This window comes from Candidatus Margulisiibacteriota bacterium (assembly GCA_041661965.1).
GTDB lineage: Bacteria > Margulisbacteria > WOR-1 > O2-12-FULL-45-9 > XYB2-FULL-48-7 > XYB2-FULL-45-9.
This window is the reverse complement of the sequence record JBAZTH010000001.1, coordinates 57,672-115,342: the sequence shown is the minus strand read 5'-3', so window position 1 is coordinate 115,342 and position 57,671 is coordinate 57,672. Positions and strand designations below refer to the sequence as shown.

At 53.5% G+C, this 57,671-nt stretch carries 37 protein-coding genes (2 of these 37 cut by a window edge); 18 read left to right on the top strand and 19 right to left on the bottom strand.

What is annotated here, in order from left to right; translation table 11 throughout:
* The 5 genes from plsY to WC772_00325 all read right to left on the bottom strand — a co-directional run.
* Positions 1–517, bottom strand: partial view of a glycerol-3-phosphate 1-O-acyltransferase PlsY gene (gene plsY, locus WC772_00345; protein ID MFA6169208.1) — the 5' portion only. It extends 101 nt beyond the left edge of the window; 517 of the gene's 618 nt are visible here — the first part of the coding sequence; it begins with the start codon at positions 515–517; its stop codon lies beyond the left edge, outside the window.
* Positions 518–524: 7 nt separating this feature from the next.
* Positions 525–1,769, bottom strand: coding sequence for an aspartate kinase (locus WC772_00340; protein MFA6169207.1), 1,245 nt, complete (start codon positions 1,767–1,769; stop codon positions 525–527).
* A gap of 10 nt (positions 1,770–1,779) precedes the next feature.
* On the bottom strand, positions 1,780–2,784 hold the full coding sequence (locus tag WC772_00335; GenBank protein MFA6169206.1) for an ROK family protein: 1,005 nt from the start codon (positions 2,782–2,784) through the stop codon (positions 1,780–1,782).
* The gene (locus tag WC772_00330; protein MFA6169205.1) at positions 2,781–4,895 is read right to left on the bottom strand and encodes a 4-alpha-glucanotransferase; all 2,115 of its coding nucleotides are present in this window, start codon (positions 4,893–4,895) and stop codon (positions 2,781–2,783) included. The genes WC772_00335 and WC772_00330 overlap by 4 nt, the downstream gene beginning before the upstream one ends.
* A gap of 100 nt (positions 4,896–4,995) precedes the next feature.
* A complete protein-coding gene (locus tag WC772_00325; protein ID MFA6169204.1) occupies positions 4,996–5,694 on the bottom strand; it encodes a pseudouridine synthase in 699 nt (232 codons plus the stop codon).
* A 134-nt stretch (positions 5,695–5,828) separates the two neighbouring features.
* Between WC772_00325 and pgsA the strand changes: the two genes are divergently transcribed.
* The 5 genes from pgsA (at position 5,829) to WC772_00300 (ending at position 10,416) form a co-directional block, all read left to right on the top strand.
* Positions 5,829–6,362: a CDP-diacylglycerol--glycerol-3-phosphate 3-phosphatidyltransferase gene (pgsA, locus tag WC772_00320; protein MFA6169203.1), complete on the top strand. Its 534-nt coding sequence runs from the start codon at positions 5,829–5,831 to the stop codon at positions 6,360–6,362.
* On the top strand, positions 6,326–6,889 hold the full coding sequence (locus WC772_00315) for a CinA family protein (GenBank protein ID MFA6169202.1): 564 nt from the start codon (positions 6,326–6,328) through the stop codon (positions 6,887–6,889). Before pgsA ends, WC772_00315 begins: the two co-directional genes overlap by 37 nt.
* A gap of 105 nt (positions 6,890–6,994) precedes the next feature.
* On the top strand, positions 6,995–8,041 hold the full coding sequence (gene recA, locus WC772_00310) for a recombinase RecA (protein MFA6169201.1): 1,047 nt from the start codon (positions 6,995–6,997) through the stop codon (positions 8,039–8,041).
* 22 nt (positions 8,042–8,063) lie between these two features.
* A complete protein-coding gene (rny, locus tag WC772_00305; protein ID MFA6169200.1) occupies positions 8,064–9,611 on the top strand; it encodes a ribonuclease Y in 1,548 nt (515 codons plus the stop codon).
* Complete coding sequence (locus WC772_00300; protein MFA6169199.1) at positions 9,598–10,416, top strand: TIGR00282 family metallophosphoesterase; 819 nt, start codon at positions 9,598–9,600, stop codon at positions 10,414–10,416. The genes rny and WC772_00300 overlap by 14 nt, the downstream gene beginning before the upstream one ends.
* On the opposite strand, the gene WC772_00295 is transcribed toward WC772_00300, so the two are convergent.
* On the bottom strand, positions 10,413–13,079 hold the full coding sequence (locus tag WC772_00295) for a valine--tRNA ligase (protein MFA6169198.1): 2,667 nt from the start codon (positions 13,077–13,079) through the stop codon (positions 10,413–10,415). The two genes, WC772_00300 and WC772_00295, sit on opposite strands and share 4 nt — an antisense overlap.
* Before the next feature lie 116 nt (positions 13,080–13,195).
* Between WC772_00295 and WC772_00290 the strand changes: the two genes are divergently transcribed.
* Both WC772_00290 and WC772_00285 read left to right on the top strand, forming a co-directional pair.
* Entirely contained in the window at positions 13,196–13,648 is a 453-nt protein-coding gene (locus tag WC772_00290; protein MFA6169197.1) for a hypothetical protein, read from the top strand.
* Between the two features lie 4 nt (positions 13,649–13,652).
* Positions 13,653–15,698: a hypothetical protein gene (locus WC772_00285; GenBank protein MFA6169196.1), complete on the top strand. Its 2,046-nt coding sequence runs from the start codon at positions 13,653–13,655 to the stop codon at positions 15,696–15,698.
* Between the two features lie 17 nt (positions 15,699–15,715).
* Here the strand turns inward: WC772_00285 and ftcD are convergent, their stop codons facing one another.
* From ftcD to mazG, 3 genes are read right to left on the bottom strand one after another with little or no spacing between them, the layout of a single operon-like run.
* Positions 15,716–16,594, bottom strand: coding sequence for a glutamate formimidoyltransferase (ftcD, locus tag WC772_00280; protein ID MFA6169195.1), 879 nt, complete (start codon positions 16,592–16,594; stop codon positions 15,716–15,718).
* Complete coding sequence (gene ftsH / locus WC772_00275) at positions 16,587–18,380, bottom strand: ATP-dependent zinc metalloprotease FtsH (GenBank protein ID MFA6169194.1); 1,794 nt, start codon at positions 18,378–18,380, stop codon at positions 16,587–16,589. The genes ftcD and ftsH overlap by 8 nt, the downstream gene beginning before the upstream one ends.
* Positions 18,381–18,426: 46 nt before the next feature.
* Complete coding sequence (gene mazG / locus WC772_00270) at positions 18,427–19,209, bottom strand: nucleoside triphosphate pyrophosphohydrolase (GenBank protein ID MFA6169193.1); 783 nt, start codon at positions 19,207–19,209, stop codon at positions 18,427–18,429.
* A 94-nt stretch (positions 19,210–19,303) separates the two neighbouring features.
* On the opposite strand from mazG, the gene WC772_00265 reads away from it, so the two are divergent.
* Genes WC772_00265 through WC772_00255 form a run of 3 tightly spaced genes read left to right on the top strand, consistent with a single transcriptional unit; the run spans position 19,304 to position 20,297 of the window.
* A complete protein-coding gene (locus tag WC772_00265) occupies positions 19,304–19,582 on the top strand; it encodes a hypothetical protein (GenBank protein MFA6169192.1) in 279 nt (92 codons plus the stop codon).
* Positions 19,582–19,974 carry a hypothetical protein gene (locus WC772_00260; GenBank protein ID MFA6169191.1) on the top strand — a complete coding sequence of 131 codons (393 nt, stop codon included), beginning with the start codon at positions 19,582–19,584 and terminating at the stop codon, positions 19,972–19,974. The genes WC772_00265 and WC772_00260 overlap by 1 nt, the downstream gene beginning before the upstream one ends.
* Positions 19,974–20,297 (top strand): hypothetical protein, encoded by a 324-nt coding sequence (locus tag WC772_00255; protein MFA6169190.1) that lies wholly within the window; start codon positions 19,974–19,976, stop codon positions 20,295–20,297. Before WC772_00260 ends, WC772_00255 begins: the two co-directional genes overlap by 1 nt.
* On the opposite strand, the gene mfd is transcribed toward WC772_00255, so the two are convergent.
* The 9 genes from mfd to WC772_00210 form a co-directional block, all read right to left on the bottom strand.
* Positions 20,281–23,268, bottom strand: coding sequence for a transcription-repair coupling factor (gene mfd / locus WC772_00250; GenBank protein ID MFA6169189.1), 2,988 nt, complete (start codon positions 23,266–23,268; stop codon positions 20,281–20,283). The genes WC772_00255 and mfd overlap by 17 nt on opposite strands.
* Before the next feature lie 18 nt (positions 23,269–23,286).
* Entirely contained in the window at positions 23,287–23,844 is a 558-nt protein-coding gene (gene pth, locus WC772_00245) for an aminoacyl-tRNA hydrolase (protein MFA6169188.1), read from the bottom strand.
* A gap of 2 nt (positions 23,845–23,846) precedes the next feature.
* The gene (locus WC772_00240) at positions 23,847–24,692 is read right to left on the bottom strand and encodes a hypothetical protein (GenBank protein MFA6169187.1); all 846 of its coding nucleotides are present in this window, start codon (positions 24,690–24,692) and stop codon (positions 23,847–23,849) included.
* Between the two features lie 3 nt (positions 24,693–24,695).
* Positions 24,696–25,421, bottom strand: coding sequence for a hypothetical protein (locus tag WC772_00235; GenBank protein MFA6169186.1), 726 nt, complete (start codon positions 25,419–25,421; stop codon positions 24,696–24,698).
* A 17-nt stretch (positions 25,422–25,438) separates the two neighbouring features.
* Positions 25,439–27,109: a sugar-binding protein gene (locus tag WC772_00230; protein MFA6169185.1), complete on the bottom strand. Its 1,671-nt coding sequence runs from the start codon at positions 27,107–27,109 to the stop codon at positions 25,439–25,441.
* 15 nt (positions 27,110–27,124) lie between these two features.
* The gene (locus WC772_00225; protein MFA6169184.1) at positions 27,125–27,994 is read right to left on the bottom strand and encodes a carbohydrate ABC transporter permease; all 870 of its coding nucleotides are present in this window, start codon (positions 27,992–27,994) and stop codon (positions 27,125–27,127) included.
* A complete protein-coding gene (locus WC772_00220; GenBank protein MFA6169183.1) occupies positions 27,994–28,941 on the bottom strand; it encodes a sugar ABC transporter permease in 948 nt (315 codons plus the stop codon). Before WC772_00220 ends, WC772_00225 begins: the two co-directional genes overlap by 1 nt.
* A 103-nt stretch (positions 28,942–29,044) precedes the next feature.
* Positions 29,045–30,007, bottom strand: coding sequence for a glycosyl hydrolase (locus WC772_00215; protein MFA6169182.1), 963 nt, complete (start codon positions 30,005–30,007; stop codon positions 29,045–29,047).
* On the bottom strand, positions 29,991–30,398 hold the full coding sequence (locus WC772_00210; GenBank protein ID MFA6169181.1) for a hypothetical protein: 408 nt from the start codon (positions 30,396–30,398) through the stop codon (positions 29,991–29,993). Before WC772_00210 ends, WC772_00215 begins: the two co-directional genes overlap by 17 nt.
* A gap of 88 nt (positions 30,399–30,486) precedes the next feature.
* Between WC772_00210 and WC772_00205 the strand changes: the two genes are divergently transcribed.
* Genes WC772_00205 through WC772_00195 form a run of 3 tightly spaced genes read left to right on the top strand, consistent with a single transcriptional unit; the run spans position 30,487 to position 34,765 of the window.
* Complete coding sequence (locus tag WC772_00205; protein MFA6169180.1) at positions 30,487–32,664, top strand: glycogen/starch synthase; 2,178 nt, start codon at positions 30,487–30,489, stop codon at positions 32,662–32,664.
* Positions 32,661–33,950 carry a radical SAM protein gene (locus WC772_00200; GenBank protein MFA6169179.1) on the top strand — a complete coding sequence of 430 codons (1,290 nt, stop codon included), beginning with the start codon at positions 32,661–32,663 and terminating at the stop codon, positions 33,948–33,950. The genes WC772_00205 and WC772_00200 overlap by 4 nt, the downstream gene beginning before the upstream one ends.
* Positions 33,950–34,765 (top strand): glycosyltransferase, encoded by an 816-nt coding sequence (locus tag WC772_00195; protein ID MFA6169178.1) that lies wholly within the window; start codon positions 33,950–33,952, stop codon positions 34,763–34,765. Before WC772_00200 ends, WC772_00195 begins: the two co-directional genes overlap by 1 nt.
* Here the strand turns inward: WC772_00195 and WC772_00190 are convergent.
* Positions 34,760–36,067 carry a hypothetical protein gene (locus WC772_00190; GenBank protein ID MFA6169177.1) on the bottom strand — a complete coding sequence of 436 codons (1,308 nt, stop codon included), beginning with the start codon at positions 36,065–36,067 and terminating at the stop codon, positions 34,760–34,762. The two genes, WC772_00195 and WC772_00190, sit on opposite strands and share 6 nt — an antisense overlap.
* Before the next feature lie 148 nt (positions 36,068–36,215).
* Between WC772_00190 and WC772_00185 the strand changes: the two genes are divergently transcribed.
* The 5 genes from WC772_00185 to WC772_00165 form a co-directional block, all read left to right on the top strand.
* Positions 36,216–42,650, top strand: a complete 6,435-nt coding sequence (locus tag WC772_00185; protein MFA6169176.1) for a hypothetical protein — start codon at positions 36,216–36,218, stop codon at positions 42,648–42,650.
* A complete protein-coding gene (locus WC772_00180) occupies positions 42,647–44,716 on the top strand; it encodes a tetratricopeptide repeat protein (GenBank protein ID MFA6169175.1) in 2,070 nt (689 codons plus the stop codon). Before WC772_00185 ends, WC772_00180 begins: the two co-directional genes overlap by 4 nt.
* The gene (locus WC772_00175) at positions 44,703–48,938 is read left to right on the top strand and encodes a glycosyl hydrolase family 8 (protein MFA6169174.1); all 4,236 of its coding nucleotides are present in this window, start codon (positions 44,703–44,705) and stop codon (positions 48,936–48,938) included. The genes WC772_00180 and WC772_00175 overlap by 14 nt, the downstream gene beginning before the upstream one ends.
* A gap of 57 nt (positions 48,939–48,995) precedes the next feature.
* Positions 48,996–54,560, top strand: coding sequence for a glycosyl hydrolase family 8 (locus WC772_00170; GenBank protein MFA6169173.1), 5,565 nt, complete (start codon positions 48,996–48,998; stop codon positions 54,558–54,560).
* A gap of 69 nt (positions 54,561–54,629) precedes the next feature.
* Positions 54,630–57,671, top strand: partial view of a PKD domain-containing protein gene (locus tag WC772_00165; protein MFA6169172.1) — the 5' portion only. It continues 174 nt past the right edge of the window; the window shows 3,042 of its 3,216 coding nt (coding positions 1–3,042); its start codon is at positions 54,630–54,632; its stop codon lies off the right edge, out of view.

The window sequence follows — 57,671 nt, the reverse complement described above, 5'->3', positions numbered from 1 at the left end:
CCGCGCCAAACCCGAAAACAATGTATTCCCAGCTCCAGGAGCCGAACCACATAATGAGGGGCAACAGGCAAAGGATCAAAACGGTTGCCGGAATAAAATAACGGACGACCAGAAAACTGAACAGCCAGAAACAAAAGATCACCAGAGCAAAGAAGGGATCGAGCGCCAGCAGGATCCCGCCGGTCGTCGCCACCCCTTTCCCTCCCTCAAACTTTAAGAAAACGGAAAAATCATGTCCGGCAATCGCCGCTAACCCGGCCAGCGCGATCCCCCAATCCGGCAAACCGAGATAGCGGGCCAGAGCAATCGCCAGGTAACCTTTGGCAATATCGCCAAGTAAGGCAAAGATCGCGGGGAGCGGACCGGCCACCACCAAAACATTGGTCGCTCCGACATTGCCGGAACCTTCTTTGCGGACGTCTTTCCCATTAATCTTATGAGGAAAAAAATGACTGAAAGGAAGGCTTCCCAATAAATAGGCGAACCCGACATAAAATAACGTCAAAATAGCTGTCATGATCTGATTAGGAAACTTTTTCCAAACCGAAGGCCTTATGCAGGATCTGGACCGCTTTCTTCCCCTGTTCCGCCTTAATAATACAGGAGATCTTGATCTCCGAAGTGCTAATCATTTGAATATTGATCGAATTTTCAGCCAAAGCGCTGAACATCTTCGAGGCGGTCCCCGGCTGACTGACCATTCCCACCCCGACCAGAGAAACTTTGCAGACGTCGGAATCAGACACGACCCCTTCGGCATTCAGTTCTTTGGCAACCCGCTCCGCGACTTCAACCCCTTTTTTCAAATCGGTCTTTTCGACGGTAAAAGCCATGTCGGCGCTGGTCCCCTGCGAATTGATCGACTGGACGATCATGTCGACGTTGACTTTTTCCTTGGCCAAGGCCCCAAAAAGTTTAGCGGCAATCCCCGGCTTGTCCGGCATTTTGAGGATCCCAATCTTGGCGACATTTTCGTCAAGGGCTATCCCCCTGACCGCTTCTGTTTTTTCCATTTTTCCTACCTCCTTGGCAATCCGAACCGGCGACATGATATAGGTCCCCTCATCGTCCTTTAAGCTGGACCGGAGATGAATGACCATGTCGTAGATGCTGGCACACTCGACGGAACGAGGGTGCAGGACCTGCGCCCCCAGGCTGGCCAATTCCAGCATCTCTTCATAAGAAATATATTTAATTTTCCGGGCCTCTTTGACGATCCGCGGATCGGTCGTGTAGACCCCGTCGACGTCGGTGTAGATATCGCAGACATCGGCTTTAAGAGCGGCGGCAATGGCAACGGCGGAAGTATCCGAACCCCCGCGCCCGATGGTGATAATGTCTCCCTTGCTGTCAATCCCCTGAAAACCGGTAATGACGACAACTTTTCCGGCTTTTAATTCGTCTTTCAGCCGGTCGAGATGGATCTCTTTGATGCGGGCTTTTTTGTAAATATCTTCGGTCACAACTCCCGCCTGGCCGCCGGTCAGGGAGATCGCCGGACAATCCATCGCCTGGAGCGCCATCGCCAGAAGCGAGGCCGAAACCTGTTCGCCGGTCGAAACCAGCATATCGTATTCGCGGGGATCGGGGTTATCGGTAACTTGGTTCATCAGGTCGATAAGTTCGTCGGTGGTCTCCCCCATCGCCGAGACAACGACCACGACATCGTGGCCGGCGACTTTCGCCTTTTTAACGCGGCGCGCGACGTTTTTGATCTTGTCGGGCGTGCCGACAGAGGTGCCGCCGTACTTGTGGACAATAATCCCCATGATTCAAGAATTATAGCACGGGATCATAAAGCGCGAAATCCATTGCCGCCTGAATACGGTCGGCTTCCCGTTCCGCCAAAACAGCCGCCCCCAACAGGCCGGCCTTGCCGTCCAATTTCGTTAAAAACACTTTCGAGGCCAGATCGTTTTGTTGCGGCCAGGAAACCACCCCCGGCGTACGCAGCATTGTTTTTAAAGTTTTCAGCAACGGTTGGCCGATCTGCGCCACTCCCCCGCCCAGAACGTGGCGGCCGTTTAAGGTCAAAGCGTGACCGGTCGAGATGTTCATCGCCAGGTAGGCCATCGCTTCGTGGACCACCCTGACCGCGATCTCGTCCTTTGAGAGAAAAGCGGCGCCAACTTCTTCTCCGGTCAGTTTGCGACCTGATAATTCAAAATACTGTTTTGCCATGGCGGTCCCGCTGACATACGCCTCAACACAACCGCTGGCGCCGCAACCGCATTCTCTGGCCGACAAATCGAGGATCGGATTAACAACCTTGAAATGGCCGCCTTCAGCCGCTGTCGGGAAAATTTCTCTTTCGCCGTCAACTATCGCAAACCCATACCCAGTTCCAATCCCGTGCCAGATAACAACCTCTTCCGTCCGGCCGCTCCCAAACATCGCTTCGCCCATCACGGCGGAACGAGCATCATTAAAACCAAAGATTTTCATCCCGGTAGCCTGCGACAGCGCTTGAATAAACCCATTAAAACCAAATTTTAAATTCGGCGGAGACAACAACGGCTCCCCACTGGCCCCATCTATCGGGCAAGGGAATCCAATTCCGCCGATTACAATGTCATGGACATCTAATCGCGATATTTCCAAAGCGGATCTTTTAGCCAACGCCTTGGAACTGGAAAATTCCGCCATCGGCACGTTGACCGATTCTTCAACCCGGCCTTGTTTCACTACGGCCAAACGTAAATTTGTTCCCCCGATATCACCGGCCAGGATCCGGCGCGCCGGTCTAGCAGAATAATTTCTCACTCTTTCACTAGCTATTGTCATACTAATTCCTCCTTAAAAACTACAAAATGATGTCGATTGCTCCCTGGCCGATCGGGAGTTTCGGCCTGTAGGCCAACATGCAAACCATTGTTCAATAACTCCTGTCCGGTTTTTTTGTATCCCTTCCCGGAAACAAGATCATAGAAAACATAGTTTGAGCCGGAGTCGAAACCCAGATCGGCAACATTGAAACGGGCCCAGGCCTTTTCATCAGACCCGGTTGTGCCGGTGTAAGTCACGGCAATTTCCATTAGCGGCCGTTGACTTTCGGTCGGCTGCCAGACCGTCCATTTGCCGGCGGCAGCCCGGTAAGCAACTGCTTCGGCCACGACGTCCTTGACCTGGGCCTGGAACAAATCGTCAGGGTAAGACAAAATGCCAACCGACCCAAAAGGTCGGAAATCCGTCCCGGTCGATTCCCGAATATTTACCAGATCGAGCCCCTCGATCACCGGCAGACGCTGTTCCCAATTTCCCATTGGGTTACCGATCTCGCCGGATGTTCCCGGTTGGATATTGGTGTATTGCCATCGGCCAGCATTTAAATGATCAGGGCTCAAGGTGTACAAAGAGGCTAGCGGCATAACAACCGTCTCGGCCCCAGAGCCAGCAATGATCCGCCGGTGAACCTCCATCATGAATTTAGTTGTTAATTCGGAAACACTTAGCGGTTTAGTCAAACCCGGCGCCAAGATCCCGAACCGATTTAAAAATTTGCCGGCCCGTTGGCCGTCGATCCAGCCGTAGTTATGATCGCCCGCCTGGGCGGTCAGTAAGCCGGTCAAAGCCGGCATGTCGTGAGTCAGGCTCAAGCGATCGTTCGGCCCGTAAGCGGCCAGCGGCACGTCTTCCCAGGGCAAAGACCTCATCAGGGTAATATCCCTGCCGCGCGCAACAGCGGCTTGGATCGCCTCTTCCGCCGCAACCCGGCGATGAAAATCGCCGACGGTCTCGGCCGTGAACTTCATGTCGGGGACTTTTTCCAACAAAGCGAATAATACTTTTTGGGCAAAGGCTTTCCGCTCCGCCTCTTCTGTCTCCGGTTTAAAGACCCAGCGTCCGCCCTCCTCCGCTATTTTCGCGTCGCGGGGATCGGCGGCATTCAAGACCCGGTACTGACCTTGCGCCAACAACTGCGGATCGTAAACCGGAAAAGTCGTGTAGCCGCCCAGAAAACCGCAGGCGTGATCGATACCGATCCGATTGATCCCCAGTTCGTTGAGATTTTGAAAACTTTTGACCTTAAATTCCAGCAGGGCGTCATTGTCTTTTTCGGCCAGGAAGCCCCAAAGCTGGATCGGGTAGCCGTTTTCCGGTTCCGGGAAACAGCCGATCTGGCGGGCAAAGTCGAACATGTCCGGCATCAGGAATCCTTCCGCGCTTTCGCGGGAGGTCCCGACCCCGACCAGGACTTCGATCTCTTCGATCCCCTTGGTCCGGGCATAGTCGAGCCCTTCACGGACCTGGCGATAAGTTTCCATCTGAACGTATTTGTGATAATTGATCCGGTCTTTGTTCACTCCCATAAATTCTTGGGCCTTCGAGCTGGACAGGTCGGCATAGGCACGATCCCATTGCTCCATCGGCAGGTGGCCGAACCGTTCTTTTAACCCTTTAAAATAAGCGTATTTATCCAGCCACCAGGAGTGTTCCTCACAGAAAAAGTTAAATTGCCTGGTCCGTTGCGAGTGATTTGACAGCGAGAACCGCTCAAAAGCTTTTTCCAAAACGGCGGGATATTCGACTTCGACCAACCCTAAATTGGTCGTTGATCCCTGGGTAACTCTATTGGCGCGGGCCAAAGTGTCGGCCACGCTTTTTCTTAAGGCCAACAGCTCTTTAACTTCGGGGATTTCCGACAGATCAAGTAAACGATGGCTCAACGCGTTCATGCTGGTCCGGCTGAAGAGGCTGGCAATATCCACCGCCACCTCATGGATCGGCTGTAAACAAACATGCTTGATCCCAGCGGCCGCAAGTTGATCGACCGTCGCTTTGAAAGTCGTCATGTTACCGGCGCCAAGGTCTTGAACTTTGCTCGATCTCAACTGGGCAATGGAAAACGTGGGCATAAAGTGCTTTTCCCGGACCGGAGATATGTAATTAACCATTAAAATTCCCTTTCTTATTTGTTGCTAACAATCATTTAGTTATCAGTAGCAAATTGGGATAATTTCAATGGATTTCGAGGCTGGAATAATAATAGAAACCTTAAGCGCGTAGAGCGGAAATCTCGGCTGGGGTTAAGTAGCGCCATTCACCCGGCTGTAACGGTCCCAGGGTCAAGGTCCCCATCCGGACCCGGCGTAAGGAGAGAACTTCGTTCCCCAGAGCTTCAATCATTTTTCTGATCTGGCGATTCCGCCCTTCCTTGAGGATCATTTTAAGCCGCCGGTTATCCTTGGCCAGGACCTTGGCCGGCAGGGTTTTCTTCCCTTCAAGCATAATCCCCTGTTTGAGCGCTTCAACCTCTGAAGGGAAAAGTGGCTTAGCCACTACAACCTCGTACTCTTTTTCATGCTCGTAGCGGGGATGGGTCAGTTTCAGGGCAACTTGCCCATCATTGGTAATCAAGAGTAACCCTTCAGAATCCCGATCCAACCGCCCAACGGGGAACAACCGGCCTTTTACCCCTTTTAACAAGTCCAAAACAGTCGTCATTTCATCTGGAGCGCAGGTCGAAACAACTCCCTGGGGTTTATTCATTAATATGTATATTTTCTTGCTATTACTTGATATTATTGAGTCGTCGACTGTCACTTTATCCAGCTCCGGATTGATCTTGACCCCCTGCTGGTCAATGGTCTGGCCATTGACCTTTACCCGACCGGCTTTGATCAGTTCCTCGGCTTTTCGCCGGGAGGCACAGCCGCTATCGGCCAGGAATTTATGCAATCTTATCGGTTCCATATTCCCCATTGTAGCACGATTTTCTTCCGCAGCTAAAATGCCCACATATTTAGGCTTGTCACTCTTTCCTTACTATGTTAAAATTCTAATGAGTTCGGAAAAGGAAAAAAAGGTTAATCTGGATATGATATCCGGTGTTTTCATTGAAAAAATATATCGATTCATTCAATCAAATATCATTAGCCAATAGAATTACGTTATTGAGGTTAGCCTTGGTTCCGGTCTGCGTGATCTTCCTGCTGGTCGGCATGTACGGCCTGGCAGCCGTCACCTTCCTTTTCCTCTCTTTTTCCGACGCGCTCGACGGTTACATCGCCCGGAAATATTACCAGGTCTCGGAAATCGGTAAATTGCTCGATCCCTTAGCGGATAAGATCCTTGTTATCTCCGTACTGATAGCGCTTACTGGTCTAGGGAATACTAATCCTGTTCCGGTCATTCTGATTTGCGCGAGAGAGTTCATCGTTGCCAGCGTGCGCGGGCAAAAGATCTTTGCCGCCAGCCCGGTCGCGAAATGGAAGACCGCCGTCCAGATCCTGGCGGTTTTTATGATCATGCTGAACCTCCCGCTTGCCGGATTAGTTCTTTGGCTGGCCGTAGCGTTGTCGCTCGTCTCCGGAGGAGCCTACCTATGGCAGAGCGAACTAATCAAGCAGCTGAAAAGCTAAACTTCTTCAGCCAAGTCTTGTCGGCCCTCGGCAAGAACACCGATCATCAGGTCGCGGAACTGTTGCACCAACAGCGCCTGACGGTTTCGGTTGCCGAGTCGTTGACCGGCGGGCTAATCTCCAGCCGCCTGACCAGTCTCGCCGGTAGTTCCGACTTCTTCATCGGCGGCATCGTCTGCTATTCACCACGGATCAAAGTCACCCAGGTCGGGATTTCTCCCGCTCTAATCAGCCAGCATGGCGTCGTTAGCCGCGAAGTCGCCGTCGCGCTAGCTGAAGAGATCAGGAAAAGGTTCAAAACTGACGTCGGCTTAGGCATTACCGGAGTCGCCGGACCGGCCCCGATCCCGCCGGCCCCGGTCGGCCAGCTCTTTATCGCCGTGGCCAGCAAGAACGGGACCGATTGGAAAGAGCTCAATCTTGACGGTAAACGTGAGGAGATCAGAAATAAAGCGGCGGAAGCGGCCCTGGGGCTGCTCTGGCTGCATTTAGGCGGGGAAACAAAGGCGCTCGACCGAAGCGCTTAAATATTCGGTCCGTCGGCTTCAATTAGTAAAAGAAAACCGCGTGGCTCGTTGGGCGGGAGCCAGGTCCGCCCATGTTCCAAAAGTTCGTTAAGGAGGTCAATTATTATGGTCAGCGAAAAAATTGAAAAAAGCGCGGACAAGAGCGCTGAAAAGGCTGAAAAAGCCAGTGAACGTTCCAAGGCCCTGGGGATCGCCATTGCCCAGATCGAAAAGAACTACGGCAAAGGTTCGATCATGAAATTGGGAGAAGCATCCAAGTTGAACGTCGAGGTCATTCCGACCGGCGCCCTGTCGGTCGACGTGGCGCTCGGGGTCGGCGGCTTCCCGCGCGGCCGGATCATCGAGATCTACGGTCCGGAAGGCGGCGGTAAGACCACTGTTTCCCTGCACGCCATTGCCGAGGCGCAGCGCCGGGGAGGGGTCGCCGCCTTTATTGACGCCGAGCACTCCATGGACCCGGCCTACGCCAAAAAACTGGGGGTCAACATCGACAACCTGCTGATCTCCCAACCGGATTACGGCGAACAGGCCTTGGAGATTGCCGAGACCCTGATCCGCTCCGGGGCGATCGACATTATCGTTGTCGACTCGGTCGCGGCCCTGGTCCCGAAGGCTGAAGTTGAAGGGGAAATGGGGGACGCGGTCATGGGGTTACAGGCCAGATTGATGTCCCAAGCCCTGCGCAAACTGACGTCGGTCATCAGCAAGTCGAAGACGGTGATGATCTTCATCAATCAGCTGCGCGAAAAGATCGGGGTCATGTTCGGCAATCCGGAGACCACGCCGGGGGGCCGGGCGCTCAAGTTCTACTCCTCGGTCCGGTTGGATGTTCGGGCGGCCGAAAAGCTCAAGGACGGGGATAAGATCATCGGCACCCGGGTCAAGGTTAAGGTCGTCAAGAACAAGGTCGCGCCCCCTTTCCGCGAAGCCAGTTTCCTGCTGATCCATGGTGAAGGCTTGCTCCGGGAAGCCGACATTCTTGATCAGGCGGTCAACCTGAATATAGTGGAAAAGAGCGGTTCCTGGTTCTCTTACGGCGGGGAGAAGATCGGCCAAGGTTTTGACGGAGCGGTCAAGTTCCTAAAGGAAAACGGCAAGATCTCAACTAAGATCGAGGCGGAAATTCGCAAGTCGCTGGCCCATAAAGAGTAATTTTCTAGAGGGGGGTTTTATCATGTCGGTATATTCATTGTTTTACGTGGTGATCGTCGCGGTGGTCGTGTTCGGCCTGGCGATCGCCTATCTGCTGATCAAACGGCAGATGGCTGATCAGAAGATCCGGATCGCCGAGGAATCGGCCAAACGGGTGACCGAGGACGCAAAGAAAGAAGCGGAACGGATCCGTAAGGAATCGATCCTCGAAGCCAAGGACGAAGCGATCAAGCAGCGGGCGGAGCTCGAAAAGGAAGCCAAGGAAAGAAAGGCCGAACTAACTTCGCTGGAACGCCGCCTGCAGTCGCGCGAAGACCATTTGGAGAACAAAGAAAAGAACCTGGATACGAAGGAGAAACAGATCAAAAAGATCGAGGAAGACCTGGTCGCGCTGAAAGAGACCCTGGCCAGCGCCAAAGAACAGCTGATCGTCCAACTCGAGAAGATCTCGACTCTTTCCAAAGAAGAGGCCAAGCAGGAACTGCTCCAAAAGCTCGACCGGGAGCTGGAAGTCGATGCCGCCAAACGGATCAGGGCGAACGAGGAAGAGATCAGAAAAGAATCTGACCGCCGCGCCCGCGAGATCCTGGCGACCGCCATCCAGCGCTGCGCCGTCGACCACGTCGTGGAGACCACGACCTCGATGGTCGAGTTGCCGAGCGACGACATGAAAGGCCGGATCATCGGCCGCGAAGGCCGCAACATCAGGGCGTTTGAGACCAAGACCGGGGTCGACCTGATCGTCGACGACACGCCGGAAGCGGTCATTCTCTCCAGCTTTGATCCCCTGCGCCGCGAAACGGCCCGTCTGACCCTGCAGAAACTGATCGCGGACGGCCGGATCCATCCGGCCCGGGTCGAAGAGATGTACGAGAAGTCGAAGACCGAGCTCAAGAACGCGATGTGGGAACACGGTGAACGCGCGACCATGGAAACCGGCGTGCATGGCCTCCCCCCGGTCATCATCCAGCTTCTGGGTCGCCTCCATTACCGGACCTCTTACGGCCAGAACGTCCTCCAACACTCGGTCGAAATGTCCCACCTGGCCGGCATGTTGGCAGCTGAATTAGGCGCCAACGTCGCACTGGCCAAGCGGGCCGCCCTCCTTCACGATATCGGCAAGGCGATCGACCAGGAAGTTGAAGGGACCCACGTTCGGCTCGGCGTCACCTTCGCCCAGAAAGCGGGCGAAACGCCGGAAGTCCTGCACGCCATCGAAGCCCACCACAACGACGTTGAGCCGCGGACCATTGAAGCGGTCATCGTTCAGGTCTGCGACGCCATCAGCAGCGCGCGGCCGGGCGCTCGGCGCGATACGCTGGAAGCTTACGTCAAACGGCTGGAGAAGCTAGAAAACGTCGCCAACTCCTTTGAAGGAGTGGAAAAGACCTTCGCCATCTCGGCCGGACGCGAAGTCAGAGTGATCGTCAATCCGGAACGGATCAACGACGACCTGGCGACCAAGCTGGCCCACGACATCGCCAAGAAGATCGAAGCGGAACTGGAATACCCGGGCGAAATTAAAGTTACGGTTGTCCGGGAAATTCGAGCGTCGGATGTCGCCAGATAAGCTCAATCTGTTATTTATCGGGGATATAGTAGGCGCCTTTGGGCGAGTGGTCGCCAAGCGCCTGCTCCCTGATCTCAAGAAAGAATTCGCCATCGACATAACCATTGCCAACGGCGAAAATTGCGCCCACGGCTTCAGCATCACCGAAAAGATCTATTATGACCTGCTCGCCGCCGGGGTCGACGCTTTTACCATGGGGAACCATGTCTGGGAGAAAAAAGAGGTTGCCCAAAAGATCGAACTCTTCGAGAAAATGGCCCGCCCGGCCAACTACCCCCCCGGCACTCCCGGTAAAGATCATTTGATCATCGACGTTAAAGGAGTGAAGCTCGGTCTGCTCAATTTGAACGGCCGGGTCTTTATGCAATGCATGGATTGTCCCTTCCAGGCGGCCGACCGGGTCCTGCCTAAACTAAAAGAACAAACCAACCTGGTCCTGGTCGACTTCCACGCCGAAGCCTCTTCGGAAAAATACGCCATGGGTTATTACCTGGACGGTAAAGTTTCGGCAATGGTCGGCACCCACACTCACGTTCAGACCGCGGATGAGCGGATCTTGCCAGGTGGGACCGGTTTTATTTCCGACATCGGGATGACCGGGCCGATCGATTCGATCATTGGAATGAAGAAAGAACAAGTCATGCGCCGGCTGATCCGGCAAATGCCGGAGCGGTTGGAGCCGGCGTCCGAAGGTCCGGGATTATTTAACGGGGTTGTCATAACTCTGGATGTGAAAACCGGCAAAGCCCTGGAAATTCAGAGGATCAGGCGGAACACCGAACCCTTAAAAGTCGAGGAAAACTAACCGAGGTCTTTGATCTGTTCGAGGATGTTCTTCTTTTTTTCCGCCAGCTCTACTAGCTTATTTTTCTGGGCTTCCACCGCGGTCTTCGGCGCCTTAGCGGTAAATTTCTCGTCGGCCAGCAGTTTGCCGATCCGCTCCTGTTCTTGCCCTAATCGCTCCGATTCTTTGTTCAACTTCTCGATCTCTTTAGCCAGGTCGATCACGCCCGCTAATAAAACGTAGCCCTGCGTTTCTCCAGCCGAGAAGAGGGCCGCCTGTTTCGGCTTTTCCGTCTGTTCGCTGACTGTGATCTTCGAGACTTTGGTTAACGCCTTGATAAAACTCTCGCCCTGTTGCAAAGCAGTCTTTTCTTCAGCCTTTGAAACGACCAGCAAGAGCTCCACATCTTTTGTCTGGACCCCTTTTTCCGCTTTGATGTTCCGGATACCGTTGATCAGCGCTTTGATGTAAGCCATGGCCGCATCGGCCGATGGGTCGATAAGTTTCGGCTCCTGCTCGGGCCAGGCCTGCAGCATGATGGTTCCCGGCTGTTTGTTGCTTTTCTCGATCAGCTTTTGCCAGAGCTCTTCCGTAATGAATGGCATAACGGGATGGAGCAGCCGCAGAGTTCCTTCCAAAACATAAGCCAGCACCTTAAGCGCCTTTTCTTTCCTCGCCGGCTCCTTGGAATAGAGGTCGGCCTTGGAGATCTCAACGTACCAGTCGCAGAACTCGCCCCAGATAAAATCGTAAAGCAGCTTGGCCGCTTCGCCAAACTCAAAGGAATCAATGGCCGTCGAAACCTTCTCGATCGTCGAATTGTAACGGGAAATAATCCAGCGGTCCGCCAGTTCAAGTGCGCCGGTCTCCCCCTTGATAAGGGGGAGATGTCCCGAAGGGACAGAGGGGGTATTCATCAAGACGAATCGGCTGACATTCCAGATCTTATTGGCAAAATTACGGGCTTCAGTAATCTTATCTTCCGACAGTTTGACGTCTTGTCCCTGCCCCGCGATCAGCGCGATAAAGGTAAAGCGGAGCGCGTCGGCCCCCGCCTTATCGATCACTTCGAGCGGGTCGATCACGTTCCCCCACGACTTGCTCATCTTTTTGCCATGGACATCCTTGACCAGCGCGTTGAAATAGACGGTCCGGAACGGCACGTCTTTCATGAAATGCAGGCCGGCCATAAGCATCCTGGCAACCCAGAAAAAGATAATGTCGTAGCTCGTCACCAGCACATCGGTCGGATAGAAAGTCTTTAGGTCGGCTGTCTCATCCGGCCAGCCCAGCACGGAGAACGGCCAGAGGGCCGAAGAAAACCAGGTATCAAAGACATCCGGGTCCTGTTTCCACCCTTCCCCTTTGGGCGGCTCTTCGCCGACGTAGATCTCTTCGCCTTTATACCAGGCGGGAACCTGGTGCCCCCACCACAACTGGCGGGAAATACACCAATCGCGCGGATTGGTCATCCATTGCATATAAAGCTTTTCCCAGCGCTCGGGTAAAAATTTGGTCCGGCCCTCTTCGACCGCGGCATTGGCCTTTTCCGCCAGCGGTTTAACCTTTACGAACCACTGGTCGGAAAGGTACGGCTCAACCACCGTGTTACAGCGATAACAATGACCAACCGAATTCTCATACTCTTCAACCTTGACCAGCAGATCCTGCTCGGTCAGCAGCTCAATGATCTTTTCCCGGGCTTTGAACCGGTCTAGCCCCTCAAGGGCAGCCAGCTTCTTCTTCTCTTCAGGACTGAATTCGTTAAGGGTAATCTTAGCGTCCTGCGTCAGGAGGTTAATGAAGGGTAAATTATGCCGCATTCCCATGTCATAATCGTTAGGATCATGCGCCGGCGTAACTTTAACGGCCCCGGTCCCAAAAGTCGCGTCAACGTAATCATCTTTAATGATCGGGATATGGCGGCCGACCAACGGCAAGACGATCGTTTTCCCCCACATGTGCTTGTAGCGGTCGTCCTTCGGGCTGACGGCGACCGCGGTATCCCCCAGCATCGTCTCCGGCCGGGTCGTGGCGACTATAATGTAGCCTTTGCCGTCAGATAATGGATACTTGATATGCCAAAGATGGCCTTTGGTCGTTTCGTACTGGACCTCGATATCGGAGATTGCCGTACCGCATCTCGGACACCAGTTAATAATACGTTTTCCCCGGTAGATTAGCCCTTCGTTATAAAGCTGGACAAAATGACGTTTGACGGCTTTCGATAGCCCTTCATCCATTGTAAACCGTTCGCGAGACCAATCGCAGGAAGCGCCTAAACGGCGCAGCTGACGGGTGATCCGGCCACCATACTCCTTCTTCCATTCCCAAACCCGTTCCACGAATTTTTCTCGCCCCAGATCGTCCTTGGTCTTCCCTTCTTTTTTCAGTTCGCGTTCGACCACATTTTGCGTGGCGATCCCGGCATGATCGGTCCCCGGCACCCACAAAGCCTGATAACCCTGCATCCTCTTATAGCGGATCAGCAGATCTTGGATAGAATTATTGAGGGCGTGCCCCATATGAAGCGAGCCGGTAACATTCGGCGGCGGAATAACGATGGAAAAGGGAGGCTTAGGAGCCTTGGGATCTGGCTTGAAGAAGCCGCTCTCTTCCCAATAGGTGTACCATTTTTGTTCGACTTCGGCTGGATTATAAACTTTAGCTAATTCTTCACTCATTGTTTCTCCTCGATTACCGTCTAATTATAGCAAAGTTTGGGCTATTCGGGAACAATCCCTGAAATTCTCGCTGTATTACGATGATAACTTTGTAGCTCAACAGAAAGGATTTAAACATGATCAAGATCGGCAATTCAACTGTTTCGGGAGTGACGAGGCAACTCTACCAATTAATTAGACCAAACGTCTCGAAACTATTACAGCATACGCAAATAGGAAATGTTTCGGCCAGAGAATTGCTCCATTTAGTCGTCTTCCTAGGCAATAAGCCGGCCGCCTTTAGTTTCGAGGTTAAGCGCACAATTAAATATGAGATCTTGACCCAGATCGCCGAGGAATATGACGATGAAAGACAGGCCATCGCCCAACACGGGCTTCGGCAATTGAACGAACAAATGCCCTGGAATTCTTTATCTGAACAGCGGCTCGATCACTCTTTCGATGCTCTTTCCCCGCTCCCGCCACCGCCAACCCCGGGAGTGGAAAGAGTTAAGGCCTCGACCGAAGAAATTCCACCTTCACATCATTACTCGCTCTTTCCTCCTTCGGTAAAAAAACCTAAAGGATAATGAGATGACTAAAATTACCGGCCTCCGCCCGCAAGTTGGTTCCATAAAGGAAAGATATTATCGGGTCAGCGCACCTAATATCAAGTCGCTGTGCGATAAAGCCATTACCGGGAAAATCGAACAGGGTGACTTGAACCATTTAGTTGTCTATTTAGAAACAAAACCCAAGGCTTTCAGTTTTTCGGAATCCGGTAATATCGCCCAATTCATTTTCTTGCCGGTTATGGAGGATGTCCACCCTGAAGGAATGAAAGAAACTGCTCGATTCGGCCTTGAGCTTTTGGCGGCAGAAGGGAGACCGGGACATTGGACGGCCAAAGAAATTATCGAAAAACTAGATAAAGCCGAACCAACCAAACCAGCGCCAGGACCAATAGCGCCTCCACCAATGGTCACGCCACGCCCGTTGGCCGCTAAACCGGCTCCCGTACCATCCCCTTTGCCAGTTCGGCCGGTTGCTCCTCCTCTGCCGAAGCCGGTTCAAGTAGCTCCAGCAAGGGAAGTCCCTCTACCAACCAAGCCTGTAACCCCAGCAGTTGCGCCCGCAACCATAAGAGAACCGCTAAAACCTGAACGGGCTAGTGACAACTCTAGTCATCAAGCTGCTATGCAACAAGCCGATGAATTAATTGCAAGTATACTTGATCCCCATAAAGAAGATGAATTTTTCCCTCACTTGAGACCGGTTGCTCCTCCGCTGCCAAAGCCGGTTCAAGTAGTTCCAGCAAGGGAAGTTCCTCCGCCAACCAAACCGGTTACGCCTCCTCCGCTGTCAAACCCAGCGTCAATGGCTCCAGTTCGAGTCGTGCCACAACAAATCGAACCAGCAAAAGGGTCGGCAGCTTCAACAAATTATCGAATCCTGCGAGAGTTGTTATTAGCAATTCAGGGAAGACCGCAGGATTCATCCTTACAGTCAGACCTAGAATTTCTGAGGGCGTGCGCGTCTGCGGGATCGACCCTCATTGCAATGATTCATAAGGAAAGTGAAAAAGGACGTATTCTTTCCAGTGAGCTTTTAGACGCTTACGAGCGGGTGTTTACCGTGGACCAGGGGTTGAACACCTCGCATCGGAAATTGTTGGCGCCTCTGTTGCGGGAGGTTGCCTCGGTCGAACCGTTTGAGCCGCCGCTAGGGGAAAAGATTGCCGATCTGGGAGCGGATGTTATCGTCACGACCTCCGAAGAAATCATTCCCGCACCCGGACGTTTTGTTAAAAGTGAATGGCACGTTATCAAGGTCCAGAAGCCAGGGTTTAAGAGCATAGGAAGAGGCGAAGTTTTGCGTCGCCCAGAAGTAGTAAGTGGCCGCCGAAGTTCAAGTGGATCAGCCACTCCGCCAACTAATCCTGTAATCTCCATTAAAATTGGAGGTGAAACACTGTTTTTCTCTGAAGTTACTTATTATGCCGGTCATGGTGGATCTAAAAAGATAAAGACAGGGATTCTGGCAGAGGACTGCGTCTTATTAAATCTTCGCAAAGGGATGGAAGTTGAATTTGACCAACTAGGTTTATTTTCTGCTGAGCTTTCCCGCCCCGCACGATTCGGGACAATTGACCTTCCCGCCGGCACTCGCGTCGCCATCTTTACCGATGGGAAACTTTATCAGGCGACGCTCAAACAGCCTCAAATATTTTACGGCATTGAATATCCAGCCGAGACGCCGATCTGGTTTGATCATGACCAACAATACGCGAGAGCGATTCGGATCGTTGAAAAAGATGGGAAAACGATCGGCAGAGAACATTTTAGCGAATCTATGGCTATCCATTTTCTCGCTTCCGGCAAGATCGAAATGGTACATTATCATGGTAGCCAGTATGAATTTGAACCGCTCCCAGTCGCGGTCAATATTTGGGGGAGAACTTTTGAACTTAGAAATGCCTATGTTTATTTTAACGAGGCCAGGGAAAAAGAATCTATAGAACTGATAGAAGGCCAGAAACTATTTGGCTGCTCATTGCCCGCCCGAACAATAATTATCAAAGAAAAAACCGGTCAAATCATCGCCCAATTACCTGATGGCACTCAAAGGATTCTAACCTAAGGCTTTTAGGCGAAAGATTAGAGCCGATTGTCCAGGATCAACTTTTCATCAAACCTAGCCAAGCGGAGATAATCCTTCATCCCCTCGAAACAAGCGGAAGCCGGGATCAGCCCGACCAGCTCCGAACCTTCGATCTCGACTTCATATTCTTTCGCCCATTTATTGATCTCGTCAAAGAGCTTTTTGAGCGAGGTTTTTTGATGATCGACAATATTGACCGAGACCTGGGTTAAGCCGCGGCTCGCTAACTCTAAACCAAGCGCTCGAACGCCCGGCAAGCCGCCGTTTTTCTCCCGAATGTTCTTGGCGATCGATTGAGCCAGGTCGAGTTCCCGGGTTTTTAAGTTAACGTTAAAAGCGATCAGAAACTCCCGCGCGCCAACCGCTACCGCGCCGGCGCTTGTGTGCAAACCAGTCCCAACATCAGGTCGGCGTTGGGGAGTATTTATCTCTTGTTGAAGAGCTCGAAAGCCCCCTTTGCGGACCATCGGCAGATCGCGACGTTCTAAAACCTGTGCCGCTTCCCCGTAGAAATAAACGGGAAGCTTCAATTTTTCCCAAAGTTCGTTCCCCAATTCTCTGGCCAGAGCAGCCGTTTCCGCCATTGAGCAGTCGCGCAGCGGAATAAAGGGGATAACATCAACCACGCCGATAAAGGGATGGACCCCGGCATGGTCACTGATATCGAGCAACTGCATCGCCCGCTCGGTCAGCTCAAAAGCGGCTTGTTTAATCGCTTGCGGCTCCCCCCACATGGTGACAACGGAGCGATTGTGATCGGGGTCGGAGTGGAGATCTCTAACTTTGGCTGACCTAATCGCGGAAACTATTTCGTCAACCAAGTCCGGGTCACTACCGGCGGAAAAATTGGGGACACATTCGATAAGCTTAGTCACCCTGCAGCCCTTTGAGCGCCTCCTCCAATGGAGTGCTCTCCAGGGTCTCGTTCACGATCAGGAGTTTGGCGATCTCTTCGACTTTGGTCCGGTTCTTGGTCAGCAGTTTTTTCGCCCGGTCGTGGCATTCGGCCACGATCTGTTCGATCTCGTGGTCGATGGCGTCGGCGGTCTGCTCGGAATAATCCCTCGTTTCGTTAAGGTCGCGGCCAAGAAAGACCTGGCGGTCCTTGTGGCCAAAGGTCCGGGGACCTAGCTTGCTCATGCCGAATTCAGTCACCATCCGTTTAGCGAGTTCGGTGGAGCGTTCCAGGTCGTTGTGGGCGCCGGAGCTCGCTTCGTTAAAGATCAGCTCTTCGGCAACCCGGCCACCAAGCAGAACGGTGATCTCATCCACCGCCTGGGAACGGGTCACCAGGTATTTGTCTTCGAGCGGGAGTTGAAGAGTATAGCCAAGGGCCATTCCGCGGGGGAGAATTGAGATCTTATGGACCTTATCGGCGTTCTTTAAGACCTGGGAAAGAACGGCGTGTCCCACTTCGTGGTAGGCGACCCGTGATTTTTCATCGTCATTAATAACTTTGCTCTTCTTTTCCGGCCCGGCAATTACCCGGTCGACCGCTTCTTCAACTTCCTCCATCCCGACCTCTTTCTTCTCGGTCCGGGCGGCCAGGATCGCCGCTTCGTTCAGGACATTTTCCAGGTCGGCGCCGGTAAAGCCGGGGGTCCGCCTGGCGACAACCGATAATTCCACATCTTTAGCCAACGGTTTCCCTTTGGCGTGGATTTTCATGATCGCTTCGCGCCCCTTCAGGTCTGGTTTGTCGAGGACAACCCGGCGGTCAAAACGCCCCGGGCGCAACAAAGCGGGATCAAGGATATCCGGCCGGTTAGTCGCGGCAATCACGATCGTGTTGGCCTTGGGATCAAAGCCGTCCATCTCGACCAGAAGCTGGTTCAAGGTCTGTTCCCGTTCATCATGGCCACCGCCAAGGCCGGCCCCGCGATGGCGCCCAACCGCGTCAATTTCATCCATAAAAATGATCGAGGGGGTCTGCTTCTTGGCCTGTTCAAAGACCGAACGGACCCGCGAGGCGCCGACACCAACGAACATCTCCACAAAATCGGAACCGGAGATCGAAAAGAAGGGAACCCCGGCTTCTCCGGCAATGGCTCTGGCTAAAAGGGTCTTACCGGTCCCAGGAGGGCCCATTAAGAGCAATCCTTTGGGTATCTTGGCGCCTAATGCCTGATATTTGGCGGGATTCTTGAGAAAATCAACGATTTCCTTGAGCTCTTCTTTGGCTTCGTCCACCCCAGCAACATCAGCAAAGGTCACGGTAACCTTACCGGTCTGCTGTTTAACATTAGCTCGGCCAAAAGACATCGCCTGACTGTTGGCCCCCTGCGCCTGGCGCATCATCAGCCACCAGAGGAAGAAGAAGAAAATTATCGGGAATAAAAGCTGGATGATCAGATTCATGACCCAGCTTGATTCAACCGGCGATTCAACTTTGATCGAAACCCCCTTATCCCGAAGCATCGGGACCAGATTGGGGTAATTAAGGGCGTGGGTGCGGAATTTGGATTTGTCTTTTAGTTCACCGGTGATCACGTCGCCGGAAACCACGACCCGGCTGATCTTCCCCTGGTCGGCATTATCCAGAAAAGTCGAAAAAGGGAGCTCCGCGACCTTGGTCTCCGGGGTAAAGAGAGGAGCAATAATCGCCGCCCCGATCAAAAAAACCAGCAAATAGGTCAGTATGACCCGCCAATTAGCTTTCATATAAAACAATTATACCACAATTTTTTCCCGGTAGGCTAAGGGTTTGCTAAGAGTTTTCCGTCGCCTTCACCTTTTTCCAGAGGGTCTCCATTTCCGGCAGAGTCAGCCGGCGGGCGGTCAGATCGTTTTCAATTGCCCCAAAACGGCGGATAAACTTTTTGTTCGCCAGCTGAAGGGCGTCTTCCGGATCGATCTCCAGCTTGCGAGCAACGTTGACGACGGAAAAAAGAAGGTCGCCGATCTCTTCCTGGAGCTTTTTCTTTTCTTTCCCCTTTTTCCCCAACAACTCCGCGATCTCCGCTCTTTCTTCGTCTACCTTCTCCCAGGCGCCGGCCACATCGTCCCAGTCAAAGCCGACCCGCGCCGCTTTCTTCTGCACCTTATCCGCCCTGGAGAGTGCCGGTAGCGATTTCGGAATACTAGCCATCATCCTTTTCCGTGTCCCGTCTCCCGTATCTCTTTCTTCTTTCTTAATCTTCTCCCATCTCTGCCAGACCTCTGCCTTATTCTTCGCCTTCGCCTTCCCAAAGACATGGGGGTGGCGGCGGACCATCTTGTCGGAGATCGTTTTAATGACTTTGTTAATATCGAATTTCTTGTCTTGTTTGGCAAAAACCGCCAACATCACGATATGGAGGAGCATGTCCCCCAGCTCTTCGGAAAGATGGTCAAAGTCCTCCTCGTTGATCGCCTCTAAAACTTCATAAAGCTCTTCGACCAGGTACGGTTTCAGGCTCTCAAAGGTCTGTTCCCTATCCCAAGGGCATTTTCGCCGCAGGAGGGTCACGATTTTCACGAATTCTTCAAAGTAAGCCCCTGTTTTACCCATATATATCATTATACACCCTCCACATAATAGAGAAACCATGCAAGTTTTTACCCCTCAACAACGATAAATAAGTGAACGGACAAGCGAACAAACTATGACAAATAACGGACAAGAAGAGAAAAAAAGCGGCCCGAACCTCCAGACTTTGGGCCTGAAATCGTCGATGGAAGTCATCGACATTTTGGGTCTCCTCCGGATCGACGGCGAACCGGTCATTAAAAACGACCAGTCACTCCTCGACCCGAAGGATAAGGCCCGGGCGGTCATCGAATATTTCGTCGACAAACACAACCTGAAACCGGGCGAATTGCCCTATGTGGCGGCGGCGATCAAATCAGAACTTAAGAGCGGCCGTCTGGCGTGGAGAAAATAATGACACCAATCACCCCAACTAGAATAGGCTCAGTTGAACAGGCCCCCAGACAATCTGGCGGGACCCCGCTTATTAACCTGACTTCAACTGAACTTAATCGGCTGGTTTATGACGTCCGTAGCCGATTAAATCAAGCCCAGAATGGTTTCTCGACCCGGCCGGCTCCAACCGGAGAAACAGCAACCGTCTCAACTACCCAACCAACCATCACTAAAACACCAATCAATCTGCAGCCGGAGATCCCGACTGAAACCTACCGTCCGGCGGTCGCTCTGGCCCCTGGCGCCAATATGTTGGAAGTAATTTTTGCCCTGGGAAATGGCCAGCTCAAGACCCTGGCCGCGCAAGTCAACCGGGAACAAGCCGCCCTAAACAATGGAGGAAAAGCCTAATGCCTGAAGAAAAAAGCGCCTTAGAGCAATTGGAAGTCGCCCTAAAAGAGCTTTGGAAAAGAAGCGGGCAGGCTTCGGTCATCGCCGCCAAGCACACTGAATTCGTGATCGAACCGAAGATCTTCATGGGCGATAAACTTAACCCGGAGATCCTGAAAATGCTCGCCCTGAATTACCTATCGCAAACTTCGCACCAGGATTCCGGGATCGGCAATATTGAGGTCACCCCGGAGAAACTAACGATAAAAAGCCCGAAAGGGAAACCGCTGGTCATCATCAACGATCAACGGGTGGTCAACCAGTACATTAATTCCCGGCTGTAAGACATTTTTCTGCCAGCGCGATCACTTCGCCTCCGGCCTTAAACAGCTTAGCCTTGCCAGACAACCACTCCACCCTGATCAATTTACCGGTCTCTTTAACGCTGACTACGCCGCTATTTAACGCCTTAACCTTGAGCCTAACCAAGCGTAAAAGGGTCTGGAGAGGCCCTGGAAGCGGCCCAAAACGGTCTTTAAACTCCACTTTGATCTCTTCTATCCCCTCGAGAGTAGTCACCATGTTCAGCCGCCGATAAAGAGCGATCCGCTGGCGGTCGTCGGTCACGTATTCCGGCGGAATTGAAGCCTCAACTTTCAGGTCGATCTCGACTTCGCGCGGCGCGATCACTTTTTCTCCCTTGGCTTCCCGGACCGCCTCTTCCAGCAACTCGCAATAGAGGTCAAACCCGACCTCATAAATGTGGCCCGATTGTTCCGCCCCAAGCAGGTTCCCAGAGCCCCGGATCTCCAGGTCGCGCATCGCTAACTTGTAGCCGGAGCCAAGAGCGGTAAATTCCTGGATCGCTTTGAGCCTCTCTAACGCTAATTCAGAGAGGGTCCGCTCCGGATGGTACATCAGATAAGCGTAAGCCCTGACCGGCGAGCGGCCGACCCGCCCCCTGATCTGGTAAAGCTGGGAAAGACCAAACCGGTCGGCGTTATCGATCAGGATCGTGTTCACGTTAGTGATGTCGAGCCCCGATTCAATGATCGAGGTACAGACCAGCACGTCATATTGCCGCTCCATAAAATCTTTCATCGTCTTTTCGAGCTTCTTTTCGTCCATCTGGCCATGGCCAACCGTCACCCGCGCCGAGGGGACCAGCTTCTTGATCCTGGCCGCCAATCCCATTATTTTATCGACGGTATTGTGGACCAGGTAGACCTGACCGCCCCGGTCGATCTCCCTGATGATCGCCTCCCGGACGACTTTTTCTGCGAACGGCAGGATGTAGGTCCTGATCGGCGAACGGTCGACCGGCGGAGTCGAGATCAAACTGATCTCCCGCAAGCCGGCCAGGGAAAAATAAAGGGTGCGGGGGATCGGCGTAGCCGAAAGGGTTAGGACGTCGACTGTCTTTTTCAGCTGTTTCAGCTTTTCCTTATGAGCGACGCCGAAACGCTGTTCTTCGTCGACGATCAAAAGCCCCAGGTCTTTAAACTTCAGGTCTTTGGAGAGAAGCCGGTGAGTCCCGATCAGGATATCGACCCCCCCTTCCCCAACTGTTTTAACAATCGCCTTCTGTTCGGCCGGCGAGCGGAAACGGGAAAGCATTTCGATCACAAAAGGAAGGTTCTTGAACCGCTCTTTGAAATTATTAAAGTGCTGTTCGACCAGGATGGTGGTCGGCGCCAGGATCGCCACCTGTTTGCCGGCGCTGGCCGCTTTGGCCGCCGCCCGGATCGCCACTTCGGTCTTGCCGTAGCCGACATCACCGCAAACCAACCGGTCCATCGGCCGGTGGGCTTCCATATCTTTTTTGACCGCGGCGATCGCTTTGAGCTGGTCAGGCGTCTCTTCATAAGGGAAGGTCGCTTCCAGCTCTTTCTGCCAGACGTCATCGGGCGGAAAAGCGATCCCCGGAAACTTCTCCCGGGCGGCATAAAGCTGGGTCAATTCCTGGGTCATGTCGCGAAGCGCCTTCTTCACCCGGCCGCGGGTCTTGAGCCACTCCTTGCTCCCCAGGCGGGAGAGCCGGGGCTTGGCGTCGCCCCCGCCGGAATATTTCTCGACCAAGCCGATCATCGGCGGCGGGACGTAAAGCAAGTCGTCGCCATGGAATTCGAGCAAGAGGTACTCTTGGGAAACCCCGTCGATCTCCAGCTCCTTCATTCCCCGGTAAACGCCGATCCCGTAATTCTCGTGGACCACGAAGTCCCCGACTTTCAGGTCGGATAAAAGCTCATCGGCGACCCCTTCTTTGGCCGGCCGGGATTTTTTCCTGGCCGCCTGGGCCTCGCCGAACAGCTCTTTATCGGAAAGGACGGTCAAGCCATTGAAAGCAAACCCGCCGCTTAATTTCCCCTCAATAACCCGCAAGCCAGGCTCTTCGCGCAGGCGGTGCGGGTGGCGGCTGACAACCAGCGCCCCTTTCGGCACCGCCGTTAAATCATCGATATAACTTTTGACCGGCTGGAAAAGCGGCGCTTCTCCCGGCTCGGTAAAACTGGAAAGTTCGACCTGGACCAGCGCCTCCAGCTCCTTAAGAGCGGCCCCCTGCCCGTCAATTTCGCCAGCCGACCGGAGGACTTCCAGCCGCTCGACCAGAACAACCAAAGTCCCTTTGGGAAGCGCGTTATAAAAAGGAGTGGAGGGGTTTTCTTTGGCCGGCAGGAGGCTGACTGCGGTAACTTTCTCGGTCGAACGCTGGGAGTAAGGATCAAAGCGGCGGATCGATTCGACCGTGTCACCGCTAAATTCAAGCCGGAGGGCGCTTGGCTGGTTGACCGGGAAAATATCAACGATCCCGCCCCGGACGCTAAACTCCCCCTTCTCGCCAACGATATCAAAACGGCGGTAGCCGAGCTCGACCAGCCGTTTCAGGAATCCTTCTCTTTCCAGTTCCTCGCCAACGCCGATCTCTATGGACCTAAGGCTGGCCGGCGGCTGACAATTGGCCAGCGCGGCGCGCAGCGGAGCGACGACGATCGTTTGGCGACGCATCGCCCACTCATTGAGGATCGCCAAACGTTCCCCGGCGGTCTCCGAAAAATTATCGGCGGTCATCAGTTCCGGGGGAGGAAAGAGAAGAGTGCCTCGGCCGGTAAAAAGGTCGATCTCCTGGCGGAGGCTCTCCGCTTTTTCCAGCGAACCGGTCACCGCCAGCAGATTGGGATATGTTCGGGCTAAAACAGCCAAAAGAGCGGCAAAGGCCCCGCCACTTAAGCCGGAAAAGTTCAATCGCTTGTTCTTAGAAATTTGACGCCGGAGAAGATCGCTTTCAGCGATCGCCTTAACTAAGTCGTCCAACATAAGTGGATTGTAGCATAACTAGCGGTTGAATTTGTTCATCGCGGCGGCAGTGCCGTGGAGGATCGCCTCTAAAGCGGCATCGGCGGCGGTCTGGATAGCAAGCGCGAGCGCTTCCTGCTGGTCGGCCGCGATCCGGCCCAAAACATAGTTAGCGACATCGCCGCCGGCGCTCGGCCGGCCGATCCCGATCCGAATTCGGACAAAAGCCCCCGAATTAAGGTGGCTCATGATCGATTCGATCCCATGGTGCCCGCCGGCGGACCCGCTCTCCCTGACCCGGACCTGGCCGACCTCGAGATCGACATCGTCGTAAATAACGATCAGCTTTTCATTCGGCAACTTATGCCAAGAAACGATCTCTTTGACCGATTGGCCGGAATTGTTCATGTAGGTTTGGGGTTGCGCGAGGCTCGTTTTGTGGTCGCCAACCTGGCCTTCAGCGATCAAAGCCTGATGCTTGGCCCTGAAGGAGAGCTTCAGTCGTCCGGCCAGCTCATCAACGACCCTAAAGCCGAGGTTGTGACGGGTCTTGGCGTATTCGGCTCCGGGGTTCCCTAAGCCAACGACTAAAAACATCGCTATCTCCCGATCGAGAGGTCAATCCCGAAGCGAATATCGGTTGAAACGGTCTGCTGAGCGGTGGGCGGCTTATCCTTGAGATAAGAAACAGTCAAAACTTCCGCGAAAATCTTGAGCTTTTTCAGGATCGAATCATCGCTGGCAGTGTTCCGCCACGGCTCGAACCTGATCCCGATCCCGTAATCGGCAACGTTTTGCCAATAATAGTTTTTATTGGAATAGGTCACGTCAGCTTTAATATAAGGCTCGATCCCCCGCCCCAGGTGCCGGCCAAGCTTGGGCTGAAAGTAGAAGAGCCAGTCGTTAAAATCGGTCGCGGTAAAACTGGTGGTCCGGAAAGAAAGATTTGTCCAAAGCTCTCCCCAATAATCGTTCGGGTTCGGTTTATCAAGGTTCCAAACATGCCAAAGCTCGAAGCCGTAGCGGGTATCATTTTTCGGCAAGCCGGCCGCTTCCGCCGCGCCGGCGTTCTTTTGATAAGAAGCGGAAAGCGATTCCGCGAAGATTTTCACGTCAGGCAGCCACTCGTTCGTCCAGTCTCCCGGCTTGTAATTGTAGAACGGCCGGAACCTGAAGCCCAAACCGGCAAAAAGCGAATTGTCCCAATAATCGCTGGTTTGGGAGGCGGTGCCGTAATAGACGGCGTAAAGGTCGAACGGGGAGTCGTCCAGATTAAAGCCGACTTTCCCTTCATAGCGAAGCAAGAGCGAAGAGAAATCCTGTTGTTCTATGTTGGTCGAGTAATAAGCCAGGTTGTTCCACAGCTCGGCAAAAGGCTGGATGGCGGCCGCGGCCGAGCTTACAAAGATAAGCCCGGCCGCGATCGAGACCAAGAATCTTTTCATTATCTATTCGGTCAGCAACGCGAGATTGTCCAGATCGAAGGCGACTTTTCCCTTCGACTTGGTCGCGATGCAAATCAACTGCAGCTGCAGCATGCCGCCCGAGTTGTTGTTCTGCTGGGGATTCCAGATATCATCGCCGACGGCCGGGTTTTCATCGACAAAATCGGCCATCGGGATCGCTACCCTCTTCCAGCCGTTCCAGTCGATCTTGACCTCGTAGCCCCACTTATCATCATAGAGCGAAGCAAAGTTCCGGGTCTTATCCTGTTCGATTTGCCAGTTGCCGTTATCATCATCATAGAGCTCGATCTTCAACGAACCGGAATCGGCGCCGGCGCCGTAAATATCGACCTGGATGGCATTATATTTGGAGAGGTCCTGCCCTTCTTTGGCCAGATATGTCCCCATTCCACCGACGTAGAAGCTGGTCGCGGGACCGGAAAGGAAAAGAGATTTGAGGCCGACATCCAGGCTTTCTCCGGCCTTTAAGAGGTCCGTCGAGACGATCTCCGCCTTAACGTCAAAGACCCACCAATCGCGGGGAGCTTTCAGGCTGCCGGACTCGAAATTATCGATTGGGAAAACTTTTTCGGCCATGGCGGTCGGCTTAGCGGTTTGTTCAGTTTTTGTTTCACCGGTCTTTTTTTCCGGCGACGGACCGCCCATCGCCAAAGCACCGCAAAATAGGAAAAGCGATAACAAACTAACGGTTATTAACGAACGCTTCATGTAAAAAAACCTCCTAGTTATTTAAATTCCAGGATCCCCCAAACACCGGGGTCCCTATAAAAATAGAAATCTCCATTCCAGATCAATTGTTTTTCGCGCTGGCCGCTCGCGTCGGCGTCATCCAGAGCGATATCAAAATCAATTTTTCGCCCAACCGCCGGCTTGAATCCGTTGGGGAAAAAGTCTAACGGCACTTTCGCCTCTAGGGCGTATCCATTTAATTTAGCGGCTTTTTTAACGGAAATTTCACCTCCTCGCGGACTTCTGTTTCTTTGCCAGTTCCAGATCTGCGGCTTGGTCGTTTTTCCGTCTCCGGTACCGAAGCCGAATTGATAATCACCTTTGCCGAAAGAGTGCCTCTTGGGCTCGGCCGAATCAAGGCCCAGGACCATTTCGATCGCGTCCCCGTTCCAAACTTCCTGATTGATCCGCCTGTTCATCAGGGGGTTCTTGTCAGCCACTTCCGCCGCCAGGTAAAGATATTGATCGTCCCACATTAAATAGATCGTACCGGAGAGGTCTTGCGGTCCGCCCCAATCCAGCCCTTCCTTAAAGAAGGCGGCGTCCTTCATGACGATCGGATAAGTTTTATCCCATTCGCTCAAGTCGCCGTCAATAACCAGCGCGCATTTCGTTTTAGGCGCGAAAGCGAGCCGGCGTTCGATCTTCCCGGGAGAAATGGTCAGCGCGGCCAGCGCGGCGCCGGAAGAAGAGAAAAGCGGGCTCTTCATGGTCTCTTTGTAAGCGGCCAGCGCCCTGGCGCTGGAATTGATCCGCCAATCGGTCTCCTTTTTTACGTCGAACCAAACAATCGCGTTGATGTCGCGCATGCTGGTCGCCAAATATTTAGGGATCTCCTTGATCCAGGCCGCCTTGTCCCCCCCCTGCTCGGCGCTGCCGAATTCCGCGACCATGATCGGCTTGTTCGGCCAGAGCATCCGGCTTTTCCGGGCTTGTTCACGAAAGAGATATTTGAAGACCTGCCATTCGCTCCAACTCTGGGTCGTCCCCCAGTTATATCCGTCGATCCCGATCCAGTCAACGTAGCTGTCGCCGGGATAAGCTTTTTCCCAGTCGTTCCATTGTTCGTCGGGATAAGAATAGTTCATGAAGCACCAGACAAATTTAGCGTTGGAAGCTTTTTCCTTTTTGAAAATATCGACGATGTGGCGATAGGCTTTAATATAGGTCTCCGGATTTTTGTCGTTATTGATGGTCCCCCAGGGGTAGCCGTCAATATTGTATTCGTGGGCGACCCGGAGCAGGATCGGCTTGCCGTATTCTTTGGCCCCTTTAGCCCAACCACGGATATATTCGTCCCATTTGCCGTCGATAATATCATTAAGGGTGACTTTCGCGTGATCGCCCCAGTACCATGGTTCCCAGACAATGTGGGGGGTGGCGCCGTATTCGGCGACCTTCAGACAATCTTCTTTCGGGAAAGCTTGCTCCCAGTCCTGATACCACATGATCATGGCCGGTTTTTTTCCGACCTGCTGTTCGTACTGTTTGATGTAATTCATGTTGCGGGGGGCCCCTTCGCGGAAAACGCCGGTGAAAACCGTTTGCTTTTCCACGGCACAGGCGGCATCTTTAGGCGTGGCGGCAAAACCGGAGGATACAGAAGCCAGGCCGAGACCGGCCAAAATTATGCTTCCAGCGATTACGGAATGTTTAAATTTTCTCATTGTCTTCCTCCCTCTTTAGCCTTTAACGGCCCCGGCGGTCAAGCCGGCGACGATATATTTTTGCAGTAAAAAGAACAAAACGACGACCGGCAGGGTGGCAACGGTCGCCGCCGCCATCATCAGGTCAAATCGGTTCTGATAATTACCGACGAACAAGCGGATCCCGACTGGGATGGTCATGGTATCGGCGTTGGTCAGGACCCAGGCAAACATCAGCTCGTCCCAGGCGGTCAGAAAAATATAAATGCCGGTGGCGATGATCCCGGGAATTGCCAGCGGCAAAGCAATGTACCAAAAAACCTGAACGGCCGAACAACCGTCGATCTTGGCCGATTCTTCCAGTTCTTTAGGAATGGAAGCAAAAAAACCTCTTAAGATCCAGATCGAAAAGGGGGTAAAAAAAGCGGAGTAGATCAAAATCAACCCCCAATAAGTCCCTTTCACCGGGATCCCGCTCATCACCGTGATCTTAACAAACATTATATATAAAGGGATAAGGTACATTATGGCCGGGATCATCTGCGTAGCCAAAATGGTATTGCTGAATAAGTCCGAACCCGGGAATTTGAACCGGGACAGGCTGTAAGAAGCCAAGGTTGAAAAGAGCATGGCAATCACCATAGTAGTGCCGCAGATAATAAGGGAGTTTTTGAGGTAGAGGCCGAAATTGACGTTTTTCCACATATCGACGTAATTACTCCAATGGACCTGCGGTCGGCCGTCCAGAGATTGGGAAAGACCGACCCGGCCGATCGCGATATCGGTCGAGCTCTTCAAGGAGGAAAAAACCATCCAGCCGATCGGCAGCAAGGTCACCGCTAAAAACATCAACATCACGATGTTGATGGCGATATCGGTTATCCTCTTCTTCAAATAATAAGGCATTAGCGCATTTCCTCCGCTTGTTTAAAGTATTTAAACCAGACATTGACGATAGAGATCATAACGATCAGCAAAATAACCGAAGCGGCCGCCCCGGTCCCGAAATTCCAGAGCTGGAAAGAGTTGCGGAAAATATTGGTCATCATCAGATCGCCCCACTCGCCGGGGAAACCGGCGCCGAAACCGAACATCATGATCACGATATTAAAAGAATAGGTGTTATAGATCAAACCAAAAAGGATCAGGATGAACCAGACGGGCCGCAGCATCGGCCAGGTAATCATCCAAAATTTGCGCCAGGGGCCGGCCCCGTCGATATCAGCCGCTTCGTAAAGCTCTTCCGGGATTGTCTGCAGTCCGGCCAGTAGCATCAGCATCGACTGCGGCCAGTAGCGCCAGATCGTCGGGATAACGATCGCCCAAAGAGTGTTGGGCCCGGTCAGCCAGGATGGTTTGCTTGGTAAAATATGGAGCCAATCGACCAGCATCACATTGATCAGTCCGCCTTCGCGCAGCCACATGATCCCCCACAGCAAACCGGTCACGTATGTCGGGATGATCCAGGGGAAAAGGAAAAAGGTCCGGACCACGCCGCGGCCGAAAAATTTCCGATTAAGCATCAAAGCAACGACCATTCCGGTAGAAAGGGTCCCCAAAGTCACCAAGATGGTGTAAAGCACGGTGTTACGGATCGCGTCGAAAAGGCCGATCCGAACCGGACTGTTGGGATCGATCAAGACTTGAGCGTAATTCTCAAAGCCGACAAACGGCGCCAGCAAATATCGCTGCAGAGTGAATTGGTTCAGGTCGAGAAAAGACATGTAGATCCCCTGCACGATCGGGACAAGGTGCAGGAAGATCATCGCCAAAGCGGTCGGCGCGATGAAGTAATAGGCAATCTTATTTTGCTTTATTCTGACCCAGAGACTTTTTCGCTTTTTGTTTTTCAAAACGACACCTTTCCAGGCCGTCGCAATCGGTTGCGCCTAACCATTAGTCGGCATTACGATCGGTAAATTTCAGGCTAATTCAAAAATCCGGCCGCTGAAACACTTAGCGTTGTATTTTATCCAAAAAATACGCGTCTTGCAAGGAGTTTTTTGCGGCGGCGGCCGCGCCCGACGATGATTCCACCCGCCAGTCGCGCTCTTTGTTAATGTTAAACCAGTTGCCTAGCTTGACCCTGGGATAGGTGCTCTTAAGTTTGGCCAAGGCGTCGCTGATCCAAGCTCCCTTATCCCCTCCCGTTTCGGCACAGGCAAACTCGCCGATCATCAGCGGCTTGCCGGAAAGAGCGGTCAATTCCAAATAAGCCGGGCCAAAGAGGGAATCAAACGAACACCACGCGCTCTCACCCCAATTATAACCGTCAAGCCCCACCCAATCGACCTCCTCATCGCCCGGGTAATAAGCCGCGATCGTGTTCCAGCTCTCCGCCGGCTGATTTGTATTGTTGGGACAAAAGACCATGGTTACATTATCCGCGCCTAACTCCGTTTTTATCGCCCTAAGATGCCGCCAGGCCGCTTTGTATCTTTCCGGTCCGGCGGCGCCTCCGTTATGCGCGCCGTCCCACGGATACCAGTTGCCGTTCATTTCGTGACCAAAACGAAGGAAGAGCGGCGCCCCCCACTCTTTCGCCGCTTGCAAAAAAGAACGAATATAAGCATCGCTTTGCCCGCTCGAGATCGCCTCTAAGGTGCCGGGTGGTTTGTTCAACCATGGTTCCCAGGTAATCATGGGGATGCTCCCGTTAGCAGAGACTTGATCGGCTTCGGTTTTGGGAAAGGGACTCTCCCAGGCGACATACCAGTGGACAACCGCCAGTTTTTTTCCGATATTAGTTTGAAAAGCGGGAATATTATCCAACCCGTCGACAAAAGCCCCGAAAGCGCACCCCTCATAATCGCCGGAGACCGGCGTTAAGGCCGGCTCGGTCACATTAGGCCTGGAACAAGCGGGAATAAGCAGCAGGCAAAAAAAAGCAAAACGGACATAATTAGCGGAGATGGACATTGCGGATCTCAAACTTAGTTTCCGACGGTCCAACGACCATAACCTGGACCTTGAACGGCCGCTTCACAATACCGAGGATCGGGAAATCAAGGCGCTTAAAAAAATCAGGCGAGAGGCCGGCCATCAGGTATTCTTCCTCAAACGAGGTCGCGGGAATTTCCAGGTTATCCTTGTCGAAAACCTCGACCCGGAGCCGGGACCAGGCCGCTCCTTTATTAATGTAACCCTTGATCTCCAGTTCCAAAAGCGAAGGGTTTTTGATCTCTTCCTGGACCAGCAGGACGCAACCGAGATCGGTCCCCTTCCCGGAAAGATAATAAGCTTCTTGTTTTTCTTCGACCTGTTCGCCCGGTTTACCGAAACCGGCAAAGATCGGCTTCTTGGCTGCCATATAAAGGAATTGTAGCACATTCAAAATAAATCATAAAGAAGTGAAATTACCGCTGGATCGGAGCGAGAAATATGGGGGAATAGTTTATATGCGCGTAAAAACAATTAAGGGTTTTATCGCCGCCTGGGCTTACGAAGGCTTGGGGAATGTCGGCGGCGGGCCTGGTCATGTCGCCCGCGGCGTCGCCAAAGAATTGCGGCAACGGGGGATCGACACGATAGCGGTCATGCCCGGACATGTCACCCTGCCGGCAGAAGGGAGAAAAGCCTACAAACATCGTTTCCCGCCGATCGATATCAACGGCGAAACTTTTCCGTTAAGCATCGATCTTTTCGTTCGAGAGAAAGTGCCTGTTTACGCGATCGGCAACGACCGGCTCTTTCAGGGGCCGCACCTTTACGAAGGGAACGCTTCCCTGGCCAATCTGACGTTTTTTTCCCAGGGCTTGGTCAAACTAATGGCTAAAATGCGGCCGGACTTCGTTATCGCTCTCGACTGGCCGACCGCCCTGATCGCTCATTATCTGCAGACTTTCGGCGAACGAATTTTTCCCAACAATTACAATCCCTTCTCTCTGCCGCCAGGAAACCGGGCAACACAATTAATACCCCCGGAAAAAGAACCACCCCTGCCCTTTATTTGGAAATATTTTCAGCTGATGTTCAATCAGGCTTATCGGGGAGAATTCCCGCGCCGCGCTTTTTATCAGACCGGCCTGCAGTTTGAAAACTTCGACCTGGCCGGAATAAAACGGAACGGCTCCATTTCCCTGCTCGACCTGGCCTTGAAAATGCAGGGGCTCTGCGCGCCCGATTTTTACCAGGTTGTGGACGCGAAAGAACTGGTCGAACCGAACTCCGACCAGATTTGTTCTTTGGTCGACCGACTGGTCAGCTCCCTGCGGCAGGTCGTCCCTTTTCAATTTAAGGGGATGGAATCAGGCAGACCCGATCATCCAAGCGGTTGGCAGGTCCTGACTCCGCTTGAGATCCTCCATTATAATTATCCGCCGATCGCGGAAGCGGTGGAAAGATCCCGCTCCCTCACCGCTGAAGAGAAAGAGACCCTCCTGACCGCGGCGCAAAACGGGCAAGCACACATCCTAGACAGGATCGTCCCGGAAGAGCTTCCCCCTTTAATTGAGGACTTAAAAAGGATCGACGACTGGGAGGATTTTCACCTGTTTCAGCGCCGGGTCATCGGCTACGACCCGTTTCGGGAAAATGAAGCCGTCGCCTTTCTCCCTGGCCGCGAGCTCCAGGTCATTGACGAGGTTCCGGACCCGAAACTGGTCGGCCAAGGCGAAGAAAAAATAAAGCGGGGGCGGTTAATGCTCTTGACCAACGCCAGCAGTTCCGGGGTCTTTTTTTACGGCCGGCCGGCCGAACAAATGTTCTCGGTCGGTCTGCAAACATTCCGGTTAGGCGAGCAAAAAACAACTTTTTTCGCCGAAAAAGCCAAAGACCTGCTCGCCGCCCAACAGCGCTTCGGGATCACGATCCCCTGGGCGATCATGACCCCGCTCGGGGAAAAAGGAGAAAAGGTCAAGGAATATTTTCACCGGGAACTGGTCCCAACCGGCCTTTCCCCGGACCAGCTCTTCTTTTTCGAGCATCTCGGCCGTTATCCGGTCATCGATAAAGAAGGAAAACTTTTTCTTCAAGCCGACGGCAAACGCCTGGTCCTGACCGCCCAGGGACACGGCCAGGCCTTAAGCCGTTTTAAGACCAGCGGCCAAATGGCCGCCGTCATCAGTCGGTTCGGTTCGGATACCCTCTTCTTCAGCGGCGGGCTGCGCAATCTCGGGGCCAGGATCTCGACCGATCAATTTTTAGCCCTCCTCGCCCTGCACCAGCCCAAAGGAATGACCGCCGAGTTGACGGCAAACACAGCTAAAAACGGGCTAAGTTTGCCGGTCAAGGGCGAAAACAACCGGATCAAGCTCGCTCCTTACCATTCGCTCTCGAAACGACAAAGGCGCGAAGCCGGCTATCAGCGAATTCCCGTCTTTATCAACAGCTTCCTGGCCGATCTGGAACAGCTCTCCTACTGCGATCCCAGCGTCCTTCTCCCCAAACCTCGGATCCGCCCGATCCTGGTCGACAACGAAGACGTTTTCGAATTCATCCGGTTGTCGGAAGACTTGACGACCATCTTATCGCCCCAGTTAATCGTCTCTCCCGGCTCGCGTTACGTCCATCCACGCCAGCGTTTCTGGACCGATTTTTCTTTCCCGGTCGAAGCAGCGCCGTCAAGTAAGCCATGAGCCTTAAACCGACCGGCCTTTTCGCCGAAACCATCCCCCGTTCGCTTCTCCCTAAAAGCACGAACCGAAGCATTGCTGAAGCGATGCGGCGGCTCCAACATCAGGATGCCACCAAAAAAAATTATGGCATGTACGGATTTGGGAAATGGATCCATCATCCCGATCAAGTTAAAACTTTTTTAAGCGGACGGCTCTACGAAGTCACGCCGGTCACCGCCGAATTCGCCCCGTCGTTGGAATGCGACATGGGTTGCCCGCGCTGCACTTATCAGGAACAACGGCTTTTGACCGCGGAAGAACGCGGCCGCCGCTTGATGGACGTTAAACTGGCCGCGCACATTTTAGATGAATTTAAAGCCGCCAACCTTCGCGGCGTCATTTTTTCCGGCGGAGGCGAACCGTTCACCCATCCGGAAATAATCCCGATGATGCGCCGCACAAAATCGTTGGGCATGCAGATTGGCGTCTTCTCCAACGGCACTCATCTGACTAAAGAAGACGCGATCATTCTCCTGACCGAGCTGGAGGTCGTCTTTTTGCGGATCAGTCTTTACCTGGACAAGCCCGCCCACTTACCGAAAGTCCTGGAGCTTTTAAAATTTATCGCCAAGGTCAAACATGAAACAAAATCACCGACGGCCGTCGGGCTTGGCCTCCTGGTTAACCCCAGGACCAGCGATAGCTTGGCGACCATTGGGGATCTTTTCCAGGAAATCATGATGGATGGGACCCGCCAGGTCGGGCAGCTCGATTCCGCCGCCTTCCGTCCGGAAGTCTGCTATCCCTGGTACGACGGGACCCAAAGAGAACAATACCCGCAGGCTTTATTCGACGAATTCATTCGAAACTTCGAGTACCATATTGTTCCGGACTCTCAATTTCTGCCGAATTTTCGGCCGCTGGCAATCGAAGAAAGGTTCCGGGACATCAATCATCGTCAGCAGAAACAATTCGGGCTCTGCACCGCCAATCCCTGGCGGATCAGCGTTGGTTACGACGGCGGCGTCCATCTCTGCACCGAACATAACGGTAATCCATTTTTCCGGATCGGCGATTTCAGCACCCAAAGTTTCAGGGAAATCTGGCATGGTCAGCGGCGGCGGGAAGTTCTCTGGGAACTCAACCACGGGGCTTTTCAAAAAAGGTGCCCGCCGATCTGCGTTAAAACTTACGACAATAAAATGTTCTGGGACATTCTCGCCCTTAATCAGCGGCAATTGGAGGCCTTTTTGACCGAGCTTGTTATTTTACAGAAAGGAACGCACCCCGCGCATAACTTTCCCTAATGAAAATAAAAAAAATCGTTTACGTCATCCCGGCTTATAATTCCGTCGTCAGATTGGGCGAGGCCCGCTTTCACAATACCGTCGTGCGGACCAGGAACATTGTCCTCGCTCAAAACCCCGAAAATATCGTCTTGGTCGTCAACAACAGCAGCACTCAAAGCAACAGCCTGGCCGTCCTCTCGGCGGCGCGCCGGCCGGGGGCGACCGCGATCTCGGTCCCGCAGATCGGGCCGGCTTATGCCCGCTTCCGCGGCATTGATCATGCTTTCCAACGCCTGGGGGCCGACCTCGCCATCATGGGAGACGACGATCTGCACGTCAAGCCGTCCGCCATTCCCGCCTTAAGCCGCGCCATCGTCAACGGCGCCGATTTGGCGATCGGGGTCAGAAGCTGCGGCAACCTCCTCTCCCACCCGCTCTGGCAATTCGGCTTGGAAAGCGCGCTCAATTTTTACGCCTCTTATCGGCTCGATATCTGGCCGGCAAAGCTTTCCCTCTTTTCTTTCGGCACCGATTTTATCAGCGGCGGGATGGCCTTCGGCCGGGAGGGCTGGGAAAATTTTCGCCGTTACGTTAACGAAGAAACGATGAAAAAACTGGGGACCGCCTGTACTTTTTTCCCCGGGGTCTACAAACGGCTTGGCCTCAAGATCGACACCGTCAGGGTCGACGGTCCTTATGAAGGCAACTACTGGCAGGACACTTTCAACCCGGAACAATTCCGCAAAAGAGTCCGGACAATAAAATCAGATTTTCATGACGCCAAGGCGGCGCTGGAACTCCCGCTGCCGGGAAAGGATGGCCTGGGATTATGATAAAAGGGCGGACAACCGTTTTTCAGCTTCCGGCAGAATATTATACGGAGCTTGACCGAGGTTGGGCGGGGCGGTCAACAAGTGGCTTTTCACTTCCGCCAGCAATTCCCGCGCTCTCTTCTTGTCCGAATGCCCATTGCCCGAAGTGACGGCGTAGAGCTCTTCAATATTCGAGTCGATAAACGCCCGGGCGGAGCGGATTTCCCGGGTTGTATGTTCAAGCAGGGCCGCCTTCAACGTCAACAATTTTTCAGCCAAGCCGTCACCATTAGGCAAAGTCCATAATATTTTATTGATCTCACCGACTACCTGATTAATCTCGCTGAAAGGGACCGCCCGACCAGCCGCGATATCAGGCAAGAGCAATTCCCATTCTCTATATTTTTTCTCGATATCCCGGCCGGCGTCAGAGTCGCCCTTAGTCTCTCCCACCTTGAGCTTCTTCAGACACTCACGCAAAACAGCCGCCGCCTCGCTTTCTCCCGGGAGCGCCGTTAAATAGCTCGTTAATTCCTTCGCTAAGCCGTCACGCGACACGGGGTCTTGAATGAGGGGCGCTTTTTGATCGGCATACTTATTAGGATCGAAGTTAAAGGCGGCCAGGTATTTTTCAGCTTCGGCCAGCGCCCGCACATAATTTTTCAGCTTAGCTCTCGACTGCCCTTTTAACTGCGAACCAATGACCGATAATCCGACTTCTTTCCGGGAAGAAAGAGCGTGCAAAGCCAAGGCCAATTTCGCCAGTCCGGCTCCATTTTCAGCCGTTCTGCATATTTGCTTGGCTGCAACCCTCAATTGCAGATGATTTTTCAACTTAGCTAAACCAAGAACAAACAGCGAGCTAAGAACGCCAACCGTAATGGTCGCTCCCCATTGAAACAAAAACGAGCTGACGGCCGCGGACGGCGAGGGCGACAGTGAAAAAAGCGAATAACCGGTAAAACCTGAAAAATAAACGCCCGCTCCGGCGCCGCAACCGGCGACGACGCTGACAATAACCGACTTAACGCCAAGCCTTGAATTTTCCGCTTTTTCCAACAAGGTCCTTAGCGGCCCAAGATAGGAATTAACCGGCGGGCGGGATTTGCCTGGGCCGCCGCTACCGGCGGGCCCCTGGGTTGAGGCGGCTAGCACATAAGGCGTGAATTCTCTCGGCACACCGGCATATTGCCGGCCCTCAACAGATATTTGTACGTTTGGGAAAACGGTTTGGGCCAACCGATCAACCAGAGCGGGGGCGCTCCTTTTTGGCAGAGCCCTGGGACGCGGACTACTGGTTTGCCTGGAAATTTGGTTGATCATTGCGGCCTCCATACTAATATCGAGCTTTTGACAAACAAATTTCAGCCAAATTTTCCGACGGAATGGAACCGGCGGCAACCGATCAAAATCAGCTGAAATTATCGCTCAAAAACGGCGATATATATGTGGGACGAAAGGAGAAGCAATCATGAGTCAAGGAGTTACCCGTCTTTACAGCCAGCTCGGCTACGTCAATCGTGAAACATTGGCGGGCGGCCTGCGGCAACTTCACCCCTATGATCTTCGCTCTACGCTCGATCAATTGGTCAAAAATGGTCTTTTAAAAAGATCGCAACGCGCCAACCTTAGCTCGCTTGATGCCATCCAGCCTTACATGCTTCGGGCAGTCAATCCCGAGCAAATTGACGAGCTCTTTGTCGGCACGGCCAAACCGCTCGAGAATATCGCTTCCGGACTGGAAGCCGCCTACGCCACCATTTCCGCCGACTTCAACGGCGCGCAAATTCACCGGGCCCAGATGAAGACCGCTTTTCTGATCGGCGCCGGCACCGCCGCCGGGATCGGCGCCTTTTTAACCGGGACGGCCGGGGTCGGCCTGCTGCTTGGCGGTTCGACCGTTTACGGGATCATTTCCTCAATTGCCGTTCATAAGGCCAATCCCCATTCCACTTGGGGAAAACTTTTTGAATTTGGCCGCAGGATTCTCCCCTTATCCCTGATGGCCAATATGGTTTACGGGAGCGCCGTTACTTTTGATCACGGCTTCATGTTCTTGGACGCCGTTTCCGACACCTTCACCGCGTTTCACGATCACTTGAAGGATGTCCATTATTTTGTTTTCGGCGGCGGACTTTTCGCCACCCTGGCAAAATCCTATCTTGATTATCGCCGAGTCTTAAGCACCCGGATGGCCATGCTCGAACCCCTCGGCAAAAAACAAATATTTACGAATATTCTTTTTCCTAACTTAAAAATTCTGGGAAGCATCAATTATCTCTCGTATCGGACCCTGCTTTTCGGCGCCTTCACCCTCATGACCGCGGCGGTCTTTTACTCGTCAGTCCCCGCTTTCGTCCTGCCGCTTGCCGGCGCCGGGCTTGTCTGGCGTTTGGCGATTAATAAGACCAAAATCGAAAGGTGGACCGAAGCGATCGCCAACTGGCGGGAACAGCGGATCGACGGCCGCAACACCAGCGAAGTCACGCTGGCTGACGGACGAACCTTGTCGCTGTTGGGGAAAAGAACTTCGGACGGCGTAACCGGCGTAACGCTCACCAATGGGACCGACACCTACGTCGTCAAGGGAACGACTGCCGCAGAGATCCTTGCCGATCTCAAAGACCATAAAAATATTCCCGCCCAAATAAAAACAGAAACTAAAATAATTGCCGGGGTTGAAGCGGCTTTTAAGCGCGCCACCAATCATTATTTTTCCCAAATTGACAAATTAATCACTGAATATGCTTTCGGTTTGGGGGTAAAATATCTACCGCTTTTACTCACCACCATCATCCCGACCGCTTTGTACGGCGGCTCGCCGCTCGCCCTCTTCTTTGATCTGGCGACCGTTTACACCGGTTACTGGGCGCTCATGGCCGACTGGCACTCCGGCACCGCCGGGATCGGCTCGGCCCTTAACTTCAAGCGATCGATGTTCAATCCGGAGGACAGCTACATTTCGGACGCGATGCGCAAGGGAATGACCGCGACCTGCGCCCGGATGATCGCCTACATGACCGAACAGGACCGCAATTTCTCCAAGTTAATCAATGTCCTGACCATGGAATATCCGGGAACCGAAGTCAACTTTTGCGGCGGCGAAGCGGAAGATCCGTTTAACCTGGAAAAAGCCCGCCATTTGCGCGCCGCCCGCGAAGTCCACCAAACCCTTAGAGATTGGCAAAAGGAGCTCTACGGCAAATTCTTTGCCGCTTACGATCGCTTTACCGATTCCGCCATGATGCCGGCCGACGCCAAAGCCGCCGCCGCTGACTTAGCGGTTGTTTTTGATGAGTTGGGACAGCTTTTTTCCAAAATTGACGAAGCTTCAAACGAATACTATATCCCCCACCTGCGCGCCATGATGACAGAGGACAAAAAACGGCCGGAAGCTGACCGCCGCTTTAAAATGGACGGCGACGACCCCTTTATGCGGCAAGGCTTCGATGCCGTCAGGATCCGGGGGTTCCGCTTCTTGGAAATGGCAAGATATCTGCGGGAAGCCAACCAAAACGACCTGGTTACCCCCCAGGACATGAAAGCAACTTTCCTGGACATGCTGAAGATCTTCACCGTCGGACACAACCACGTACTAAGAAAATTGGATTATTATGACGATCGGCTCGGAACCAAAACCGCCAACCTATCAAAAGCCGAAACCCATTTGGGCGATACCCTCTACCAGGTCTGGCAGTTGGTTATCCACGCCGGCAAGCAAACGCTCCGACCGGCTTATGTTCCGTCGACTTACGTTCGGGTCAACAATCCGCAATACAATCACAAAAAAGGCGATCAGCCCGAAAACCAACCTTATCTTTGGGTCCGGCGGGAAGATTACGCCCCGGTCCTGGGCCTTTCCCAAGCAATGTCCAACAAGATGAAAAATGTCGATAATACTCCCGCGAACATCGCCACGATCGAAAGCGAGGTCGAAGTTTCCCACGAAGGTCATCCGCTGAAAGTCAGAGGCTTCTACAGCAATCAAGAGCTCCTCCCCCCCCACCACATTATCGATTGGGAGGGAAAAACTATCCCCACCGATAACCTGACTTGGATCGCCGGACAAGCCGCCCCCGCCGGCTTCATCAATGCCTTTAAAGCTTGGGCCCAGGTCAATTTCAAAGATAAACCTTACGCCGAATTCGAGGCGAAGTTCGGCAAAGACGCCCTCTGGTTTTGCGACAAACCGGAGGCGCTCATTCTGGCCGCCGCGCAAAACTACAATGTTTGCGACGAGGCCTATATCGTCATCAACACAGAAAGAGAGCTCCAGGCCGAATTAAAATATACCGAAGAAAAAGACAAAATCCTCCGCGTCGTCGGCTACGACGAATGGACCGCCGACTATCCCAATCCCGACCACAACCATGACGTCAATAAAGTCTTAACCTGGGGCCTGCAGGATTCTTCCATCGGCTTTTGCTACACTGTTGACGGCCAGCGGTTCGATATCCCCTACCCGGAAAACCGGATGGCCTTCATTGAAGGCGGCGGCGATTGGAAAGCGATCGCCTACGGCCTGATCCGCGGCAATAAAGAAGGGGAATATTACATCGAGGTCTATGACGCGTCCGATAACCGGCTGGGAGTGATCAAGACCGAATGGCCGCATCATATGCACCCGCCCGAACTGATCGCCGACCGCCGCATCAAAATCAATGTTTTCGAAGAAAGGGTCGGTTATCCGACCTGGCTGGTCGCCAACTACGGTGACAATTACGGGGAAAAGCCTTACGAACGGCTCCGTTTCGCGCGGCTCGATCCCGACACCGAAGCCAAACAACAATTCTGGCCCAACTTTATCACCTCAATCGAAACGTATGACGATAAGCAGAAAGGCCGGCGCTTAAAACTCAAAACCATCTCGACCAACTGCGCTACGCTCCCCTTTGACAAACGCTGGGCCGGGATCAAAATGGCCAAGGAGGTCGACCAGGTTTTAGAAGTAAACTCCAGCGACGAGATCTTTATCGACGAAACAACCCACACCTGGTCGCCGGTTAAAGACGCCCGCCATACTAAAGAGATCAAACAAGGATCGCTAAAAATGAAGGGGCTCCTGCTGGTCAGAGGAGCGGACGGGAGTGAAAAAGTCGCCCCCCTGACCGGACTGCCTTTCGCCCTCGCCACCACTCAAGAAGCGCGCAAAGTTATCGGCGCCGAGCTAAGCGCTGACCGCCAGAGCCTGGTTTTCACCAAGCTGCGGCGCGACGATCCGCTAAAAGACAATCCGAATTTTATCTATTCCCTGCCGGTTCATCTCTATGATTCGTCCAATCCAAGCAAGTTAAACCCGGCCTACAACGGCTTGCGGGAACTGCTCGACAAACACGAACTGACCGTCCGGGTCGAAGAAGAGAAGGGGAAACATTTCCTCCACTTGATCGACGAAAACGGGACGGAAAGAAAGGTTATTCCGGCGGATGAATTGATCGACAACGAAAACCGCGGTTTTCTGCAGAACAGCGCCCGGCAGATGACTTCTCTCGATTCCTTTTACCATCGCCTGACCGCGGATTATTCCGGGACCGAAGAATATCGGCCCCGCATCGTCAAGATCGAAGGCGAAATCAAGCTGGTCCTCACCCGAACAACCAAAGTCTCGGTCAAGCGGTCGAAAGAAAATGAAACCGCTTTTAGTTTGGCGGCCGCGGAACCGGACCGCCAACTCTTCTTTGCCGTCCCAACTTCTTCAGCCAAGATCAGAACGGCCAAAGGCAAAGTGAAATGGGTTCCGCTCTCCCTGACCAGACCGATTAGCTACCGGCCGACCCCGAACCGGGGGACCGCCGCGATTAGGGCCGGGAAAGACACCAAATTTATCCGTTTTGCCATGACTGGCGATCTGCCGCTGAAGACCCTCTTTGTCCGGTATGACAAAAAAGAGGACAAATTCAAAGCTTATACTCTTGGCTCCATGGAAAGAGACGCCAACGGCAACATCAGAACAACCGAACTCTACCTCGGCGAGGTTTCCGCCGCGACCGACTTGCACCTCCGCTCCAGCTTCAGCGACCTTAACGCCGTTGACAGCTTGGCGATCGAGATTTTCTATACCCGCCAACCGGAAGTGATCGACGGCACCTATCACAGCGTCGTTCACGGTCAGCGCCAGCACGGCCAATTTTTCCGCGACGAGGCGTTCCCGGCCGGCGATCAGGCGCAGTTCCGCGACGAATATTTCTACGGGGTGGTCCGTCAGCTGTTCAGCGAGGCTTTTCCGCCCGACCGGGAAGGGCGCAGCGGCTCTCTCCAGCTGGGGAAAGATTTCGATTTCGACGTTAACGATAAACCGAACGGCAAACCGATCGAAAACGGGACCCAGTTCGTCGGCCAGCACCGCCACCTCTTTGAATTGGTCGAGGTTTTGCTGGGACTGCCTAAAGGGGTCTCCCTCTCTTTCGCGGCCGAGCTCCTGAACCGCTCCGGCGGTTGGGAGCGAATGGTCCACAAGCCCCACTATGTCGCCTTGGTCCTCTACTGTCGCGAAAAAGGGTGGCTGTCGGGGGTTTCGGAAGACGAACAAGGAGTCCTCGCGTTAGCCTTAGCTTTAGGCTTGGCGCTTAAATATCATATAAAAGTCACGGGGTTTGAATCACAACCCAACACCTACGGCCAGGTCCACGGCCAAGACGCGCAAAGATACAACACCGCGATGCAGCTGGCGGCCGACGCCTTGATGCCGTACGAAATGCGCGAAGTGGTCAAGTTCTTTGGCGGTCAGGGGATCTCCGGCTCCTGGAAGCAAAAATATGAACATCTCCTGTTCGATCTTTGGTACCAATGGCCGCGGGCGGAGCTGGCCAGGAATGTCTCCCCCGCCGTCTTCCTTTTCTCCGGCGGACGGATCAAGCCCTATATTGTTGACGATTACTTCCTGTTTTCCTACGCCTTTGATTTCATGGCCGGCGCCGCCATGTACTCAAATTCCCGGCACTACCTGGGCCGCAATACCACCGCGACCGGACGGAGCCTCTTTTACTGGGCCTTTATCCAGGGCCCGGCCATGAACCAGGCCTTCTTTTTCCAATCCACCCGCGGAGTGACGGAACTCTTCCGGAAAGGGTGGCAATATGGTCAATTTGTCGTGACCGCCCTGCAAAAGAAAGGGGCTCTCCCTGAAGAAAACAGCCGTTTTCTTTCTTACCTCATCGCGACTTCAGTTTCATCGGTCGCGGTCGGGCTGATGCAAACGGTCCCCAATTTCCTGGTCCTGGGAGGCAATCCTCTAAGCCAAGGGTTCGGTTTCAATGAATTCTGGGCGCTCTACGCCGCCTATATTAACTACCTCGGTTATAAGTTCATTAAAAATTGTCAGACGCTAAACCCGGAAGCCAAGCACGCCGCAGGGACCACCGAAGGGGCAGTCGAAGCGGCCCGAGCCAAAGCGGCGACAATCATCAATGATGTTTTTGATGAAAATGGCACTCGCTTCTTCCGGGCCTACCAATTGATTCAAGCCGGAAAATACCAGGAAGGGACCGATATCCTCAAGGGGTTGGTCAGCGATCCGGCGACCTACCGCGATATGAATTTTGTCCTGCTGGCGGAAAAAGAGCTGGAAAAACTCGGGTTTAACCTGAAAGATGTTCCGATTGGCCGCCCGCTCCGCGAAGACGCCCGCTACTTCTTCACCGGCTATCGGCTTTTAGCTCAAGGCCGGACAGACGAGGCCAGGGAAGCCTTTGAGGCCGTCGTTAATCGTGAGCAGTACTTAAAGATGGGCCTGGCCGCCAATCTTTATTGGGCCTTCCGGCTTTACCTGACAGAAAAAGACACTTCGACTAAAGCGGCGTATAATGCTATCTTCCGGCCGGAACCGAAAGATGAGCTGCTGGTTAGTCTGGCCCAAGCGGAGCTTAAGAAGATCGACTCTGCCGCAACAGGGAGGAGCGCACAATGACCAAAATTAGCAGACTCCAGAAGTTTATCGGAACATTAGCGCTGGTTACCGCCGCGGCCGGCGGACAGCAGGCTTATCAGCGGTTGTATCTGTCCAAGCAAACCGCCAACCAGATAGTTGTCCCGCCCCAAACCGGCATGTACCACGGGGTAATGGCCAATTTAGCGGCGGACAAAGAACACCTCTACTGTTTTGCCCAGATGTCCGGCCAGCACATCGACCTGGCGCAGCGTTTCGTTAAACTTCGGGAAATGATGTCCGCCACCCCCTTTCCGCATAAAGAAGCGGTCGAAATGAAAAAAACCGGGGGGGCCCTTAACATTATTATTGAACCGGGAAGCGGCAGCCAATCCCGCAGTCAGTTTCTGGGAATAAAAGGGATAATTGATGGGACATATAATGAAGGCATTACCAACTTCGCCACCGGGGCCAAAGATTTTGGCGGACCGGTCCTAGTTTCTTTCCGCGCCGATCCCTCCCACCAGATCTCCACCGATCAGGCAAAAGCCGCCTTTCAAAAGATCCGCGCGCTCTCTCTTACGGCCGGCGCCACTAACATCACTTGGGTCTGGCAGGTCAATCCGAACGATCCTTCTTCGTGGCAAACACCCCCCCCAGCCGATGAATTCCAATGGGTCCAGGTCTCCGCTTATAACGAAGGGGGCCTCGAACTGCTGAAACAAACTCTCCCGGGGATAAAAGCCCTGGGCAAGCCGATAATCGTGGAATTCGGCAGTTCCGGTTCGCCGGCGGAGCAAGCGACCTACATCAATCAAGCGGTCGCCTTTTTTAGCCGGGAAAAAATAGGCGCGACCATCTTCATGAATATCTCCCAACTGGAAGGCCGCACTTTTCGGCCGTGGGGCTTGACCGACCCAGCGGCTAAAACGGCGTATCAAGCCGCCCTGCGCCCGCTTGATCTGACGGCCAATATTACAACCGGTAACGGGATTAGCCCCGATCGCGCTGATCCTCTTTCGCCGCTCCCTCATTGCCCGGCTATCGAAAGCCGCTATTCCAATCACGAAGAATTGGAACGCATTAATGACCTTATTGAACACCTTGAGAACCTCGACTTGATCAGCCCAACCCTTGGACCGATCAACGCTAAAGACGCCAACTTAAGACGGATTGATCGGGCGAAAACACTCGCTGAACTGGCCGAGCTTCTCAAAGATCCCGGCTATCTGCAGCAAGCGGAAGAAGCGTTAAAGGATGCCGACAAGAAACCCGACGAAGGGATCAATTACCATCCCCGCGTTCAGTACGTCAGAGAGTATTTTGAAGTTATTCTCCAAATGGCAAAAATTCAACTCCTGCTGGGCAATCTGCCAAAGGCCATTCAGACCTATGAGCGGCTTATTCAGGAATTCTCGCCCGAAGGCAAGGAAATAATGGTCGCCCAGCAGATTCATCAACATTCCGTTCCCGGCTACCTCGCCCGCACCAGGCTGGAACTGGCCGATCTCTATTTCTCTCAAGGAATGTTCGAGAAAGCGGAACCATATTATCAAGAAGTCTCCGCTTGGGGGAAAGCTGAAGCCGAAAAAAGCGCTTTTCGTCATTATCGGGAAGCCGCTGATTCCGACCAGATCAAGTATCTTGAAGCTAAAGCCCAGCTTGGACTCGCTTTCATCAACCTTCATAAGGCCAAGGGTGATTACTCCGCGGCCAAAAGCTTGTTCCAAAGCGTCCTCGCCTGGGAAAAAACGGGGCAATTAAGCTCATCCGACCGTTCATTTAACTGGGCGTTCGGCCAGGTCACGAACGAACGTCGGCCGTTTTTGGACCTCGCGTTCGCTTCACTTATCGGCATCTTACGGGTTTCGGCCGCGACCGCGACGAACCTGGAGGAAGCAAAGGCCAACTTCGACAAGGCCATTGACTGGCCAAAGCTCAACCGTTATGATTACTTAAAGAAAATTCTGCTGATGCCTGAAGTCGATCTGACCACCGCGCCCAATCGCTGGCAATTAATGATTGACGCTTTGTCCAGCATCAATCTGCCGGAGCCAATGAAAAAAGAATTAGAAACAGTGAGGTTAATAGACGATGGTCAACATTAATGAAATCCTAGGCAATTCCTATGACTACTACCGCCGCAATTTAATCGCCGCGGACGGCCGCCCGCTGGCCGACCCCGACCTGACCGATCTGGACAAAGACGGTGATCTGCGGGAAAAAATCACTTTTTCAGAAGGGGTCTCTTATGTTATGCTGCGCGCCGTGGAAAGGAACGATCGCGAGACTTTCGACAAGGTCTGGCGCTGGACGCAAAAAAACCTGCAGCGCCAAAACATCAGCCAGCTCTACAACCCGGCCACTAAGGCTTTTGAGCCGCTCGACCCGGCCAAACGCGATCATCTGTTCGCTTGGCGCTACCTGCCCGGCGTTAACGACCGGCCCGGCGCCGTTCTGACAACTTATGATATTGACCCGGCCTCCGATGCCGATCAAGACATTGCCGCCGCGTTGCTCCTCGCCGCTCAAAAGTGGGGACAGCCGAATTACAAAACCGAGGCGGTTGCTATTTTAAATGACATCTGGACCAAAGAAACCAAGGTCATCAATAACCGGCGCTATTTACTCGGCGGCGACACCCAGATCTACACCAAAGATCCCTTAAGCGGTGAACCGACGTTCGGTATTAATCTTTCTTACCTGCGGCCGACCTATTACAACACGCTATTCGCGCAGAACGATTCGGTTCATGATTGGCGCTCTCTGACCGCCCCGGCCTATGAGCTGATCGAAAAAGCCGGTGATACCACCTTTCACAACGAAACGGGAGCCCCGGTCGAGGGGAAGGTCAATTTAGTCCCCGACTGGATCGCGCTCGACAGCCAAGGGCGGATCAGGGACCACGGCTGGAAAAAAGACGATCACAGCCGCAATGATTACTACATGGGCGGGGACGCTTTCCGGACGCTCTTCTGGCTGGCGACGCAGGCGCAACGCGATCCCGGCGATTCCGCCGCTCGCCGCTATATGACCGACGCCAGCGGGACCGCCGCCGACTTTGGGCCCCTGGCCTTTTTAAGAAAGGAATTTGCCGCCCGCGGAACGCTTGTCAGCGGCTACAATCTGGACGGCACGCCGCACTGGGCAGGCGAATCTTTGCAGACGCTGGCCGTTTACATGGCTTATTTTGCGGTCGCCGGCGACAAAGAAACCGCCAATAAGATCATGGAAAAAATCATGGTCAATTACAATCCGGACGGGTTTTGGCGAACCGAGCGGGAAAATGATTTTTACTACGCCCAAAATTGGATCTGGTTTAGCCTCTCCTTGATCAATGACGACCCTAAAAACACTTTTCTTCAGGGAATCATCGCCGGCGCGCCGACCACGGCCGCAGCCAGCGGTCCGGCCCCGTCAACCCCGGGCAAAACGCTCCCCTTCGGCGAGATCGACTCGTCCATCGGCTTCGTCGGCTGCGAGGGGCGCCCCAGGCTTGACGCTGAAAAAATAAAATTTGAAATTGAAAACGGCCGCCTGGATGTCGCCGATCTAGCCCAGGTTTTACGGGCAATCGCCGCTGTTCCCAAGCAGGATGTCTTAGCCGCCGACTTCGACTCCTATAATTTGGCGCAGCTATTAAGCACTTTCCCGGAACTGAAGACCATCCACGGCCTTGACCAGCAAAAGCAAACGCATCTCCTTTCTTTCTTCGTCGACAGCCGGCAATATTGGGCCAACGCGATCACCCTGCTGGGGGTCTACCTTCAATACGTTATGGAAAATTCCAACCTTCAGGCCTTAGCCGAAGCCAATTCGATCGCCCAGGCTTTCCAAAACCGGTTGGAAACCCAAAAAGCGGCCGACGCGACCTCAAAAGTAAAAAGATTGCCGCCGCTCTATAATCTGGCCGAGCTCAATTTTATTCAAGCGGAAATATATTCTCAAGCCAAGGAAGAAAATAAAGCTTACTATCAGCAAGGGATTGCCCTGGTTCGGCGCGGCATCGCCCAGATCGAAGACCTGCAAAATCAGCCGACTTATCCATCCAAGCCGGACTATTTTACTCTCTTGAAAGGGTTGATCACTTTAGCCGATCTTTATCAAAAGCTGGCCAATCTCACCCACAATCAAGACTATTACCGGACCGCGTTTGCCATTTATCAAAGCATTTCGGCCACCAATGAGCGGGGAGGCATCAAAATAGACCTAACGATCCCCGATGGCCCGAATGGTTATCGGCTCAAACTTGTCGCCGCGCCAAAAGTAATCGATGAGGCGATTACTTTTAATATTGACCATGGTTATATCAACCCGACGGCCCGCAAAAACACCCTGGCCGGCATTTATCACTATCATCACGGAATCGCCCTCCTCAAGCAGGCCGGAGCCTTGGTCGCCTGGCCGCGGTTAAAAAGCATTAATAACGTCGCCGAGCAGATAATCAACGTCGAATCAGCCAAGCAAGAGCTCCTGTTGGCCAACCGTCTGACCGGTGAAGATGAGATTGCTAATTACATTACTTTCCGCACTTTGGGCAAGATCGCGGCCCAGGCCTTGACCGGTCTTTTCTGGAAGGACTTTTCCACCACCCCCCCGATCGAGGCCCAGTTAAACACCATTGATCGGGTCAATTCGTCGTTCTTTCTGGATTTAGCGACGATGGTTGAGGGGGAACTTCTCCTCCTTCTGGCCGACCGGATCCGCTATTATCCGGAAAACACCGCGGCCAATCAGAAGACTATCGATGATTTGAAACGATTCCCGGCGCTTAATTCCGCCATGGCCCAAGCGGAACAAACGCTTAATCAACAATATCCCGGGACGGTCATTATTTCCGATCTTGATTCCTTCGGCGACCAACGCAATGAAATCTGGCTGAAGCTTTGGAATTTGTACCCCTGGATCATTAACTCTTTGGGCGGGACGGATCCTAATCTCGACGCTAAACGGCTGGATATTTTAAGCCCTCAAGATAAAAGTACGGTTCTTGATATTTTTAAACGCAATAGCACGCCGTACAGCGGCAAAATAAATCACTCTCGTTTGGCGGATATTTTAGTCGCCTCCGCCAGGGATTCATTTTTCCCCAATATCAATCAGCGGTTCCCCTATCTTCATATTTGGGCGCGGATTAAACAATTGGAAATAAACATCCGCGACGCCGCTTATGTCGCTCCGATCAACCAACTGGGTGAGCCGACTAATTTTCTTGATGGTAAAAACTTCAGCACCGTCATATATGCCGTCAACGATCCCCGCCGGCAATTGGACGAAGCAAAAACAATAAGCGAGGTTTTACCGCAAGGCAATATCCAGGAGAACGAGTATCTTGGGGTCGAATTTGATTTTATTCGGGTCATCTACTTACTGGCCGGGATCCCGACCCAAAAAAACGGAGTCTACGTGAAAGTAAAAAACCTGGTCGACCCAGAAGAAACGATCAGCCTGATCAATAAAATCAGGGGGAATTATCGCGACTTTAATGAAGAGGACCGGATTTATTTCGAGGTTCAGCTCAATATCAGGGAAGCCGGCGCTCTGACCCAATTGAAACGCTACGATGAGGCGCTGTCGATTCTGCAGGCCAGCGATCGGCTAGTCGCCTCCCCTCTACCAACGCATATCACCGATAAGATCCAACAGGTCATTCGGGTCTTGGCCAACAATCTTAATTCCCACCAGCTCGACATCACTAATAAAATCTTAAACGTCGCCCAAATCATGTTGGATTACAATAGTCAAATAAATCGCTATTCTTACGTAGTTGCGGCCGATAAACGACAGCCGGTCCAGGAAGCGCTGATTGCCGCCGGTTGCCTTGACCGGGGCGGCAAGGTCAAGCCTGATTTCTTGAACCGCCAGGGACAATTCGCCCAAAACTTGAACACTAAAAAACTGCAACTGACCGCAGCCGAAACCGCCCAGATTTTTGACGTCTTGAAAAGGGCCGACGTTTTCGCCCAGTTAGGCCGGCAGATGAAAGCGGTAACAGCCCTGATTGGCCGACGCGACTTTCCTGCCGCCGCCGCCAAACTGACGGAGCTCATGAATCAACTTGGAACCTTGGACAATTCCGTTAAATTTGAACAACAGTACGGCGAACGTCTAACCCTTGATCTCCACTCCATCCGAGCGGAACTTTACCATTTCATGACTGTTGCGTCTTCATTAAGCAGCACCAAGCCAAAAGGCGATGTGGTTTATGAGTTCGGCCAAAGCACCTATTTTGAATCCCGTCGCTCGACGGTCAAATACGATCTCTTCTATCGTCCAACCTTTATGACCATGGATTTCCCCGATATTGCTGAAGATCGTTACACCTTCTAATTTAGACTGAAATTATTTGCCTAAATTAACGATATATAGTCAGAAAGGAGACCAATCATGGTAGATTTTAGCGGCATACTAAAGACCTCTTATGATTATTCCGTTAAGAAACAAATCGCTTCGGACGGACGTCCGATCGCTGACTTGGATAACAACGACAACGACGCCGATGGCAATTTCGATGAAAAATTAACCTATTCTGAAGGAGCTTCCTACGCCCTGCTCCGAGCGGTCGAAATGAACGACCGGACGACTTTTGACCGGGTCTGGCAGTGGGTCCAAACCAATCTGCAAAGAAAAAATATCCGCCAGGTTTTTAACTCCAACACCCGGACCTGGCAAGCTTTCAATAAAAACGATCATCTTTTCGCCTGGCGCTGGACCCCCGATTGCGGCGGCCGCGCCGGCGGGGTCGTCGCCACCCATTTTGATTCCGACCCGGCTTCCGACGCCGACCAGGATATTGCCGCCGCTCTCATCCAGGCTCATCAAAAATGGGGAAGCGCCGGCCAGATCAATTACCAAGGCGAAGGACTGGCTGTTTTAAACGACATCTGGAACAAGGAAACCAGAGTTGTCGCCGGCCGCCGGGTCCTGCTCGCCGGCGACACCCAAGATAAGACCCGCGATCCTTTCGACAATAGCCCGACTTTCGGCATCAACACTTCATATTTCCGGCCTTCTTATTACGATCGTCTTTTTGCCAGCGCCGACCAAGCCCACGACTGGCGCTCGATGGTCGCCCCGGCCTATGAACTGATCGAGCGGTCGGCGGACGCCACCGTTTATGATCCCGCCAAACAAAAGGTTGTCGGCAATAAAAATCTTACCCCCGCCTGGATCGCGATCGACAACCAATTCAATCTTCACGATTACAGCTGGCAAAAGGATGATCACACCGGAAAAGATTTCTACTTCGGCGGCGATGACGCGTTCCGGACCCTTTATTGGATGGCAGTTCGGCTTAAGGAAAACCCGAACGACGCGATGGCCAGACGGTTTTTTAACGATCGGACCGGCACGCCCGCTGACTTTGGCCCATATTCTTTTTTGCGACAGCAGCTTAGCAGCAGCGGCAGCGGCACAATCTTCAGCAGTTACCTGCTTGACGGCCGTGAACACTGGGGCAGCGAAACTCCCCAGTCCCTCGCCGCTTACCTGGTCTACTTCTGGGCGGCCGGCGACACCGACTCGGCCAATAAAATCCTCACCCGGATCCAGGCCCGCTACGACGACAAACAAGGTTCCTGGCAAGCGTCGGAAGACGACGATTATTATGCGCAAAATTGGGTCTGGTTCGCGTTAAGCTTGATGAACCATCACTCTACCCAGGGGATCGTCATGCCCCAGTCAAGGACCGCAAAACAAGAAACAACCCTGCCGCGCGAGTTTATCCGTTTCGACGAAACGCCTTCTTTTCTAAAAACCAGAAACGAGACCCAGATCGCTGAACTGACCCGAGCAATGGCCAGCAAGGACAACCAAGGTTATCTGGCCTCGTATCATCGCGCCAGAGCGCGCGCCTGGGTTACCGCTGACGCGAAAATGTTTTCCGCTTCCCATACGATGTTCGATCTCCTCTTTGTCCGCTTCCTGAAAAAACGTGAAATCGGTGATCCAACCTATCTGGATGACCTCAATACCGCGATCAAAAGCTTCAGCGGCGCGGGGGATATTTATCAAAAATCCCAGATCGCTTTTATTTTAGCAGCGGAACCGGATAAATATCCGGACCAGCTTAAGACCCTCGGTTTTGGCCGTAATTTGCCCGCCGGTTTGACCAAAAAAGAAATCCGGTATCGGCTCTATCAAGAGATCCACGCTTATTACAGCCGGGTCCCCAGCAACGCGACGATCCGCAATCTCCCCGATCCGGAGCTCGAAGGAGAAATGATCCTGCAAATGGCGATCAACGCCCCCGACCGGACAAAAGCCGACGGTTACTATGAAGCGGCCAAACGCAAATTCGACCTGGTTTTGACCAACCAGGTCAGCGAAGACCCCAAAATAAACCGGGGAAAAACTTACAACGATCTTTCCCGGGCCCAGCATCCGTACGAAGCGCGGCGGCGGCTCCGCTTTGCCCGCGGCAACGCGCAAATCCAAAAAGCCCAGGTTCTGCTTGCCCTCTCTGGAGAAGAGATTTCTCCAACCCAGGCGCTCGGTCGGATCACCGCCGCCTACAACTTGCTCAAACAGGCAACCCGGGTCAGTGAAATAACTGACCTCTTTTTTGTCCAGATCAAGCAGATGGCGGCGGAGTGCCTCCTCCGCGCTTCGTTCATTCTCAAAGACCTCAACCTGCGGAACACCGCTTTATCCATTAACGGAGTGACCGGTCACACCCATTTAAGGCTACTCCGAGTCGCCAGCGCCTTCCTGGCCGACAACACCCGTTGGCTCAACGGTTATAACACGACCATCATCACCGCTCCGGCCAATCGGCCTCTTTGGGTCAAGCAGATGGAAGCCTTCAACTACCTTTGGCAGGTCAAAGAAGAGATGTTCCGGGCCGGCGAGACCAGGACCGGACAGCCGAAAGATTACGCTCTCACCCAGCTGGTCATGCTCCAAAACGCCGAGACCAACATTCGTAAGATCATCGGCCAAACAGATCTCCTGGAGCCGGAAATTATTGCCGATGCCAAACGGACCCTGGCGGAAAACTTGACCCGCCAGGCTTTTATCGCCGTCGATTTCAACGCCGCGCAGGACAAGCCGGTCCGGCACGGGAAAAACACCGTCACCATCAAAGGGTACACCGCGCTCCTTGGCACGCCAAGCAGACCGGGCGAAGCCGGTCGCTTGTTAAACGAAGTCGCCGCGTTGCCAGTGACCGAAAAACTCCGCGAGATCCAGGCGGAAGCCTGGGTCTGGCTCGGCAAAATCGCCCTCGCCCAAGCCGATAAAGAACAGGACCGCGAACGAAAAGAAGCGATCCTGGTCGCCGCGGCCGGACAATTGAACGGGGTCTTCGGTTTGGCCGAAACCGGCCGACCGCTCCTCCGAGGGACCAGTCTTTCTTCCGCCCTGCAAACGGTCGGCGATATTCTCGCCGCCCAGAAAAACTTCACCGACGCCGGTCTTTTTTATCGTCTGGCGATCGGCGAAAAAACCGACTTGTCGGCGGACGAACTAACCCGCTTCCCCGCCCTGCGCGAACTTTTCACGGTCAAGCAAGGGGCGGCCGCCGCGCCTTTTGCCGAACTGCTGACGCTCGAAGACCTTAAAGGCGTTTTCGGCCGCAACTACTTCGCCCTCTCCGGTTTAGGCGATATCCTCAACTGGCAGGGACGTTACGCCGATTCTCTCCCCTACTATCAGCGGGTAACGCCAGACGCCGTCGCTTATCCCAAAGCCCAGCTCGGAATGCTGGAAGCTGGAATGCGGACCGACGAAACTTATAGTCCCCGGCAGATCGCCGCGCTGGAAGGAAAAGCAAAAGCGATCTTCGCTTCCGAGCCGCCAGCGTCTTCTCTTATCCTGCGGGCGCTGGACGACCTGACCGAAGCCTATCGGACCGACGAAGACCTTCAAGAACGGATCGTTTTTATCGGCCAGGAACTCCTGGGAGGAGAAACGCCGGAACTCACCAAAGTAGAAACGGAAGTTAACGGCAATCGCAAAGCAATGAGGGAAATGCTCGCCCCGATCGACCGCCCCAACCTGGAGCCGAGGGTCAAAGCCAACCTTTGGCTTAACATGGCGGAAGGACTCCTCTGGCGCCAGCGCTTTGACGAGGCTATCGACCTGCCGGTCCCGACCGAAGTCAAAACAGTTATCGCCAATCGCGATATTTACCGGGTCAGATTTAATTTAATCCAGGTCGAAGCCAAAATGCGGCGGGACTTTGGCGCCAAGCCGTTCCTTGATTTTCTCGGCGCTTCCCTGGAAAACAGCGAAGCGATCAGGATCGCCCTGCGGGAAAAAGATCCCGACCTGGCCGCCCGGATCATTTTGGACTTGAGCGAAGCCTATGTCGTCGAAGAGAGCTGGCCGCAAGCGGTCGCCGCGACCAATGTTAAGGCCGCCCTGCTCAAGCAGGTTGAAACCTTATTTGAAAGCCGCCGGCTCGGTTACCGCCGGCTCGAGCTCGGGCTCGCCTATCAGCGGGTCGAAGCCAATATCGGCGGGAAAGAATTCGCCCAGGCGGAAAAAGACGCCCTGGCAATTCCCGCGCTGACCAGCGCGATCCGCCGCGACGATCCCCACCTCGCCTATGTTGCCAATCGGGGAGACGCCCAGAGCCTGGTCTTCTTGGGCGATCTGTATTCTTATCGCTGGATCGGGGAAAATTTCGAGGCTTCCCGAGATCGTTATAATGACGCCTTAAAAAAGGTTAAAGATGACAATACTAAAGACAGCCGGCTCCTCCGGGCCAAGATCCAATACGGGCTCGGCCAGGTCTATAATTTCGGCCGGCCGATCATGGATTACCCGACCGCCAAACAAAATTACGAACACGCTCTGCGGACGCTCGATACTCTGCCGCAACGCTCCATCCCCAAGCTGGAACTACTTGCCAAGATCTATCTGGGACTGGCCACCCTGGAGCAAAAAGAAAACAACCAGGCGGCCATGCGCGAATATTTGGAAAAAGCTCGCTTCTATCTTGATCAAATCCGGCGGCCGCTCAAAGAGATCGCCCTTTCTTTGCGCCGAATGGAAAACAGCGTCTTGGCCCCCAATGTTTCCGTCGCCGCGACCCATTTCGAAGAAACGAGCGGCAACTATGCCTCCAGGGAAGACCGGTTAGCCACGCGCTTCGCCCTCCCGTTCCTGCGCGACCAATATATTCCCAGCCTCTCCTATTTTGCCGACAACCGGACCTCCAGCCAGGGCAACCGCTCCCTGGGCGCCGCTTACCTTGGTTTGCGCGCCAATCCCGACCTACCCTGGGTAAGACGAACCATGACTTTCGACCTTAATTATCGCTTCCTGCAAAGCGGCGCGCAAGATCCACACTCTTCCGCTCCCAAGCCGATCTTCAACCGTCAACCTAACGTCGAAGGGAGCGTCCAATTGTTCACCCGCTACGCGCTGGGGACCGCTTCTCACAGCCGAGACTTTAATAATTCCGATCTCAACACGACCTATTTAAGTTTAGGCTTAAACTCCGCCGGTTTCTTCCCTCGTTGGCCGGTCCAGGTCCAGGCCAACGGTTTCTACAGCAATTATAACTTCTTGTCCGACGGCCGCTTTCCGGCCCGGCAAGACGCCGGCCTTGATCTTAAGATCAAAGGCGATCTGGCCGAAGCGACCCCCGCGGTCAGCCATAACACCCTCTCTGCGGAATTAGGCTTGGGCTTTGTTTTCTATCAGCATGAGCGGGTTCCCGGCGGCGGCGCCAACGGCAAAGACCTCGATATCAGCCGCGGCCTATTTAACGTCGGGAATGACCGATCCGAAGGAACCCCCGATTATCTGCGCGGTGGTAGCGGCTCAAATCCATTCTGGGGACCGGTTCCTCTCCGAGCCAATCTGGCGCTCAAATGGAATCCCGGCACCATCGGGGTTTTCCAGCTCTGGGGAGGACTCAACTATCAAGCGACCGACCAGTTCTCTTACCGGAGCACGAATGTCGGATTAAGCGCGGACTTTGCCCAGTTCTTACATTTTTAACTGAAATTTTCAACAAAAGATAACGATAATTATATGGAAAGAACGTCGATCAAGAAAGGGAGAAAATAAATGGATATTTATAACGGCCTCAATTTAGTCGGAAAATACGAGAACGGGATGTGTATTCCAGCCGATTCGACCTCAAGTTCTCCCGCAAAAAACATTAAACCGGAGGCGGATCCCCGTGGATCCCTCCCTCTGCCGAACAACATCATGCCCCGCCGACCCTTAACCCTGGCCGACTTTAACCCTTTGGGAATGTTCATTGGCTGCGTCAACCCGGCCGGTTCGTCCGCCTGCCAAAGCATCGGCGACGGAATCGGCAGTTTTTCGATGAACATCCCCAATGGCGTCAATCAGTACAGTATTCCAGTCGGGACCCCGATCGAGTTTAAAGTCGCGATCGCCAATGCCGAATGCGTCGATCCGTCCAAGATCAGCGTCAGGCTGGAAACCGGCAATGGCAACTTTGACCTGGCTTACGCCAACGGTGTTTTCTCGACCACCCAAAACGCCGATAAAGCGTGGGGCAAGCCGATCAAGCTCGTCGTCCGCGACGGCGACAACAAGATCGTTACATCGCAAAGTTTCAACGATTTCGCGATCAGCACCGACTCCACCGGCGCTTCCGGAAATTATCAGGCCGGAATCAACGTCGGTTACGAAGACAGCGGCCACTACGCCCGCCGGGCCATCACCCTCTCCCCTAACTGGTCAAGTGAAATCCCTGCCGGGACCTTGAATTACAGCTGGGAAGTCAAGGACCCGGACGGCAACCCGGTCAATTTAACGATCGGCGGCAACAATGCCGCCTTCACCCCGATGCGCGACGGCACTTTTACCGCGACCTTGACGATCACTGGAGAGAAACTGGAAAAACCGCTCACCGTCCAGAAGAGCGACATTATCGTTTACCCTTTCCCGGCGCCGGGCCTCAAGATCGACGGCAACCTTTATCCCAAAGGGCTTTCGGAACAAAGCTACCTCCCGGTCCTGATCCCGAGCGATTACCGCCCGGAACTCGGCCCGGAAGATGAAGCGGCAATCTGCTCTTTCAAACTCTATCACTTTTTCAACGGCGCGCCGGTCGAGGACGGGGCCGCCGACCAGTCTTGCCGGACCGGCGGACAGCCGAACCCTTTCAGCTTCACTTTCCCGGAGGTCGCGACCAACACCAATTACTATCTGGAAGTCAAAGCGGTCGGCGGCGACAATTCTTATGAGATCGCCAAGACCGAAACGATCTCGGTCGCGCCGTCGGGCAGTATGACGGTCACCGGCGATTTCACCGTCGCCACTCCTTATTCGGAACGCCTCGCCCACCGGCCGATCACGCTTAACGCCCTGATCATCGACGGCGCGGCCGCTTACCGCTGGGAAGTTGTCGCCAAAGACAACGTCCCTTATTCAACTCCGCTCCTTATCGGCGAAGGCTTGGCGCCAACCGTCTCCCACACTTTCGACGAGGCCGGAAAATACGCGATCAAATTGACCGTCCTCGACGCCAATCAGGAAGTCCTGGCCACCGTCACCAAAGAAGGGGCCGAGGCGCTGGAAATCTACCCCTTCCCGGCCCCAGCGGTCGCCGTCAGCTGGGTCAATAATAACGGCCTCTTCGTTAATAAGCCGATCGCTATTTCCGCCCTCATTTTGCGCGACTGGCCGGAAGACCTGGCCGCCACGCTTGAATGGAGAATCAGTCACACTGAACTTCAAGGGGGACAGCCGACCCAAGTCGATGATTTTGTCTATAGCGGCGTGAAAAATATTGAGCCGGTCTTCGCCGTTTCCCGCAGTTATCGGGTTGATCTGAAGGTTGTCAGCAATGCTTACAGCGTCGATTATACCGCGCCGGTCCCGCTGGAAATCTACACTCCTTATGCCGGAACACCGCAGGTCTTAATTAACGGCAGTTTGGAGTATTCCTACTCCCAGGGGGAGACCGCCACCAACATTTCCGGTTGGACCGATTCGACCAATCCCGACGCCAAATACCGCTGGACGATCACCAAGCCCGACCTGACCCAGCAGATCGTTGACGCCAAAGACATCCCTTCATTTAATTTCGCCCAAACCGGCGAGTACGCTTTCAAACTGGAAGTCCTTGACGGCAGCGATAATCTTATCGGCTCCGCCAGCCGCCTGGTCAACATCTATCCAGTCGCCGGCGCGATCCCGCAGGCGACAATCTCCGGCAACCTTGAATATTCCTTACATCAGGGAGACGTCGTCTCTAATATTACCGGCTATTCAAGCGATAACGATCCTAATAACCAGTATGAGTGGAGCGTGGTCGCTCCCGATCCGAACGATCCGTCCGGCTTTGTCACTATTCCCTACTCCGGCCAAACGATCGCCTCGTTTGACTTCCCGAACACCGGTGAATACCTCTTTACCTTTACCGTCAAAGACAGCCAGGGAAACATTAAGACCACCGCTTCCCGGAAAGTCAACGTCTACGACAAGGCTGTCGCCATCCCGCCGGCCGGCATTGTCGGACCAACCTCCGGTAAAGTCAACGAAGGGATCCCTTTATCGGCGGCCGTAATCGACGGAGCGCTCTACACCTATACCTGGGATTTCGGGAATGGAACCTTTGGTAGCGGTCCGATCCCAACCCCACCGGTTTACGCCAACGAAGGGGCCTACCCGGTGAAACTGGTCATGGCCCGGATCGACGACCCGACCGTTAAGACCGAGGCCAATTGGATGATCACCATCGTCAAACAGACAGTCACCCCGCCGGCCGTCCAAATCTTGTTTCCCCCGGCGGCGGAAGAAGACACTCCGGTCCCGATGAGCCTGACCGTCGCCGACCCGCTGAATTGGGAGATCACCTGGGATTTTGCCGATGGCAAACCGTTTGGTTCGGGGACCGACGTCAGCCATCAGTTTGACAACGGGGGGATAAAGCAAATGGTCGTTAAGCTTAAAAGCACAATCGACGGAATGGAATATTACTTCTATCCCCAGATCTATATCGCCACTCATGGCAGTCCGGTCCCGAACCTGGTGATCACTCCGGGACAGGGCCCCTCGCCGCTCGCGGTGGTCGCCGACGCCGGCCTAAGCTACCCGACCGGCAGCGGCGCGAGCCTCGTGAAATACACT

Coding starts and splice junctions, on each gene's coding strand:
- WC772_00340 (MFA6169207.1), bottom strand. CDS start 1,769: ATGGGGATTATTGTCCACAAGTACGGCGGCACCTCTGTCGGCACGCCC.
- WC772_00335 (MFA6169206.1), bottom strand. CDS start 2,784: ATGACAATAGCTAGTGAAAGAGTGAGAAATTATTCTGCTAGACCGGCG.
- WC772_00330 (MFA6169205.1), bottom strand. CDS start 4,895: ATGGTTAATTACATATCTCCGGTCCGGGAAAAGCACTTTATGCCCACG.
- WC772_00325 (MFA6169204.1), bottom strand. CDS start 5,694: ATGGAACCGATAAGATTGCATAAATTCCTGGCCGATAGCGGCTGTGCC.
- WC772_00315 (MFA6169202.1), top strand. CDS start 6,326: ATGGCAGAGCGAACTAATCAAGCAGCTGAAAAGCTAAACTTCTTCAGC.
- recA (MFA6169201.1), top strand. CDS start 6,995: ATGGTCAGCGAAAAAATTGAAAAAAGCGCGGACAAGAGCGCTGAAAAG.
- rny (MFA6169200.1), top strand. CDS start 8,064: ATGTCGGTATATTCATTGTTTTACGTGGTGATCGTCGCGGTGGTCGTG.
- WC772_00300 (MFA6169199.1), top strand. CDS start 9,598: ATGTCGCCAGATAAGCTCAATCTGTTATTTATCGGGGATATAGTAGGC.
- WC772_00295 (MFA6169198.1), bottom strand. CDS start 13,079: ATGAGTGAAGAATTAGCTAAAGTTTATAATCCAGCCGAAGTCGAACAA.
- WC772_00290 (MFA6169197.1), top strand. CDS start 13,196: ATGATCAAGATCGGCAATTCAACTGTTTCGGGAGTGACGAGGCAACTC.
- WC772_00285 (MFA6169196.1), top strand. CDS start 13,653: ATGACTAAAATTACCGGCCTCCGCCCGCAAGTTGGTTCCATAAAGGAA.
- ftsH (MFA6169194.1), bottom strand. CDS start 18,380: ATGAAAGCTAATTGGCGGGTCATACTGACCTATTTGCTGGTTTTTTTG.
- mazG (MFA6169193.1), bottom strand. CDS start 19,209: ATGGGTAAAACAGGGGCTTACTTTGAAGAATTCGTGAAAATCGTGACC.
- WC772_00265 (MFA6169192.1), top strand. CDS start 19,304: ATGACAAATAACGGACAAGAAGAGAAAAAAAGCGGCCCGAACCTCCAG.
- WC772_00260 (MFA6169191.1), top strand. CDS start 19,582: ATGACACCAATCACCCCAACTAGAATAGGCTCAGTTGAACAGGCCCCC.
- WC772_00255 (MFA6169190.1), top strand. CDS start 19,974: ATGCCTGAAGAAAAAAGCGCCTTAGAGCAATTGGAAGTCGCCCTAAAA.
- mfd (MFA6169189.1), bottom strand. CDS start 23,268: ATGTTGGACGACTTAGTTAAGGCGATCGCTGAAAGCGATCTTCTCCGG.
- pth (MFA6169188.1), bottom strand. CDS start 23,844: ATGTTTTTAGTCGTTGGCTTAGGGAACCCCGGAGCCGAATACGCCAAG.
- WC772_00240 (MFA6169187.1), bottom strand. CDS start 24,692: ATGAAAAGATTCTTGGTCTCGATCGCGGCCGGGCTTATCTTTGTAAGC.
- WC772_00235 (MFA6169186.1), bottom strand. CDS start 25,421: ATGAAGCGTTCGTTAATAACCGTTAGTTTGTTATCGCTTTTCCTATTT.
- WC772_00230 (MFA6169185.1), bottom strand. CDS start 27,109: ATGAGAAAATTTAAACATTCCGTAATCGCTGGAAGCATAATTTTGGCC.
- WC772_00225 (MFA6169184.1), bottom strand. CDS start 27,994: ATGCCTTATTATTTGAAGAAGAGGATAACCGATATCGCCATCAACATC.
- WC772_00215 (MFA6169182.1), bottom strand. CDS start 30,007: ATGTCCATCTCCGCTAATTATGTCCGTTTTGCTTTTTTTTGCCTGCTG.
- WC772_00210 (MFA6169181.1), bottom strand. CDS start 30,398: ATGGCAGCCAAGAAGCCGATCTTTGCCGGTTTCGGTAAACCGGGCGAA.
- WC772_00205 (MFA6169180.1), top strand. CDS start 30,487: ATGCGCGTAAAAACAATTAAGGGTTTTATCGCCGCCTGGGCTTACGAA.
- WC772_00200 (MFA6169179.1), top strand. CDS start 32,661: ATGAGCCTTAAACCGACCGGCCTTTTCGCCGAAACCATCCCCCGTTCG.
- WC772_00195 (MFA6169178.1), top strand. CDS start 33,950: ATGAAAATAAAAAAAATCGTTTACGTCATCCCGGCTTATAATTCCGTC.
- WC772_00190 (MFA6169177.1), bottom strand. CDS start 36,067: ATGATCAACCAAATTTCCAGGCAAACCAGTAGTCCGCGTCCCAGGGCT.
- WC772_00185 (MFA6169176.1), top strand. CDS start 36,216: ATGAGTCAAGGAGTTACCCGTCTTTACAGCCAGCTCGGCTACGTCAAT.
- WC772_00180 (MFA6169175.1), top strand. CDS start 42,647: ATGACCAAAATTAGCAGACTCCAGAAGTTTATCGGAACATTAGCGCTG.
- WC772_00175 (MFA6169174.1), top strand. CDS start 44,703: ATGGTCAACATTAATGAAATCCTAGGCAATTCCTATGACTACTACCGC.
- WC772_00170 (MFA6169173.1), top strand. CDS start 48,996: ATGGTAGATTTTAGCGGCATACTAAAGACCTCTTATGATTATTCCGTT.